The following is a 56,891-nucleotide window of genomic DNA, read 5'->3' on the forward strand; positions in this document are numbered from 1 at the left end:
GCTTGCTCCCGCTCGGCGGCGTAGCCGTCGCAAAACCTGCACGCAACGTTTGCCTGAAAGAATGCCAAGGGCCGCTTCGCAGCCCAGCGGGAGCAAGCTCCCTCGCCACAGGTTTTCCACGATATAAAGAACCGTTGGGTGTCAGTGGCTCGGCAACACCAGATACACCGCACTCACCGCCAGCAACAACGCCATGATCCGGTTGAACCAGCGCATGCCCGCCGGATTATTCAAGTAGCCGCGCAAGAATGTCCCGGCATAGGCCCAGCAGCCCACCGACAAATAACAGATCACCAGGTACACCGCAGCGAACTGCCAGACCAGCCGCGCTTCGCCATCGGCGACGAACGCGCCCATCCCGGCCACGCAAGCCAGCCAGGCTTTCGGGTTGAGCCACTGCATCACCGCGCCATACAGCATCGACGGAGCCCGGCCTGACTCCTTCGACTCAAGCTGCCCGTTATCCGCCGCCAATTTGAAGGCCATGTACAGCAAAAACGCCACGCCCGCCCACTGCACCACTTGGGTCATGGCCGGCCAAAGCTGCAACAGTTCGTGCAGTCCCAGCCCCATCAACACCAGTAACAACACAAAACCCAGGGTCGCACCGGCCACGTGCCGTTGGCTGGCGCGAAAACCGAAACGCGCCCCGGAACTCAACGCCACAATGTTCACCGGCCCCGGCGTTATCGAAGCGGCCAACGCAAACGCCGCCATGGACATCATCAGACTCATCGCACACCTACTTCCTGTCAGTTGAACCAGGCCCCAAGGTAAATGGCCCGCAGGTACGCGTATTGAAGAAAACTGCCCTTCTCTCTGATACCCCAGCGCTAAGAGTAATAGCCCACCACCCTCTTCACTTTCACCAGGGCTTCGCGAAGTGAGTCCATGTCCACCGACCCCAGCGCCAGGCGAATCGCGTGCGGCACATGGGTCGAGATCGCGAAAGGTTCGGCGGGCGACACCGACACTTGCTCGCGCATCAACGCCATGGCGATCTGGTCCGCCCGCGCCTCTTCGTCCAATGGCAGCCAGATGAAATATGAATTTGGATGGCTGACGTAATTGAGCCCGGCCAACACCTCACGCGCCAAGGCTTGCCGCGCCTGTGCGTCCGCACGCTTCTGCGCCTCGAGTTTGATCACTGTGCCGTCCTCGAGCCAGGCAACCGCCAGGGCCGTCATCACGCCGGGGGTGTTCCAGGTGGTCGCCATGATCGTGCGTTCGAATGCCGCCACCCATTTTTCCGGCGCCGCAACAAATCCCACGCGTAACCCGGTGGCGACGCTTTTGGACAGACCTGAAACGTACACTGTTCTTTCAGGGGCCATCTCAGCCAAGGGCGCCGGTGCATCTTCAGCGAGAAAGGCGTAGGCGCCGTCCTCGATGATCGTCAGGTCATGCTGGCGCGCTATTACCACCAATTGTTCGCGTTGATCGGCCGCCATCACCCAGCCCAGCGGGTTATGCAGAGTCGGCATCGAATACACTGCGCGCACCGAACGACTCCGGCAGAGTTTTTCCAGGGCCGGCAAATCAGGTCCCTTGTCGGTGAGCGGAATGGGCAGGACCTCAAGGTGCAGCGTTTCGGCCAGGGTCTTGAAACCGGGGTACGTCAACGCATCGGCGGCGATCACATCCCCAGGCTTGAGCAGCGTCATCAAGGTCACCGCCAGCCCATGCTGGGCGCCGCTGACGATCAATACCTGCTCGGCCGGCACGCTCAACCCGCGCTCACTCAGGTGACGCGCGACCGCAGCCCGCTCATGCAGGCGTCCCGCGTGTGGCTGATAACGCAGGTGCGACTCCAGGTCTCCAGACAACGCGAGCTGGCGCAGGGCATTGCGCAACAGATCAGCCTGCCCTGGCAACGACGGATAGTTGAAATTGAGGTCAATCATCCCCGCCGCGACCACGGACTGCGCGATGCCTTGCCCGGGCGGCAGAGAGGTTTCCCTGACGAACGTCCCGCGCCCGGTTTCGCCGCTGACCAGCCCCATGCTTTCAAGCTCGGCGTAAACCCGGCTGGCCGTGACCAGCGCCAGTCCATGCTCAGTGGCGAGTTGCCGATGAGTCGGCAGACGCGTACCCGGCGGCAAGCCTCCGGAGCGAATATCAGCGGCAAACGCATCAACCAGCGATTTGTAGCGGGAACGAGGCATGTCGAGATGTATCCATGACAATTTTTTGATTGTACCGATAGTCAGCCATACCATGGCTTTAGTGCAATCAAACAATGAGCGTGAGCCAAATGGAACGGACTTCGAACGTACAAAACACGACGCTGGAAAGCAGCGCCAGCGGCTGGATCAACGGACTGATCGGTGTGGTGATTTTCAGCGGTTCGCTGCCTGCGACACGAGTGGCGGTGCTGGAATTTGACCCGGTATTCCTGACGGTCGCCCGCGCTACCATCGCGGCGATTCTGGCCCTGTGCCTGCTGTGGCTGTTCAAGGAAAAACGCCCTGCGCGCCATCAGCTCGTGCCTTTAATCATCGTCGCACTGGGCGTGGTGGTCGGTTTTCCGCTGCTGACCGCTTTGGCGCTGCAATACGTGACGTCCGCGCATTCCATCGTGTTCGTCGGCCTGCTGCCTCTCGCCACCGCGGTGTTCGGCGTCCTACGCGGTGGTGAGCGCCCACGGCCGGTGTTCTGGATCTTCTCGGTGCTGGGGAGCCTGCTGGTGGTCGGGTTTGCCGTTGCCCAGGGTCTTACCGCTTCACCGCAGGGCGATATCCTGATGCTGCTGGCGATCCTGGCCTGCGGCCTCGGTTATGCCGAAGGCGCGAAGTTGTCCCGCACGCTCGGCGGCTGGCAAGTGATTTCCTGGGCGCTGGTGCTGGCATTGCCGGTCATGGCTGCGCTGACGCTTTGGCGCATGCCTGCGACCTTCGCCAACATCAGCACGCCGGCCTGGTTCAGTCTGGCTTACGTGTCGCTGTTCAGCATGTTGATCGGGTTTGTGTTCTGGTATCGCGGCCTGGCCCAGGGCGGGATTGCTGCGGTCGGACAATTGCAATTGCTGCAGCCGTTTTTTGGATTGGCGCTGGCGGCAACCTTGCTCCACGAGCACGTCAGCCTTGGCATGCTCGGGGTGACCGTCGCGGTGATTCTCTGTGTGGCCGGAGCGAAGAAGTTCTCCCGCTAGCCACTGATACGCCGCTTTAGGTCCATGACTGTACGGGGCAAACCACCCGCCAGCCGTGATAAAAATACGGTACTTGCTACTGGAGCCGATCATGGACCTCGCCACCCTCTCCCTTTTTCTCCCGGCCTGCTTCGCCCTGAACATGGCGCCCGGCCCGAATAACTTGCTGTCGGTGAGCAATTCGACCCGCTATGGCTATCGCACCGCGTGCCTGGCCGGGGCTGGCCGCTTGCTCGCCTTCGCCGGAATGATTGCCCTCGCTTCGGCAGGCCTGGCGGTGGTGTTGCAGACCTCGGAATTGTTGTTCTACGGGATCAAGATCCTCGGTGCGGCGTATCTGTTTTACCTCGCCTGGCAATTGTGGCGCGCGGACCCCGGCGCAGAAAACGTGGTGAACAGTGCGCCCGTGGGCATGCTGGCGCTGGCTCGGCAAGAATTTCTGGTAGCGGCCGGCAACCCCAAAGCCATTTTGATCTTCACCGCGTTCCTGCCGCAGTTCGTCGATCCGACCCGTGCGATCACGCCACAGTTTGCGGTGTTGGGCGCGTTGTTCCTGATGCTCGAATGGATCGCCATCGCGGCTTACGCCTACATGGGTTTGCACATGCGCCGCTGGTTTGCCAAACCTTCGGGGAAGCGGATTTTCAACCGGTGCTGCGCAGGGTTGTTGTCGGCGGCGGCTTCGGTGTTGCTGATGGCACGTCGAACCTGAGAAAACAATGTAGGAGCTGCCGAAGGCTGCGATCTTTTGATCTTGATCTTTGAAAAACAAAATCAAAAGATCGCAGCCTTCGGCAGCTCCTACAGGGGATCGCGGAGAACTGGAATTCGCTGTCGATTTTTCGGTGGAGGCTGCCGATGTCGCGTTCTATGCTGGGCCCATGAACTTATTCAGCACGCTCCTGCCCACCCGCGCCGAGATGGTCCGCGCCATGCTCGAACGAGACACCGCCTACGAGGGGGTGTTTTTTACCGCGGTCAAGACCACCGGTATTTTCTGCCGCCCCGGTTGCACCGCACGCAGCCCGAAACCGGAAAATGTCGAGTTCTTCGCCCATGCCGATGAATGCCTGGCGGCGGGTTACCGCGCTTGCCTGCGTTGCAAACCCATGGACGCCGCCGCCATTGCGCCGGGCTGGGTACAGAAGCTGCTGAAGTCGGTAGATGCGGATCCCGAGCAACGCTGGACCGACGCCCAGTTACTGGCCGAAGGCATCGAACCGCTGAAACTGCGGCGCTGGTTCAAACAGCATTTCGGCATGACCTTTCACGCCTGGCTGCGTACTCGGCGCCTTGGCATGGCGTTGGGCGGGATCAAACAGGGCAATTCCATCGACCACGTGGCATTCGACTCCGGCTATGAATCCCTGAGCGGTTTTCGCGATGCCTTTCAGAAATCTTTCCACATCACCCCCGGCCGCGCCGCCAACAGTGAGCCGTTGCTGTTTACGCGCCTGACCACACCGCTGGGACCGATGATCGCCATGGCCGAGCGTCGTGGGCTGGTGTTGCTGGAGTTTCTCGACCAGCCCAGCCTGACCCGTGAAGTGGAAGCACTGCAGAACCGTTTCGGTTACGCGGTGGCGCCGGGGCACAACGGGCATTTGCAGAAAATCGAAGTACAACTGAGCGAGTACTTCGCAGGCGAACGAACCGAATTCAGCGTTGCCCTGCACATGCCGGGTAGCGAGTTCTCCCGCCAGGTGTGGGCCGAACTGGCAAAAATCCCCTATGGGCAGACCACCACTTACGGCGCGATTGCCGCCCTTCTGGGCAAACCCGGCGCCAGTCGCGCAGTGGGGTTGGCCAACGGTCACAACCGCCTCTCGATTGTGCTGCCCTGCCATCGCGTGATTGGCGCTGACGGCTCGCTGACCGGCTACGCTGGAGGCCAACCGCGCAAGGCGTTTCTGCTCAGGCTGGAGAACGCGGCGGTGCAGATCACTCAACAACTCGCATTCTGATCCCCCATTTCAAAAGGAAGAACGCTTGATGGCCAGGCTCGACGATCAACTGCACACACTGCACCAGGACGGTCTGCTGATCCTCACCAATGTCGCCGATGCCGCCGGGGCGCGACTGGTGGAACAACTGGGCAACAAGGCTGTGGCTACCAGCAGCGCAGCGGTGGCCTGGGTCCATGGTTATCCGGACGGCAACACCCTGCCCCTTGAGCGTCTGGTGTCGACGGTCGAATCCATTGCACGGGTTATCTCGGTGCCGTTGACCGTGGACATCGAGGCTGGCTATTCCGATGACCTGGCACGGGTTGCCGAAGTGGTGGACGCGGTCATTGTCGCCGGTGCGGTCGGGATCAATATCGAGGACGGCGCCGCGTCGCCTGAATTGCTGGTGTGCAAAATTGAAACCGCCCGCAAGGTTGCCGCTCGCCGCAACGTGAATTTGTTTATCAACGCACGCACCGATGTCTACCTCAGAAACCTGGTCCCCGCCGAAGATCGCGTGGCCGAAACCCTCAGGCGTGCTGCGCTGTATCAGGCGGCGGGCGCCAACGGCTTGTTTGCGGCGGGCGTGACATCGGAGTACGAAATCGCAGCGCTGTGCCGGGGCACTACGCTGCCAGTCAATGTCCTCGGTTTTCCCGGCCTGCCGTCGCCTGAAGAACTGAAAACACTTGGCGTGCGCCGTTTGAGTGCCGGTTCGGGCCTCGCCGAGTTCATGTATGGCGCCATGGCCACTTTGGCGAAAAACTTTTTGCAAACCGGCAAGCTCGACAGCCACGATCTCAAGGCTTTCACTTATGGCGAAGTCAACGCGCTGCTGAAGCCGCCCGGAAAAGCCTGAACCCATGCCGGACGATTACCTGCACGCCACTGAGTTTTTAGCGTCCCTTGATGAGGACTGGCGCCGACACATCGCTGCCATCGGCCCCTGCCTGCATCAACCCCACGCCGCCCGTGATCCCTATGAGTCACTGGTGCGGGCGATTGCCTACCAGCAGCTGCACGCCAAGGCCGGGGATGCGATTGTCGGCCGGTTGCTGGCGTTGTACCCGTCGGTGTCGTTTCCACGGCCTGAGCAGATTGTGGCCACGGATTTTGATCGATTGCGCAGTTGCGGCTTTTCCGCCAGCAAGATCGCAACCATTCAAGGCATCGCCCAGGCAGCATTGGATGGTGTGGTCCCGGATTACGCCACGGCGCTGGCCATGGACGATGAGGCGCTGATCGAACGCCTGATCACCTTGCGCGGTGTAGGCCGCTGGACTGTGGAGATGCTATTGATCTACAGCCTGGAGCGACCGGATATTTTACCGGCCGATGACTTTGGGGTGCGTGAAGGCTATCGCCGGTTCAAGGGGCTGGAGGTGCAGCCAACGCGTAAGCAAATGATTGAAATTGGCTTGGCGTGGAGTCCGTTTCGGACAGTGGCTTCCTGGTATTTGTGGCGAGTGCCCAGCCGATAGACCGCGTTATCGTTCATCGCGAGCAGGCTCGCTCCCACAGGGGCTCTCTGAACACCGAAGACCCAATGTGGGAACGAGCCTGCTCGCGAAGCCTTCAGTCCATTCACCGCTCACCCAACTGTTCATCACCCTCGCTAATGGTCAATGACGCCACCTGGTTTGAGGCGCATGGTAAATCCTCAATCGGAGGGACTCGCGATGCTCAACACACTCAAACACATCAACTCAACTTCAGCATTCAACCGTTGGGCCGGCTTCGACGTCACCCGCGCCGAAAGGGGTGAAGCGGAACTCATCATGGCTTTTCGCGAAACCGACATGGCGCAGTATGCGGGTTTCCTGCATGCCGGGCTTATTGGTGCATTGCTCGATACGGCCTGTGGCTTTGCTGCGGGAACGGTGGCCGGTAACGTGTTGGCATCGCACTTTTCAGTCAACTGCCTGGCGCCGGCGGTCGGTGAAGTTTTCATTGCTCGGGGGCGCGTGGTGAAGGCAGGCAAAAAGCAGGTATTTGCCCATGCCGAGTTGTTCGCGCAAACCGGAGATCAACTGAAACTGGTGGCGACCGGCGAAGCGATTTTGGTGCCTGTCGAGGAGCGCTGACGGTCTAGTCTATCCTGGGCTCGTTCAAGTTAGCCGGAGATCCCCATGCACCTCGAAGGTTCCTGCCATTGCGGCGCGGTGTCGTTCAGCCTGACCAGCGCCCACCCCTACCCTTATCAACGCTGCTACTGCTCGATTTGCCGCAAGACCCAGGGCGGTGGCGGTTATGCGATCAACATTGCCGGTGATGCCAACAGCCTGAAAGTACGTGGGCGCAAGAATATTGCGATTTACCATGCGCTGCTCAAAGGCGAAGGCGAGAAACGCGCGCACCGCAGCAGTGCCGAGCGACATTTCTGTTCGATGTGCGGTTCTGGTTTATGGTTATTCAGCCCCGAATGGCCGGAGCTGATCCACCCGTTTGCTTCCGCCATCGACACCCCGCTGCCGGTGCCGCCGGAACATACGCATTTGCTGCTGGATTCCAAGGCCCCCTGGGTGGAAGCCGAAGTGAGGCATGGCGATAAACAGTTCGACGCTTATCCCGAAGAGTCCATTGCCGAATGGCATGAACGTCTGGGATTGAGCCGTTAAAGCAAAGATCGCAGCCTTCGGCAGCTCCTACATGGGATCGCGTTTCAATGTAAGAGCTGCCGCAGGCTGCGATCTTTTGATCTTTACGCCGCTACGGGCACACCACTGTGGAACCGAAACTCCACATCCGGCGACTCGATCAACTCCTGCTCGGCGGCGCGAACCTTGTCGATTACCTGAGCAATGTCCTTGGCATCACCATACTGATACGCCAGTTTCAGATAACCCTGGAAGTGCCGCGCTTCACTTTTCAGCAGGCCGAAGTAGAACTTGCCCAGTTCTTCGTCCAAATGCGGCACCAACGCTTCGAAACGCTCGCAACTGCGGGCCTCGATGAACGCGCCAACCACCAGCGTATCCACCAGTTTGACCGGCTCGTGGCTGCGGACCACTTTGCGCAGACCCGAGGCGTAACGTCCGGCGGACAGCTGACGCAACTCAATCTTGCGTCTTTTCATCAGGCGCATGACCTGCTCGTGGTGCACCAGCTCTTCCCGGGCCAGACGCGACATCATGTTGATCAGATCGACGTGGGAGTGATATTTGGCAATCAGGCTAAGCGCCGTGCTGGCCGCCTTGAACTCGCAATTCTTGTGGTCGATCAGCAAGGTGTCCTGATCGGCCAGAGCGGCTTGAACCCAGCCATCGGGGGTGCGGCAGCCGAGGAACTCGTGAATTTCGGGAAGGATCATGGGGCTCACGGATAAATGGGTATAAAACGAAGGGCGCCGATTATACCGGCCTGCCCGAAGACCACCAGTCACCACCGTTGATATGCATCAAGTCGCCGAACGCCCGCCAGCAACTATAGTTGTGCAACGCCATGCTTTTAAATTTCAGGAGATCCCGATCATGCAAGCCATACGCAGCATTCTGGTGGTCATCGACCCCGAACACTCGGAAAGCCTGGCGCTCAAACGAGCGAAATTGATTGCCGGTGTGACCCAGGCGCATTTGCACCTGCTGGTGTGCGACCGCAAGCATGATCACAGCGCCATGCTTAGCGTGCTCAAGGCTGCCCTGCTTGAAGATGGTTACAGCGTTACCACCGAGCAGGCGTGGAACGAAAGCCTGCACGAAACCATCGTCGACGTGCAGCAGGCGGAAGGCTGCGGATTGGTGGTCAAACAGCATTTCCCCGACAGCGCGTTGAAAAAAGCCTTGCTGACCCCGGCGGACTGGAAACTGCTGCGCCACTGCCCGACACCGGTGCTGCTAGTTAAAACCGCCGGTTCGTGGAAGGACAAAGTGATTCTGGCGGCCGTCGACGTCGGCAATATGGAAAGCGAACACCGCCACTTGCACAACACCATCATCGATTACGGCTATGACATCGCCAGCCTGGCCAAGGCGCATTTGCACGTGATCAGTGCGCATCCATCGCCCATGCTGTCGGCGTCCGACCCCACGTTGCAGCTCAGCGAAACCATCGAGGCGCGCTATCGAGAGCAGTGCAAAGCGTTCCAGGCAGAGTTCGACATCGACGACGAGCATCTGCACATCGCAGAAGGACCAGCGGATGTGTTGATTCCGTTCATGGTGCACAAACTGCAGGCGGCTGTGACGGTGATTGGCACCGTGGCGCGCAGCGGGTTGTCAGGGACGTTGATTGGCAATACCGCGGAAGTGCTGCTCGATACGGTGGAGAGCGATGTGCTGGTGCTCAAGCCGCAGGAGATTGAGGATCATCTGGAGGAGTTGGCGGTCAAGCATTGATCGAAGATCAAAGGATCGCAGCCTGCGGCAGCTCCTACATGGGATTTGCATTCAACCTGTAGGAGCTGCCGCAGGCTGCGATCTTTTCAGGCGCCGAAGGCGTCTTTGAGGAACCCGGGCGCAATGTAGCGCTGGTAATGCGCCTCGGAGAGCAGGAAAAATTCCCGATCAATGGCATCGCGCAATTCCGGCAGGTTCCAGTCGCGAAATTCCGGCAGCAGCACCATCCCGTAGGCTTCCAGATTATTGATGACCCGCGCCCCCCGCGCGATCAACTGGTACGCCCAGCAATACTCCGACTGATGCGGCACGAAGCGGATCTTGCGCTGTTCCAGCTGCATTCTCAGCAGCGCCGGATCGAAAATTTCCACCTTGGCAGCCATCACCTGGGACAGCAATTGTTCAAGACGCAGCCACACGGCGCGCTTTTCTTCCTCGTTGTAGCCGTTCCAGTGAATCACTTCATGGTGGAAACGCTTGCAGCCACGGCACACCAGATCACCGTAAACAGTGGAGCAAAGGCCGACGCAGGGGGTCTTGATGGTCTGATTGGGCATAGGTAGGCAAAACGCGAAAAAGCAAAACAGGCCCGCATGTTAGCCCTTTGGCCCACATTGATCACCCCTCAAAGTTCAGGGTTTGCGGCCCAAAGGGGCTGCGGTGACGATTCACCACCAAAGTCCAATAGTTCCCGACTTACCTTTAATTTTTTTTTGCCGTAGAATCAGCCTGCCTTTTTAGGCGCCAATGTCCGTTAGAAGCTGTTTTCAAAGCGTCACGAGCACAGTCGTTCCTTCAGAGCGGTGTTGGCGAGGGGTTTTTCCAGCGGGGAAAAACCCAACGCCAACCCTCATCAGCTCCCGTTCTGCAGGCGTAAAACTTTGAAAGCAGCTTCTGTAAGGAATTGTCGGTAATTCTGGCTAAGTGGCTCACAACGCCATGCAGCGCATGAGTACGGCAATTTCGGGATGAGCGTCCCGGACACCCATTTGGGACCACTGATGAGGGTAATAACTGTGCTTGAAGCCTACCGCAAACATATCGAAGAGCGTGCAGCACTGGGTATCGTTCCCCAGCCGCTAAACGCCGAACAAACTGCAGGCCTGGTCGAGCTGCTGAAAAATCCCCCGGCTGGCGAAGAAGCTTTCCTCGTTGACCTGATCACCAATCGCGTTCCACCTGGAGTGGACGAAGCAGCCTATGTCAAGGCTGGTTTCCTCTCCGCTATCGCCAAAGGCGAAGCCAAATCCCCTCTGATCGACAAGAAGCGCGCTGTTGAACTGCTCGGCACCATGCAGGGCGGCTACAACATCGTGACTCTGGTTAACCTGCTGGACGACGCCGAACTGGCTCCAGTAGCAGCCGAAGAACTCAAGCACACGCTGCTGATGTTCGACGCTTTCCACGACGTGGCTGAAAAAGCCAAGAACGGCAACGTTCACGCCCAAGGCGTTCTGCAATCCTGGGCTGACGGCGAGTGGTTCAAGAACCGCCCTACCCTGGCCGACAAGATCAGCCTGCGCGTATTCAAGGTGACTGGCGAGACCAACACCGACGACCTGTCCCCTGCTCCTGATGCCTGGTCCCGCCCGGACATCCCGCTGCACGCCCTGGCCATGCTGAAAATGGCTCGCGACGGCATCGTGCCTGACGCACAAGGCGTCACCGGTCCGATGAAGCAGATCGAAGAAATGCGCAATTCGGGCTTCCCGATCGCCTACGTCGGTGACGTGGTAGGTACTGGTTCTTCGCGTAAATCGGCGACCAACTCGGTACTGTGGTTCTTCGGCGACGACGTTCCTTACGTGCCGAACAAGCGTGCCGGCGGTTTCTGCTTCGGCAGCAAAATCGCTCCGATCTTCTACAACACCATGGAAGATGCTGGCGCACTGCCAATCGAGTTCGACGTTTCCAACATGCACATGGGCGACGTGATCGACCTGTACCCGCATGCTGGCAAAGTCTGCAAGCACGGCACCGACGAAGTCCTGACCACCTTCGAAATGAAGACCCCGGTCCTGTTGGACGAAGTGCGTGCTGGCGGCCGTATTCCGCTGATCATCGGCCGTGGCCTGACCGAGAAGGCTCGCACCGAGCTGGGTCTGCCACCTTCGGACCTGTTCAAGAAGCCTGAAGCTCCGGCTGAAAGCACCAAGGGTTTCACCCTGGCGCAGAAAATGGTCGGCAAGGCTTGCGGCGTGACCGGCGTTCGTCCGGGCACCTACTGCGAACCGAAGATGACCACCGTGGGTTCCCAGGACACCACCGGTCCAATGACCCGTGACGAACTGAAAGACCTGGCGTGCCTGGGCTTCTCGACCGACCTGGTGATGCAGTCCTTCTGCCACACCGCGGCTTACCCTAAGCCGATCGACGTGACCACCCACCACACCCTGCCTGACTTCATCATGACCCGCGGCGGCGTTTCCCTGCGTCCGGGCGACGGCATCATCCACTCGTGGCTGAACCGCATGCTGCTGCCAGACACCGTCGGTACCGGTGGTGACTCCCACACCCGTTTCCCGATCGGCATCTCGTTCCCGGCCGGTTCCGGCCTGGTGGCGTTCGCCGCAGCTACTGGCGTCATGCCGCTGGACATGCCTGAGTCGGTCCTGGTTCGCTTCAAGGGCGAACTGCAGCCAGGCGTCACCCTGCGTGACCTGGTTCACGCCATTCCTTACTACGCGATCCAGGCTGGCCTGCTGACCGTAGAGAAGAAAGGCAAGAAAAACGCCTTCTCCGGTCGCATCCTGGAGATCGAAGGTTTGCCTAAGCTGACCGTCGAGCAAGCGTTCGAACTGTCCGACGCTTCGGCTGAACGTTCGGCTGCCGGTTGCACCATCCAGCTGTCGAAAGAGTCGATCGCTGAGTACCTGCAATCGAACATCACCCTGCTGCGCTGGATGATCGGCGAAGGCTACGGCGATGCCCGTACCCTGGAGCGTCGCGCCCAAGCGATGGAAGCCTGGCTGGCCAACCCTGAGCTGATGGAAGCGGACAAGGACGCCGAGTACGCCGAAATCATCGAGATCGACCTGGCCGACATCAAGGAGCCTGTACTCTGCGCTCCGAACGACCCGGACGACGCTCGACTGCTCTCCAGCGTTGCTGGCGAGAAGATCGACGAAGTGTTCATCGGTTCGTGCATGACCAACATCGGCCACTTCCGCGCTGCCGGCAAGTTGCTGGAACAGGTCAAGGGTCAGCTGCCAACCCGTCTGTGGCTGTCGCCGCCGACCAAGATGGACGCTCACCAACTGACCGAAGAAGGCTACTACGGCATCTACGGCAAGGCTGGCGCGCGCATGGAAATGCCGGGTTGCTCGCTGTGCATGGGTAACCAGGCACGTGTAGAGCCGAACTCGACTGTTGTGTCGACTTCGACCCGTAACTTCCCGAACCGTCTGGGTGACGGCGCTAACGTCTACCTGGCTTCGGCCGAGCTGGCGTCGGTTGCTTCCATCCTGGGTCGCCTGCCGACCGTCGAGGAGTACATGGAATACGCTGGCAAGATCGACAGCATGGCGGCTGATGTCTACCGCTACCTGTCCTTCGACCAGATCGCCGAGTTCCGTGAAGCTGCTGCGAACGCCAACATCCCGGTCGTTCAAGCCTAACGTTACAACGCAATAAAAAACGCCGCCCATCGTGAGATGAGCGGCGTTTTTTTTGCCTTGAGCTTTAGCACTGAAGGCTTTTTGTGGCGAGGGAGCTTGCTCCCGCTCGGCGGCGAAGCCGTCGTAAACCCGGTGTATGCGGTTTATCTGAAATCCTAGTGTTTGGATGAGGGCTGCTTCGCAGCCCAGCGGGAGCAAGCTCCCTCGCCACAGAGTTGACGCAGATATTGTGGGTTACGCACTCAGCGAATAGATCAACGCCGAAATCGCCACCAAACCTACTGCCACCACAAACACATTCGACGCCTGGCCGCGATAACGCGCCATCGCCGGCACCTTGCGGATCGCATACATCGGCATCAAGAACAGGATCGCCGCGATGACCGGGCCACCGAGGGTTTCGATCATGCCGAGGATGCTCGGGTTCAGCGTGGCGACAATCCAGCACACCACCAGCATGAACGCCGCGACAATACGATCCAGGGTCTTGGCCGCTGGACGCTTGCCGATTTTCACGATCAAACCTTTCAGACCTTCACTGGCGCCGATGTAGTGCCCCAGGAACGACTTGGAAATGGCCACGAATGCAATCAACGGCGCCGCGAAGGCGATGGTCGGGTTGCTGAAGTGGTTGGCCAGGTACGACAGGATCGACAGGTTCTGCGCCTTGGCTTCGGCCAATTGCGCCGGGGACAAGGTCAGCACGCAACTGAAGACAAAGAACAGCACCATCACCACCATCAAGGCGTGGGCGCGGGACAGGATCTGCGAGCTGCGTTGTTCAGCGTGATCGCCGTAACGACGCTTCTGGTCAACCGCGAAGGCCGAGATGATCGGCGAGTGGTTGAACGAGAACACCATCACCGGAATCGCCAGCCACAGGGTATGCAGCAATGCCGATGGTTCAGGCAGCGTGGTTGCCGTGGTCAGGATGCCGCCGTTCCAGTGCGGAATCAGGAACACCGCCAGAAACAGCAACGCGACGATGAACGGGTACACCATCAGGCTCATGGCCTTGACGATCATTTGTTCGCCACAGCGCACCACGGCCAGCAGGCCAAGGATCAGCACCAACGACAGCACGGCGCGCGGTGGCGGCATGATGTGCAATTGATGCTCGAGGAAACTGCCCACGGTGTTGGTCAGCGCCACGCTGTAGATCAACAGGATCGGGAAGATCGCGAAGAAGTACAACAAAGTGATCAACGCGCCAGCCTTGAGGCCGAAATGCTCCTCCACCACTTCGGTGATGTCCGCGCCATCACGGCCGGACAACACGAAGCGAGTCAGGCCGCGGTGTGCGTAGAACGTCATCGGAAACGCCAGCAACGCCAGGATCAGCAACGGCCAGAAACCGCCGAGGCCCGCGTTGATTGGCAAAAACAGCGTTCCCGCACCAATCGCCGTGCCAAAAAGGCCCAGCATCCAGGTGGTGTCTTGGCGATTCCAGCTCGAAAGGGTCGCTGGTGTCGCTGCTACATAGCGTTCGTCGACGCTATTGGCCTGATCATTCATCCGGTGGGATCTCCACATTCCGGTCACTTGCCACCCGGCCAGAACGCGTCGGAGTACCCGACAGGCAGCGCCCTGGCCGAAACAGGGGCGCGATTCTGGAGGATTAGTGAACAGAAGCAAAGACTTAGGTGAGGAACGGTGGTACCAGGTTTAGTGAATGCGGGTATGTGTCGAGAGGATTTGGCACCGCTTATAACCGCTTTCGGTCTCTGGCGCGCCGAGAGGAAAAAATGTTTACCTGCTGTCTGAACTGATTTTGGCAGCTCAATCCAGCGCGTTTTGCGCCAAATCAATCGGCACTATAATGCCGACTAAGTATTAAAATCTTTGGTTAATCGGAACCATATTGCCGAAAGCGGGTGAGTAAGCCACTATAGTCGGCATCATAGTTCCGATTTGATTCCACGCCATGGCAGAACATCTCACGATACAAACTTACGTTGAAGGCCATTGGCGCGATGCCGTGATGCTTTCTGTGGCAAGCGTTGAGCAAGTAAAGGCAGCGCGATGCAGCGTCTCTTACGACCAGCGTTACCTGATCGAATTCATCGACAAATTAGAGACCCCGTTCGAACCCGCCATCAGCGTGAACCTTGCGTTGAACTGGGACCAGGTCGATAGCAAAGGGTTTCCGCCCTTCGTCTACGACATCATCCCGGCTGGAGCCGCCCGTAAGTCATTGCAGAAACGCTTCGGTGGAGAAAAGCCCGACGGGATGGACATGGACTTTTTCCTGCTGGGCCGCTGCACGCCCTCGCCTATCGGGCACTTGCGCGTGAAGGAGTCCGTGGAGCATGTCGATCAGACTCGCAGGGAGGCCTTTGCGCGCAAAGAGATTGTAGATAGAACAAACGACTTCCTCGAATACGCCTATGAATCCGGCGCAGCTTTAGGCGGCGCTACGGGCGCTCAGGGAGAAGCGCCGAAGCTCATTATGGTTGAGGGGGTGGATGGCGCGCTGTATGCCGATGCCATGCTTTCTGACGCGCTTGCACACCGTCATTGGCTGGTGAAGTTTGCTCGCAACCAGGCCACTGAACGCGACAAGAATATCCTTCGGGCGGAGTATCACTACTACAAGGCGATCTCTGAACTCGGTTTGAACACAATATCCAAGGATGAGCTTGTGCTTGAGGAAGCCGATAAGCCAAGCCTGTGGATGCCACGCTTTGATCGAAGAATCACCAACGGTGTGGTGGAAAGAATTGCGGTTGAGTCAATCTATTCGGTATGTGGGAACACTGAACCTGGTTCGAGGATGAATCATGAGGATGTCCTCGCGCGCCTGATCCACCTGTGGCGCACGAATGGGCAGGAAGCAGAGCTTGAGGAACTGGTCTCGGAGTACCTGCGGCGCGACCTGCTTAACCGTATCCTCGGAAATTCAGACAATCATGGGCGCAACACGGCCATTTTCAGACTTCAGGACCGGTTCGAGCTGGCGCCGATCTATGATCTTGCTCCGATGGTGCTCGACCCGGAAGGCATTACTCGAGTCACCAAGTGGAAGCCCGAGCATATGGGAAGTCCAGACTGGAGAGCGATCTGCGAGTTTTTCCAGGAATTTGTGAGCCCTGATCTACTCTTCGAGCGCCTGCGAGGTGACGCTGAATCGTTTAGAGCGTTGCCGGATCTGTTGGTCAATCTTCCCGAGGAAGTGAGACGTGCTCAATCTATTCCGCTGAACAATCTGGATAAACGGCTGGCTGAATGGGGCCTTCGATGAACGACACCACGAACGAACGCAAGCAGCTCATTGACGACATCATGCTGCAGCACCAGATGGGAAGCGAAACCCTGGGAACTGCTGTTCGCCGTCTAAGGCTTGAGGTGACCGGTCTAGACCAGGACACCTTTGCAGCCATGTGCAATATGTCGACCAAGGCCCTGTACCAGATCGAAAAGGACAAGGGCAATCCAACCATCAGCAGGATCGATGCCATCCTGCGTAAATTCGGGCTGCGCCTGGGGCTGACTATTGCGACTAAAGCCACTTACACGCCGCCTGGTGATCAGCACAAGCCGGCCTCTAAAATGCCCGTTCGCGGGGCGAATCCTCAACGCAAGTACGCCGGTCAGCTCAGTAGAGTGGCTTCTCTGCGGACCACTGCCAAGACCAAGGCCGATGTCGAGGACTCGTCTGACTGAGTGGTTGTCTTGTCTGCATTTCGTCACTCTCCGGTTGTTAAAGGTCTACCGTCATGTATTTTGAACAGACCTGTCATCCTACCGGAGTCCTTCCATGCCACTGGTTCGCGTTGAAATCAAAAAGCAGCAGGATCCCACCTACGCCAAACGCATCGGCCAATTGATCTACGCCTCCATGCGCAGCGCCATTGGCGTGCCGGAGGATGACAACTTCCAGATTCTTGCCGAGCACGATGAGCAACATTTCATCTTCGATCCGGGATATCTCGGCATCCAGCGCAGTGAAAACCTGGTGGTGATTCAAATCACCCTGAGCGAAGGCCGCACCGTCGATCAGAAAAAACTCCTCTACAAAACCATCGCCGAGAGCCTCAACCAAGAACTGGCGGTACGCCTGGAGGACGTTTTCATTAATCTGGTGGAAGTGAAAAAAGAAAACTGGTCCTTCGGCAATGGCATTGCCCAGTACGCCCTCTGACTTTCAACCTGTGCAACTGTGAGCCGCCCATGCCCCGAGTTTCCCGCAAGCAAGCCGACCTCAACCGCGAAATCATCGTCGACGCTGCGACGCGACTTTTTCGCGAGCGCGGGTTGCATGGGATCAGTGTGGTCGATGTGATGGCCGCTGCTGGCCTGACCCACGGTGGTTTCTACGGGCATTTCGAATCCAAGGAAGCACTGGCGGTGGAAGCCAGCGGCCGGGCATTCGAAGAGGCCGCGGGACGCTGGAAGGAACGCATCGCCGCAGCCGACAGTAAAGCCGACGCGCGTCGGGCAGTGATCGAGCCGTATCTGTCCGCTGGCAGCCGCGATAACCCGGGCGATAGCTGCCCGGTGGTAGCCTTTGCCGGGGACATGTGCCGCGAGGCCTCCGAGAGTGGCTTGCATGAGCCGTTCATGGCGGGTTTGCATGGGCTGCTCGATACACTGGGCAAACTGACGGACGAAGATGACGCCACCAGCAACCGGCAGGACGTGTTGGTGCAGTTCTCGTTGATGGTCGGAGCACTGACGCTGGCCCGGGCGACTCGGGACGATGCCCTTTCGGATGAAATTCTCGCAGCGGCGCGGAGTTTTCTTACGCAAGAAAAGCCTCCTTCCTCATCCCCGCTTTAATATTCTTTGCTGAGCATAAAAGTTCGCAGGCTGCGCCAGCTCCTACACTGAGAGCGCAGTGTCGAAGACGGCATTGCCAAATCATCGCGCAGCCAGCAATCTCAACCAACGTTCGAGTCCGACATTCCGATGCTTACAGGAGCCAAGCATGCCTGCAACCGTTCTAGTCCTGGTTGAAACCATTAATGATTACCTGCCCATCCTCGAACATCAGGGCTTCCACCTGATTCTGGCGCCTACGCCTGCCGAGCGCGCCGAAGCCATTACACGCTACAGCGGCCAGATCGACGCCGTTCTGACCCGCGGCCCGCTCGGTCTTTACGCCGATGAAATCGCCGCCCTGCCCAAGCTCAAGATCATCTGCGTGATTGGCGCAGGTTATGAACACGTCGACCTGCAAGCCGCCGCCGACCGCGGCATCACCGTCACCAATGGCGCCGGCGTCAACGCCTCCTCGGTGGCTGACCACGCCATGGCAATGTTGCTTTCCATAGTCCGCGACATTCCCCGTTGTGACGCCGCCGTGCGCCGGGGCGAATGGCCAAAAATCATGCGCCCTTCCCTCGCCGGCAAACGCCTGGGCATCCTCGGCCTCGGTGCCGTTGGCATGGCCATCGCCAAACGCGCTGCCAACGGTTTTGACATGACGGTGAGTTACCACAACCGCCAACATCGCAGCGACGTGCCTTACAGTTTCTGCTCCACCCCCACCGAACTCGCGCGCGCCTCGGATTTCCTGGTCATCGCCACTCCAGGCGGCCTCACCACCAAACACCTGATCAATCGCCAGGTACTCGAAGCGCTGGGCCCGAAAGGCTTTGTCGTCAACATCGCCCGGGCCAGCGTGATCGTCACCGCCGACCTTGTCAGCGCCCTCGAGCAACGGCGGATCGCCGGCGCTGCACTGGATGTGTTCGATGCTGAACCTCAGGTGCCGGATTCGTTAAAAGCCCTGACCAACGTCATTCTGACCCCACATGTAGCCGGCCTGTCTCCAGAAGCCACGCAAGGCACAGTGGAGTTGGTGGGCCGCAACCTGGTGGCGTTCTTTACCGGCCAACCGGTGCTCACTCCCGTCGAATTGCCGAGCAGCGCGAGCCAAGCGGTCCTGTAGGACAATTCAAACGCGTGTATCAAAAACAATGATTGTCCGGCAACACGCTCACCTATAAGGGCCGTTCGTGGTTGTGGGGGTTGGGTGAGCGCATTAGATTAGCCAATAGTTTCAGGCCTCCAGAATAAGCAGAAGGGATAAGCATGGCGCTTACTGACCAGTCCACCCGCATCCGCACCGGCGAAGAACTCGATGCCAGCCTGATCGATCCATACCTCAAGGCGCACATTCCAGGCCTCAGTGGCTTACCGCAGATCAGCCAGTTTCCGGGCGGCGCGTCGAACCTCACCTATTTGCTGGAATACCCCGAACAGGAGTTTGTCCTGCGTCGGCCGCCGTTCGGTCACAAGGCCAAATCCGCCCATGACATGGGTCGCGAGTTCCGCATCCTCAATCAGTTGCGCGACGGTTTTCCGTACTGCCCCAAGGCCTATGTGCACTGCACCGATGAATCGGTGATCGGCGCCGAGTTCTACGTGATGGAACGGGTCAACGGCATCATCCTGCGCTCCGAGTTACCGCCAGAGCTGGGGCTGGACTCCGCGAAGACCGAAGCTCTGTGCAAGAGCTTCATCGACAAATTCGTCGAGCTGCACCGGGTCGACTACAACGCCTATGGCCTGGGTGATCTCGGTAAGCCCGAAGGCTACGTGGCGCGGCAGATCAAAGGCTGGAGCGATCGCTACGAAAAAGCCCTGACGCCCGACGCACCGCAGTGGGAAGTGGTGAAAGCCTGGCTCAACGACAAGATGCCAGCCGATCACCCGACCTCCAGCATCGTCCACAACGACTACCGCTTTGACAACGTGATCCTCGACCCGAACAACCCGATGCAAATCATCGGTGTGCTCGATTGGGAGCTGACCACCCTCGGCGATCCACTGATGGACTTGGGCAACACCCTCGCCTACTGGATCGAAGCCGGCGACCCGGCACCGGTGCAACTGATGCGCCGCCAGCCCAGCCATGCACCGGGCATGCTGACCCGCCGCGAATTCGTTGATTACTACGCCGAGCGTTCTGGCATCCAGATCGACAATTTCGATTTCTACTACACCTACGGCTTGTTCCGCCTGGCCGGCATCGTGCAGCAGATCTACTACCGCTTCTACCATGGTCAGACCCAGGACAAGCGTTTCGCGCAGTTCATTCACATGAACAAACTGCTGGAGCAAATGAGCCTGCAGGTCATCCAGAAATCCAGCCTTTGATTACGCCCCTGGCCCAATAACAAGACTTTTCATAAGGGAACCCCATGTCCAAGACTCAGTTGTTCGACCTCGACGGCAAGATCGCTTTCGTTTCCGGTGCCAGCCGCGGCATCGGTGAAGCCATCGCCAAGCTGCTGGCCCAGCAAGGCGCTCACGTGATTGTTTCGAGCCGCAAGCTCGATGGCTGCCAGCATGTTGCCGACGCGATCATCGCCGCTGGCGGCAAAGCCACTGCCATCGCTTGCCACATCGGCGAAATGGAGCAGATCAGCCAGGTCTTCGCTGGCATCAAGGAACAGTTCGGACGCCTGGACATCCTGGTTAACAACGCCGCGACCAACCCGCAGTTCTGCAACGTGCTGGACACTGACCTGGGCGCCTTCCAGAAGACCGTCGACGTGAACATCCGCGGTTACTTCTTCATGTCGGTCGAAGCCGGCAAGCTGATGCGTGAAAACGGTGGTGGCAGCATCATCAACGTTGCCTCGATCAACGGCGTCTCGCCGGGCGTGTTCCAGGGCATCTACTCGGTGACCAAGGCCGCCGTGATCAACATGACCAAAGTGTTTGCCAAGGAATGTGCGCAGTTCGGGATTCGCTGCAATGCCCTGCTTCCGGGTTTGACAGACACCAAGTTTGCTTCGGCGCTGGTGAAGAACGAGGCAATCCTCAATACCGCACTGGCGCAGATTCCGCTCAAGCGTGTAGCGGACCCGAGTGAAATGGCCGGCGCAGTGCTTTATCTGGCGAGCGATGCATCGAGCTACACCACCGGCGTTTCTCTAAACGTGGATGGCGGCTTCCTGTCCTGATCTGATTCCATCGGCTTACGCTCTACTGTAGGAGCTGCCGCAGGCTGCGATCTTTTGATTTTCGATGCCATTGGCAGCGCTGAAGATCAAAAGATCGCAACTTGCGGCAGCTCCTACAGGGACATAAGGTCGTCCGGGATTACTGGGTGACGCAGCGGGTCGTGGTCGTGACCCGAGTCACCTCCCCTTCGGCCCTCACGTCGCCCATGACATCGGTTTTATCCATTGTCTGGCAGGTGCGTTCCTGTGGCGGTGGCGCTGGAGGCGGTGGGGGTGGACTGGCGCAGCCAGCGAGAATCACAGCGCAGAATACGAGCGAAGTGGGTGCAAAAACGCGTTTCCCAAGACTTTTCATAGGTTGACCCGCGATAAATGATGTACACCTTTTTGTGACAACAAAACACCGCCGGAAAGTTCACGGGGCGGTCGCAAAAAAATCACTTTTGTACAGATTTATCGCGTATTCAGTTGTTCAGACGTGCCAAACCTGGCAATTCCTACACTACCGGATCTGGGCGTTGCAGGCTGTTGCTCTCCAACTCGTAGCGCAACTCTTCAATCAGTGCGGCCACCGATTCAGGTGTCTGCAACATGGCCAGGTTCAAACCGCTGACCACCAGGTCTACCTGCCCGGATACGGGATGGTAGAGCTTTATCGTCAACGAGTGATCGCCGGTGATATTGCACTCACAGGCCAGTGGCGAAAATGTCCGCTCCAGCTGCGTGCGCAGTTGCGACACATGAATCATTGCGGCTGGCCCGCGCAGCAAGAAGCTGTGGCGATGATATTTGGGTGGTGCATGAATGTTCCTTTAGCGACTTCAAAAGGCTGGCGAACCATCCGAAGATAGTTTTTCGCACACTCCTAGATTGGCGGCAGAGCTTCCTTGCCAGAACATCAATTTGCACCAAATGGCTTAGTGCATTTGTACCTTACCTATGCCCTTTAGTTGGCCATGCGCCGGAGAACAGCCCGCGCTCCCGAGCCCAGACAATCGCCCCGCTGCGACTGTGCACATCGAGCTTGGAATACACCGTTGCCACATGGTTACGAACGGTGTTCGGCGCCAGTTTCAGGCGTGCAGCGATTTCCTTGTCGGCGAGGCCTTCGCAGATCAATTCCAGCACATCGCGCTCACGAGCAGTCAATTTTGCAAAGGACACGCTGGGCAGTGGCGGCGAGTTGAAACTCTTCACGTTGGCGAGTTTTTCGATCAGCGTGCGACTGAACCATGACGCGTCTTTCATCACTTCTTCAATCGCCGCCACGAGCTCCAGCTCTGTGCGTTTGCGTTCGGTGATATCCATCAGCACCAGCAGGAAACACGGGTTGTCCTGGATATTCACGGTGTCCGCCGACACTGCACATTCGATCAGTTCGGCGTCTTTCTTGCGGACTTGCACGTCGATGCGATCCAGTCTTCCGGTTTTCTCCAGCGCAGCAAACAGTTTTGCACGCGCGCCCTTGTCATGAATGAAGTCGATTTGCGCGATGCTCTTGCCCAGCACTTCCTCACCGTTATATCCGAGTGTTTCGAGGAATGCCTCGTTCACATCCATGACCACTTGATCAGCGGCACTGCACACCACAATCGGCACCGGCGTCAGTCGAAAGGCCTTGGCGAAACGCTCTTCGCTCTGGCGCAGGGCAATTTCGGCCTTGTGCCGGGGCTCCATGTCCACGAAAGAAAACAGCATGCAGGCTTCTTCGTTCAGCTCCAGCGGTTGGCCGGCGACGATCACTTGTTTGTTACTGCCATCGGCCAATCGCAGTTCGGCCTGCATCTGCGGGATGGTCGCGCCCTCGCGCAGACGCTGTTTGGCCAAGTCCTTGTTTTCGGCCTGATCCAGTACGTCCAGTTCATAGGTGGAGGTGCCGATCACTTGATCACGGGCATAGCCGGTCATTTCGAGGAAGCCGGGATTGACCTTGATGTAGCGCAAATCACTGAGGCGGCAGATCACCGCTGGGGCCGGGTTGGCGTTGAAAGTCTTTTCGAATCGCTGCTCTGCACTGGCCCACTCGGTAACATCGGCCATGATCAGCACTAATGCTTCCGACTCACCTTGGCTGTCGGTCACTACCAGGCTGCGCACGCGGTGCATCCAGGTGTGCTCATCGTCATGGGCCGGGGTCAATTCGACCAGCACATCGCTGAAGGTCTCGCCGCGAGCGACGCGGCTGACGGGATAATTGTCAGTCGGTACGGGGTGATTGTTGCGATAGCGCAAGGCGAAGCGTTTGGCGTACTCCTTGGCGTTGGCCCCCAAGTCGCCGATCCGCTCGACGCCGTGCATCGCCAGCGCGGCGTCGTTGGCCCAGACAATCGTCTGATCAAGCTCCAACAGAATCACCCCGTCGGACAAACCGGTGATGATCTGCTGCAACTGACGGCGGCTGGTTTCGGTGGTCAGGGCATCCTGGTTCATTGGATCTCCACACGTGCGATGGAGCTTGTAGGCCCCTTGTGAAGATTACGACCGCAAGGGTTCATGAACGTGCAGCCGGACACCATTCATGTAGGAGCTGCCGCAGGCTGCGATCTTTTGATCTTATAAAATCAAGATCAAAAGATCGCAGCCTGCGGCAGTTCCTACAGGTCGGGTTTTGTTTTCAGGCCGCTTTTTTTCCACTCGCGATCGCCGCCGAAGCCGCCAGCATCGCCCGCAACAACACCGCGCATCCGGCCGCCAGGTCATCCGGCGCGGCGTTTTCGATTTCGTTGTGGCTGATGCCGCCTTCGCAGGGCACGAAGATCATCCCGGCGGGGCCGAGTTCGGCGAGGAAAATCGCGTCGTGCCCTGCTCCGCTGACAATGTCCATGTTTGACAGACCCAAGCCTTGCGCCGCGCCACGGACGGCGTCGACGCAGCCCTTGTCGAAGTACAGCGGCGGGAAGTCGGCAGTCGGCGTCAGTTCGAAGGTCAGGCCGTGTTCTTCGCAGGTGGCTTCGATGACTGCGCGGACTTCGGCGATCATCGAGTCCAGTCTCGCTGGTTCCAGATGACGGAAGTCGAGGGTCATGCGCACTTCGCCCGGGATGACGTTGCGTGAACCGGGATAGGCTTGCAGGCAGCCGACAGTGCCACACGCGTGAGGTTGGTGGCCGAGGGCAGCGCGGTTGACCGCACCAACAATCACCGAGGCACCGACCAGGGCGTCTTTGCGCAGATGCATCGGCGTCGGGCCGGCGTGGGCTTCAACGCCGCGCAGTTTCAGGTCGAACCATTTTTGCCCGAGGGCGCCCATGACGACGCCGATGGTTTTACGTTCGTCTTCGAGAATCGGGCCTTGCTCGATGTGCGCTTCGAAATAGGCGCCCACGGCGTGACCGCTGACTTTGCGTGGGCCCGCGTAACCGATGGCGTTCAGCGCTTCGCCGACGGTCACGCCTTCGGCATCGACTTTGGCCAGGGTTTCTTCGAGGGTGAATTTTTCCGCGAATACACCGGAGCCCATCATGCATGGGGCGAATCGCGAGCCTTCTTCGTTGGTCCACACCACCACTTCCAGCGGTGCTTCGGTTTCCACGCCGAGATCATTGAGGGTGCGCAGCACTTCAACGCCGGCGAGCACGCCGAAACATCCGTCGAACTTGCCGCCGGTGGGTTGCGTGTCGATGTGGCTGCCGGTCATCACCGGTGGCAGGTTCGGGTTGCGGCCGGGACGTCGGGCGAAAATGTTGCCGACGGCGTCGATGCTGACGGTGCAGCCCGCTTCTTCACACCATTTGACGAAAATGTCCCGGGCCTGGCGGTCGAGATCAGTCAGGGCCAGGCGACAGACGCCACCTTTGACGGTGGCGCCAAGCTTGGCCAGCTCCATGAGCGACTGCCACAGTCGGTCGCGGTTGATGTGCTGATGGGTGGACTGCAGAACGTCTACGGCTGCGTTCATGATGATCTCCTCAGGCTGTTGTTATGGTTTCTCTCAGGCAATTCTCGGGTGTCTTTGACGCTGCCATCGCTGGCAAGCCAGCTCCCACAGGTTCTAGGTGTCCCACACAACGGCGGACGCCGCGATCCTTGTGGGAGCTGGCTTGCCAGCGATGAGGCCCGTGCTCACACCGCAGATTTCGCAACTGATGGACTGGGCCGCATCGCGCACAACCCGTAATAAATCAGGCCACCCAGGGCCGAGCCGGTGAACCAGCCATAGCTGTAGAACCAGCTGAATACATCACTGCCCAGCGACAGCAGCGTCAACACCACCGGCACACCGAATGCGAGAAAGCCGTTCCAGTTCCACGCCGGGTACACGTCGTCGCGATAGAGCCCGGCGAGGTCCAGTTGCTGTTTCTTGATCAGGAAGTAATCCACCACCATGATCCCGGCAATCGGCCCAAGCAGGCTGGAATAACCCAGCAACCAGTTGGAATAGACCGTTTCCAGGCTGACGTCGGAAACAATCAGGCCAAGTTTTTTCAGCAGTTCATGGCCCATCAGCACCAAACCAACAAACCCGGTGAGCAGTACCGCTTTGGTCCGGTTGATCACCTTGGGTGCGATGTTCTGGAAGTCGTTGGTGGGCGAGACGATGTTGGCCGCCGTATTGGTCGACAGCGTGGCGATGATGATCAGCGCCATGGCCACTGCCACCCAGACCGGGCTCTGGATATGGCCGATCAACGTCACCGGATCGGAGACCGTCACGCCTACCAGTTTCACCGACGCGGCGGTCATCACCACACCCAGCGCAGCGAACAGGAACATGGTCAGCGGCAAGCCGATGATCTGCCCGACAATCTGGTCCTTCTGGCTTTTCGCGTAACGGCTGAAGTCCGGGATGTTCAGCGACAACGTCGCCCAGAACCCGACCATCGCGGTCAGCCCGGCCGCGAAGTAACTGACCACGCTGGCCCCTTCCGGGCGCTTGGCCGGAATCGCCATCAGCTCGGTCATCGACACATTCGGCATGGCCCACAACAACAGCCCTACCCCCACCAGCACCAACAGCGGCGCCGACAGGGTTTCCAGCCATTTGATCGACTCGGCACCGCGAATCACCACCCACAAGTTGAGCGCCCAGAACACCATGAAGCCAATGACTTCACCGGTCCCGCCGAGGGATTTCCAGCCCTCGAACACCGAGCCCAGGAACAGATGTATGGCGAGGCCGCCGAACATCGTCTGGATACCGAACCAGCCGCACGCCACCAGGGCGCGGATCAAACACGGGATGTTCGAGCCGAGGATGCCGAAGGACGAGCGCAGCAACACCGGAAACGGGATGCCGTACTTCGTGCCGGGGAAGGCATTCAGGGTCAGGGGGATCAGTACGATGATATTGGCAAACAGAATCGCCAGCAGCGCTTCGCCGACGCTCAGACCGAAGTACGCCGTCAGCACGCCGCCGAGGGTATAGGTCGGCACGCAGATCGACATGCCGACCCATAGTGCGGTGATGTGCCATTTGTTCCAGGTTCGTTCGCGCACCTTGGTCGGTGCCATATCGTGGTTGTATCGGGGACTGTCGAGGACGTCGCTGCCGGCTTCCAGCTCAAACAAGCCGTCGCGCTCGGTCACTTGCGATCTGATCTGTTGCATGGCCGCTCCACTGTTCTTTGAATTATTTTTTGCTCATCGGGGGCTGGCGACATCAATAAACGTGCCGGGCGCCCCGATTTCGCATCGGGCAGTTCCATAACCAATCTGTAACCAACTGATGTTTATCAGTTTTATTACTTCAACTATTCAGTCCCCCGGCTACTTGTCATGCCACTCAGGCCGAACGCCAGCCAAGTTGTCCGAACAGTCAGGACTCAATCTGGTGCACTGATCTTTTTTTCAAAGTTGCGCATCAACCATAGACCATCCTCAAACGGCTGATTTCACATAAGAAATCTTGACCATATTTAGATCCTGTCAAGTGCGTCAAAATGGTGAGAGGCCTCACCATTTTGGTGATTCTGTTATTTAGTTGTTATTTATCAATCAGTTAAAACAGTCACAAGCTTATAAAAATTATTCTTGCTCATTCGCATAACTCAGACTAGCGTTTATTCCTGACAGCGCTGACAGGAATACACCTCTTTGCGCTGGCTTCATATAAAACACCTAGAACCGGCATCAGTCGGTCATGCCTGCGAGGAACTCGGAATGTCTCTGTTGATCCGTGGCGCTACCGTTATTACCCATGATGAAAGTTATCGCGCCGATGTGTATTGCGCAGACGGCGTGATCAAAGCCATCGGCGAAAACCTCGACGTTCCCGCCAGTGCCGAGATACTTGACGGCAGCGGCCAATACCTGATGCCAGGTGGCATCGATCCTCACACCCACATGCAACTGCCCTTCATGGGCACTGTGGCCAGCGAAGACTTTTTCAGTGGTACGGCAGCGGGACTTGCCGGTGGCACCACATCGATCATCGATTTCGTAATTCCCAATCCGCAGCAATCCTTGATGGAGGCATTTCATCAGTGGCGCGGCTGGGCCGAGAAGTCGGCGTCCGATTACGGCTTCCACGTCGCCATTACCTGGTGGAGCGAACAGGTCCGCGAAGAAATGGCCGAGTTGGTCAGCCATCACGGGGTCAACAGCTTCAAACATTTCATGGCCTACAAGAACGCGATCATGGCGGCCGACGACACCTTGGTGGCGAGTTTCGAGCGCTGCCTGGAGCTGGGCGCGGTGCCGACTGTGCATGCGGAGAACGGCGAACTGGTATTTCACCTGCAACGCAAACTGATGGCCCAGGGCATGACAGGGCCGGAAGCACACCCTTTGTCGCGCCCCTCGCAAGTGGAAGGTGAAGCAGCGAGCCGGGCGATCCGCATTGCCGAAACCCTCGGTACGCCGTTGTACCTCGTTCACGTCTCGACCAAGGAAGCCCTCGACGAAATCACCTATGCGCGCGCCAAGGGCCAACCGGTCTATGGCGAAGTATTGGCCGGGCATCTGCTGCTGGACGACAGCGTCTACCGCCATCCGGATTGGCAAACCGCCGCCGGTTACGTGATGAGCCCACCGTTTCGCCCCATTGGCCATCAGGAAGCGCTTTGGCATGGCCTGCAGGCGGGCAACCTGCACACCACGGCCACTGACCACTGCTGTTTCTGCGCGGAACAAAAAGCGGCGGGCAAGGATGATTTCAGCAAGATCCCGAATGGCACGGCGGGCATTGAAGACCGCATGGCGGTGCTGTGGGATGAAGGGGTGAACACTGGGCGCTTGTCGATGCAGCAGTTCGTCGCCCTCACCTCCACCAACACTGCGAAGATTTTCAACCTCTACCCGCGCAAAGGTGCGATCCGTGTGGGTGCCGATGCCGATCTGGTGCTGTGGGACCCGCAAGGTACGCGGACGATTTCGGCGAAGACTCATCACCAGCAAGTCGACTTCAACATCTTCGAAGGCAAGACCGTGCGCGGCGTGCCCAGTCACACCGTCAGCCAAGGCCAGGTAGTTTGGGCCGATGGCGATTTGCGGGCTGAGCGCGGTGCCGGGCGGTATATCGAACGGCCGGCATATCCGGCGGTGTTTGATTTGCTGAGCAAGCGCGCCGAGTTGAATCAGCCAGTGGCTGTGAAACGTTGAGATCGGCCTTCGGCCTATCGCTGGCAAGCCAGCTCCTACAGTTGAAATGCGATCCCCTGTAGGAGCTGGCTTGCCAGCGATGAGGACCGCACAGACACCGCAATAACAATGCCCACCAGAGGCAGTACCTCCATTACCGTGAGGCCCACACCGTGATCAAGACCCTGACCCACCTCCCGCATCCCTACGAGAGCGCGGCCGTGCTCGCCAGCCATTTCACCGATCTGGCGCCGCCGCTCAACGATCGCCAGGCCCACCTGGAAGCCTCGCGCTGTCTGTATTGCTACGACGCGCCGTGCGTGAATGCGTGCCCGAGCGAAATCGATATCCCGTCGTTCATCCGCAACATCCACCAGGACAACGTGCAAGGCGCGGCGCAGAAAATCCTCTCGGCAAACATCCTCGGCGGCAGTTGCGCCCGGGTCTGCCCAACGGAAATCCTCTGCCAGCAGGCTTGTGTACGCAACAACGCTCACGAGTGCGCGCCGGTGTTGATCGGTCTGTTGCAACGCTACGCGGTGGACAATGCGCATTTCAGCGAACACCCCTTCACCCGTGCAGCCGCCACCGGCAAGCGCATTGCCGTGGTGGGTGCCGGTCCGGCCGGCTTGTCCTGCGCACATCGCAGTGCCATGCACGGGCATGACGTGGTGATTTTCGAGGCAAAGGAAAAGGCCGGTGGCCTTAATGAATACGGGATCGCCAAGTACAAACTGGTGGATGATTACGCGCAGAAAGAATTGGATTTCCTGCTGGAGATCGGCGGGATCGAAATCCGTCATGGGCAAAAACTCGGCGAAAACTTGACCCTCAGCGAACTGCACCAGCAATTCGATGCCGTGTTCCTCGGCCTGGGCCTGGCGGCGAGCAAACAATTGGGCCTGGCCCATGAAGAGGCGCCGGGCCTGGTGGCCGCCACCGACTACATCCGCGAACTGCGTCAGGCGGATGATTTGACGCAATTGCCGATGGCCGATCACTGCATCGTACTCGGCGCCGGTAATACCGCCATCGACATGGCCGTGCAAATGGCGCGGCTGGGCGCCCGCGACGTCAATTTGGTATATCGCCGTGGCGTGGAAGACATGGGCGCGACCCATCACGAGCAAGACATCGCCAAAGCCAATCAAGTGCGCCTGTTGACCTGGGCACAACCGGAAAAAGTGTTACTCGATGATCGCGGACAGGTGCGCGGCATGCGTTTCGCGCGCACGCATCTGGTGGAAGGTCGCCTGCAAACCACCGGCGAAACCTTCGAACTGGCCGCCGATGCAATCTTCAAAGCCATCGGCCAAAGCTTCGATTCCAGCGCCCTCGCCGATCCATTGGCCCGAGAACTAAAGCGTCAGGGCGATCGCATTCAGGTCGACGAAAATCTGCACACCAGCATCCCCGGTGTTTATGCGGGCGGCGACTGCACCAGCCTCGATCAGGACCTCACCGTGCAAGCCGTGCAACATGGCAAAAAAGCCGCCGAAGCGATCAACGCTCAACTGATGCTTAACGTGGAGGCCGCATAAATGGCCGATCTCTCGATTGTCTTCGCTGGCATCAAATCCCCCAACCCGTTCTGGCTGGCCTCCGCGCCGCCGACCGACAAAGCCTACAACGTGGTCCGCGCCTTCGAGGCCGGTTGGGGTGGCGTGGTCTGGAAAACCCTGGGCGAAGACCCGGCGGCGGTCAACGTATCGTCACGCTACTCGGCGCACTTCGGGGCCAACCGTGAAGTGTTGGGTTTCAACAATATCGAACTGATCACCGACCGTTCGCTAGAGATCAATCTGCGGGAAATTACCCAGGTCAAAAAAGACTGGCCGGACCGTGCGCTGATCGTTTCCTTGATGGTGCCCTGCGTCGAAGAGTCGTGGAAACACATCCTGCCCTTGGTGGAAGCCACCGGCGCCGATGGCATTGAGCTGAACTTCGGTTGCCCCCATGGCATGCCGGAACGCGGCATGGGCGCAGCGGTCGGCCAAGTGCCGGAATACGTCGAACAGGTTACCCGTTGGTGCAAGACTTATTGCTCGCTGCCAGTGATCGTCAAACTCACGCCGAACATCACTGACATCCGCGTCGCTGCCCGCGCGGCGCACCGTGGCGGCGCCGATGCGGTTTCGCTGATCAACACGATCAACTCGATCACCAGCGTCAACCTGGAGCGCATGGTCGCCAATCCCATGGTCGGCAGCCAGAGCACCCACGGTGGCTATTGCGGTTCGGCGGTGAAGCCTATTGCGTTGAATATGGTCGCCGAAATCGCACGTGATCCGCAGACTCAGGGCCTGCCGATCAGCGGAATCGGCGGCATTGGCAACTGGCGTGATGCGGCGGAATTCATCGCGCTGGGCAGTGGCTCGGTGCAGGTATGCACGGCGGCGATGCTGCATGGCTTCCGGATTGTCGAGGAGATGAAGGACGGATTATCGCGATGGATGGACAGTCAGGGTTACGCCAGCATTTCCGAATTCTCCGGGCGCGCGGTGGGCAACACCACGGACTGGAAGTACCTGGACATCAACTATCAGGTGATTGCGAAGATTGACCAAGAGGCGTGCATCGGTTGCGGTCGTTGCCACATCGCTTGCGAAGACACCTCGCACCAGGCGGTGGCCAGCGTCAAGCAAGCGGACGGCACGCACAAGTATCAAGTGATCGATGATGAATGCGTGGGCTGCAACCTGTGTCAGATCACCTGCCCGGTGCAGGATTGCATCGAGATGGTGCCGATGGAGAATGGCAAGCCGTTTCTGGATTGGAATCATGATCCGAGGAATCCGTACCACGTCAGTCCTTGAGACTCGCGGAGTTTGAGCTGACGCCTTCGCGGGCAAGCCCGCTCCCACAGTGGTTCTGTCGTACGCAAATGTCGTGTACACCAAGATACCTGTGGGAGCGGGCTTGCCCGCGATGCGGCCGGTCGCCGCACCGCTGGACTCTAAGGCTCCAACCCAATCCCCCGCAAAATCACACTCGTCACCGTCTGCACCGCCCGCTCGAACTGCATGTCCGACAGCGGTTGGTGGTCATTGAGAATGTTCACCTGGTGATCGAAGTCGGCGTAGTGCTGGGTCGAGGCCCAGATCATGTACAGCAGGCTCGAAGGCTCCACCGGCAGGATGCGTTTGTCATCCACCCACTGGCGGATTTTCGCTTCCTTCATCTTGGCCCAGTCGTACAGGCTGGCGTCGAGTTTCTCGCCCAGGGTCGGTGCGCCGTGGATGATTTCGTTGGCCCAGACTTTCGAGCCATAAGGACGGCTGCGGGAGTGGTTCATCTTGGCGCGGATGTAGCTGCTGAGCACCACGCGCGGATCGTCGAACATTTCGAAGCACAGCGCATCCTGCTTCCACACTTCCAGCAAATCGAACAGCACGGCGCTGTACAACTCGGTCTTGGTGCTGAAGTAGTAATGCAGGTTGGAGCGCGGCAGTTGCACTTCGGCAGCGATGTCGGCCATGGCGGTGCTGCCGAAACCTTTTTCGGCGAAGACCTTCTCAGCCCCCAACAGAATTTTTTCGACGTTACTGCGGCGAATCTCGATCTTGTGATTGCCCATGAGGGCTCCCTGACGACAACCTTGAACAAGACTAGCATCCGCTCTACCTCGCGGCGACAGGGGAAAAGCAAACTTCGTACAACCCGTGCCTGGCAGCTAAACTGACGCCCACTTCGAACCTGCCGCTGAGGGATTCATCGATGCTTATCAAGAACACCCTGACCACCGCCGCCCTGCTCGGCTCGCTCTTCTGTGCGTCATCGGTTTTTGCTCACGCCCATCTGAAAAGCCAGACACCCGCCGCCGACAGCACCGTTAGCGCACCGGCGGAACTGAGCCTGACGTTTTCCGAAGGGGTCGAAGCCGACTTCAGCAAAGTCACGATCAGCAAGGACGGCGCTGACATTCTGGTAAAAAGCCTGGTCACCCAAGGCGACGAAAAAACCACTCTTGTTGTCACGCCGGCGGTGCCGTTGACGGCTGGCAGTTACAAGGTCGAATGGCACGTCGTGTCGGTCGACACCCACAAAAGCGAAGGCGCCTACGGCTTCGAAGTTGGCCAGTAACCCATGACGAGCGCGATGGTGTTGTGTCGGTTCCTGCATTTCACCGTGGTGCTGATGTTGTTCGGAACGTGGGTGTTTCGGCCGCTGCTCCTGGGTCGTGAAACCGCGCTTGATCAGCCCTTGGCGCGCATTGGCCTGTGGCTGGCGGCAGTGGCGCTGGCCAGCGGCATCGGTTGGTTACTGCTGGTCACCGCCAGTATGGCCGGTTCGTGGGATGCAGCGTTCGAGCCATCGACATTGCGCCTGGTGTTGTCGCGTACCTTTTTTGGTCAGGTCTGGACCTGGCACCTGCTGTTCAATGCGTTACTGCTGGTATTGCTGCTGACATCGCTGCGCGCCAACGTACCCCTGCGCCTCCTCCTCAGCAGCTTGTTACTGGCGACTTTGGCCCCCATTGGCCACGGCGCCATGCTCGATGGCATCGAAGGCCAATTGCTGATCCTCAACCAACTGATTCACCTGGCGTGCGTTGGCGCCTGGCTCGGTGGGTTGATGCTGTTGATGATGATCCTGCGGCGACCTGCCGGGCATTCCATCAAGGCGCTGTTACGGCGATTCAGCGGCGTCGGCTATGTCTTGGTGGCGGGTTTGCTGATCAGCGGATTGATCAACATCCGGGTGCTTACCGGCGCCTTGTGGCCCACGCCGTTGTTGTCAGGTTTTGCCTTGATTCTGCTGATCAAGGTGTCACTGGTTGTCGCTATGTTGGGATTGGCGCTGTTCAACCGGCTGCGGATCAACCGCTGCGAGCAGCGCCTGACGACATTACGCAACAGCGTGCTACTGGAGTGGTTGCTGGGGCTTGGCGCGATGGCCGCCGTTTCATTACTCGGCACCCTGCCGCCGACGATTTCGAACTGACAACCCGTCCCCTTGTGGGAGTGAGCCTGCTCGCGATGGCGGTGTTTCAGGCGACAGCCATGCTGAATTTGAAATGGCTATCGCGAGCAGGCTCGCTCCCACAGGTTTCAATCCTCGGCTGAGCCCTTATCAAGTCATCGTATAACTTCTGATTGACAACCCTGAAACACCTCGCAAATAATCGCCCCAATGTTGTACGACGACGTATAACGAAAAATAACAAAAAAAGAATGGAGCGTCACAGTGAGCAAGCTCGTCCGCAATTCCTCTGCCCGAACCCCACGTCCATCCTTCGCCCGCCGCAACACGCTGAGCCTTATCGGTTGCAGCAGCCTGATGCTCGCCTTGCCGATGACCAGCCAGGCCGAAGGTTTCACCGATGACGCCAAGGCCACGCTGAACCTGCGTAACGCCTACATCAATCGAAACTACACCAACCCTGCCTACCCTCAGGGCAAGGCTGAAGAGTGGACGCAAAACTTCATCCTCGATTCCAAGTCAGGCTTCACCCAGGGCCCGGTCGGCTTCGGCGTGGATGTGCTGGGGCTCCTTTCGGTCAAGCTCGATGGTGGCAAAGGCACCGGGGGCACGCAGTTGTTGCCGATCCATGGTGATGGTCGTCCTGCCGACAGCTTCGGCCGCCTGGGCGTGGCGCTCAAAGGCAAGATTTCGAAGACCGAACTGAAGGTCGGTGAATGGATGCCGGTGCTTCCGATCCTGCGCTCCGATGACGGCCGTTCGCTGCCACAAACCTTCCAGGGCGGCCAGGTGACTTCCACCGAAATCAGCGGCCTGACCCTCTACGGCGGCCAGTTCCGCAAGAACAGCCCGCGCAACGATGCGAGCATGGAAGACATGTTCATGAACGGTAAATCGGCGGCGTTTGCCTCGGACCGTTTCAACTTCGGCGGCGGCGAATACGCCTTCAACGAAAAACGCACCCAGATCGGTGTGTGGTACGCCGAGCTCAGCGACATCTACCAGCAGCAGTATTTCAACCTGAGCCACAGCCAGCCCATCGGCGACTGGACCCTCGGTGCCAACCTCGGCTACTTCATCGGCAAGGAAGACGGCAGTGCCCTGGCCGGCGATCTCGACAACAAAACCGCCTTCGCCCTGCTCTCGGCCAAATACGGCGGCAACACCTTCTATGTCGGCCTGCAAAAGCTCAGCGGCGACGATGTCTGGATGCGGGTCAACGGCACCAGTGGCGGCACCCTGGCCAACGACAGTTACAACTCCAGTTATGACAACGCCAAGGAGAAATCCTGGCAGGTGCGCCACGACTACAACTTTGTCGCGCTCGGCGTTCCCGGCCTGACCTTGATGAACCGCTACATCAGCGGCGACAACGTGCACACCGGCACCATCACCGACGGCACGGAATGGGGCCGCGAATCGGAACTGGCCTACACCGTACAGAGCGGTCCGCTGAAGAGCCTCAACGTCAAATGGCGTAACGCGAGCATCCGCAAGAGCTTCAGCACCAACGAGTTCGATGAAAACCGGATTTTCATCAGCTATCCGATTTCGTTGCTGTAAGGCGTTTTTTGCCGGCACATAAAATCTGTGGCGAGGGAGCTTGCTCCCGCTGGGTCGCGTAGCGGCCCCCTGCAAGCTTCAGGAATAATGAGGCGTCTGGATTTGCGACTGCTGCGCAGCCGAGCGGGAGCAAGCTCCCTCGCCACGGGGGGTACTGTTGTGACCAATGACCCTCCGTCAATTTCCACCAAAGTCGCGTTGACAAGACCCGGAAAGCCTTACGATACTTCGGCATAGTCGTACGACAACCTACAACGAATTCAAAACAATAACTGATGTCCAGGATTCCCATGACGAACACTGCTACCGCCCGCACTCCTTTTAATCGCCTGCTGCTGACCGGCGCCGCCGGTGGCCTCGGTAAAGTCTTGCGCGAAAGCCTGCGCCCTTACGCCAACGTCATTCGCCTTTCAGACATCGCCAACATGGCCCCGGCCATTGATGACCGCGAAGAAGTCGCGCCTTGCGACCTCGCGGACAAGCAAGCCGTGCATCAACTGGTTGAAGGCGTCGATGCGATCCTGCACTTCGGCGGCGTTTCGGTAGAACGTCCGTTCGAAGAAATCCTCGGCGCCAACATCTGCGGCGTGTTCCACATCTATGAAGCGGCTCGCCGTCACGGCGTGAAGCGCGTGATCTTCGCCAGTTCCAACCACGTGATCGGCTTCTACAAGCAGGACGAAGTCATCGACGCCCACTCCCCTCGCCGCCCGGACAGCTATTACGGCTTGTCCAAGTCTTACGGCGAAGACATGGCCTCGTTCTACTTCGATCGCTACGGCATCGAGACTGTCAGCATCCGCATCGGCTCCTCGTTCCCGGAACCACAAAACCGCCGGATGATGAGCACCTGGCTGAGCTTCGGCGACCTGACCCAACTGATCGAATGCGCCTTGTACGCCCCGAATGTCGGTCACACCGTGGTCTACGGCGCCTCCGACAACAAGAACGTCTGGTGGGACAACCGTTACGCCACAGCCCTGGGCTATGCACCGCAGGACACCTCTGAAGTGTTCCGTGAAAAAGTTGAAGCCCAACCGATGCCTGCTTCGGATGACCCGGCCATGGTTTACCAGGGTGGTGCGTTCGTTGCGTCCGGCCCGTTTGGCGACTGATCACCGCGCTTCACTTGATCCCAAACAACAAGACCAAGGGAATGAGTTGCCATGCAAGCCGAATTGATTGTCGATACCCGCAATGCGGTCGGTGAAAGCCCGGTCTGGGTCCCCGAGGAAAACGCCCTGTACTGGGTGGATATTCCTGCCGGGGGCCTGCAACGCTGGAATGCTGAAACCGGTCATGTGAATGCCTGGAAAACCCCGGAAATGCTTGCGTGCATCGTTCGTCATCCGGATGGCGGCTGGGTCGCCGGCATGGAGAGCGGGTTCTTCCATCTACACCCGAACAACGATGGCAGCCTCGACAGCGAACCGCTGGCCTCCGTCGAGCACGCCCGCCCCGACATGCGCCTGAACGATGGTCGTTGCGACCGTCAGGGACGTTTCTGGGCCGGCAGCATGGTGCTCAACATGGGTGCCAATGCTGCCAACGGCACCCTCTATCGCTACAGCGCCGGCGAACGTGGGCCGGTGGCTGCTCAATTGGACGGCTTCATCGTGCCCAACGGCCTGGGATTCAGCCCGGACGGGCGCACGATGTACCTGTCCGATTCTCATCCTTTGATTCAGCAAATCTGGGCGTTCGACTACGACATCGACAGTGGCACGCCGTCCAATCGCCGGGTGTTCGTCGACATGAACAAATTCTGCGGCCGGCCCGATGGCGCCGCTGTCGATGCCGACGGCTGCTACTGGATCTGTGCCAATGACGCCGGGCTGATTCACCGCTTTACGCCTGACGGTCGCCTTGATCGCTCCCTCACCGTACCGGTTAAAAAACCCACCATGTGCGCCTTCGGTGGCAGTCGACTCGACACCCTGTTCGTGACCTCGATTCGCCCCGGTGATGACCATGACGAACAATCACTGGCCGGTGGCGTGTTTGCCCTCGACCCCGGCGTCAAAGGTTTACCGGAACCCGTTTTCAACGCTTCGCTGTAACCGCTTCTGTCGTAACCGCTTGTGCTGCACCGCTGCGCCTTTGAATACAAAAATAACAAGACTGGAGACACACCGCATGGACTTCAAACGCACCTTGCTCGCCGCTGCACTCCCGCTGACCTGCACGCTCGCCCTCACCCTCAGTAGCGCCGCCCACGCGCTGGAAATCAAATTCGCCGACATCCACCCCGCCGGCTATCCGACCGTAGTCGCCGAGGAACAACTCGGTAAAACCCTGGTGGCCGACAGCAACGGCAAACTGACTTTCAAGATGTTTGCCGGCGGTGTGCTCGGCTCGGAAAAAGAAGTGGTCGAACAGGCCCAGGTTGGCGCCATTCAGATGGCCCGGGTTAGCCTCGGCATCGTCGGCCCCGTGGTGCCGGACGTGAACGTGTTCAACATGCCGTTCGTGTTCCGCGACCAGGCGCACATGCGCAAAGTCATCGATGGCGACATCGGCGATGAGATCCTCGGCAAAATCACCAATTCCGAATTCGGCCTGGTGGCCCTGGCCTGGATGGATGGCGGCACGCGCAACATCTACACCAAGAAACCGGTGCGCAGCCTCGAAGACCTCAAGGGCATGAAGATTCGCGTGCAGGGCAACCCGATGTTCATCGAAACCATCAACGCCATGGGTGGTAACGGCATCGCGATGGACACCGGCGAAATTTTCAGTGCGTTGCAGACCGGCGTGATCGACGGCGCCGAAAACAACCCTCCAACCCTGCTCGAACACAACCACTACCAGAACGCCAAATTCTACAGTTTGACCGGGCACCTGATCCTGCCTGAACCGATCGTGATGTCGAAAATCACTTGGGACAAACTCACTCCCGAGCAACAGACATTGGTGAAGAAAACCGCCAAAGCCGCACAGGCTCAGGAACGCACTCTGTGGGACGCGAAGTCGGCCAGCAGTGAAGAAAAACTCAAGGCTGCCGGCGTCGAGTTCATCACCGTCGACAAAAAACCTTTCTATGAGGCGACTGCCTCGATCCGCGAAAAATACGGCGCACCTTACGTCGACCTGATCAAGCGTATCGAAGCCGTTCAGTAATCCTCCCTGCATTCAAGAAAGGCCCGGCGCCACGGACGTTTGAAGACGTCCGTGCGCGCCCGGTTACGGTGGAACCCGATGAAGAATCTGCTGCTACGTTTCAATGACAAGCTCTACATGACCTGTATCTGGGTCGCCGGGCTCTCCGTACTGGCCATTGCGCTGATCATTCCCTGGGGCGTATTCGCCCGTTATGTGCTCGGCACCGGCTCCAGTTGGCCCGAGCCCACTGCAATCCTGCTGATGATGGTTTTCACCTTCATCGGTGCAGCAGCCAGCTATCGCTCCGGCTCGCATATGGCGGTAGCGATGCTCACTGATCGCATGCAGCCCAACATGCGCAAAGTCATGAGTGTGTTTGCACAATTGCTGATGGCGACCATCAGCCTGTTCATGGCGATCTGGGGCACCAAGCTTTGCTTGTCGACCTGGAACCAGTTCATGAGCGCCCTGCCGACCCTGCGCGTCGGTATCACCTACATGCCGATTCCGGTTGGCGGCGTATTGACGCTGATTTTTGTCCTGGAAAAACTCTTGCTCGGCGATCAGAGCAACCGTCGGGTCGTGCGTTTCGACCACGTTGAAGAAAACGAAGGGGCTGCCTGAATGGACGCTTTTATTCTGTTGGGCAGCTTTATCGCGTTGATCCTGATCGGCATGCCAGTCGCGTACGCGCTGGGGCTTTCCGCGCTGATCGGCGCGTTCTGGATCGACATTCCCTTCCAGGCGCTGATGATTCAGGTCGCCGGGGGCGTGAACAAGTTTTCCCTGCTGGCGATTCCGTTCTTCGTGCTGGCTGGTGCGATCATGGCCGAAGGCGGCATGTCTCGCCGTCTGGTAGCGTTTGCCGGTGTGCTGGTCGGCTTCGTGCGTGGTGGCCTGTCGCTGGTCAACATCATGGCGTCGACCTTCTTCGGTGCGATTTCCGGTTCTTCGGTAGCGGACACCGCTTCGGTCGGCTCGGTGCTGATCCCTGAGATGGAGCGTCGCGGCTATCCGCGTGATTTCGCCACGGCGGTCACTGTCAGCGGTTCGGTTCAGGCCCTGCTGACGCCACCAAGCCACAACTCGGTGCTCTATTCGCTGGCCGCTGGCGGTACGGTGTCGATTGCTTCGCTGTTCATGGCCGGCGTGGTACCGGGCTTGCTGATGAGCGCGTGCCTGATGGTGTTGTGCCTGATCTTCGCCAAGAAGCGTGACTACCCGAAAGGTGAAGTCATCCCGATGCGTGAAGCGCTGAAGATCTGCGGCGAAGCGCTGTGGGGCCTGATGGCGATGGTCATCATCCTGGGCGGCATTCTCTCCGGCATTTTCACCGCGACCGAGTCGGCGGCCATCGCCGTGTTGTGGTCGTTCTTCGTGACCATGTTCATCTACCGCGACTACAAGTGGAGCGAGTTACCGAAACTGATGCACCGCACGGTGCGGACGATTTCGATCGTGATGATCCTGATCGGCTTCGCGGCCAGCTTCGGCTACATCATGACGCTGATGCAGATCCCGGCCAAAATCACCACGATGTTCCTGACCCTGTCGGACAACCGTTACGTGATCCTGATGTGCATCAACGTCATGCTGCTGTTGCTCGGCACGGTGATGGACATGGCGCCGCTGATCCTGATCCTCACGCCGATCCTGATGCCGGTGATTCTCGGCATTGGCGTGGACCCGGTACAGTTCGGCATGATCATGTTGGTCAACCTGGGGATTGGATTGATAACACCGCCAGTGGGCGCGGTACTTTTCGTGGGGTCTGCCGTGGGCAAAGTCAGTATTGAATCAACCGTGAAAGCCCTGCTGCCGTTCTACGGCGTGCTGTTCCTGGTGCTGATGGCCGTGACTTACATTCCCGCGCTGTCGCTGTGGTTGCCGCATTTGGTCTTGTAAAGAAGACTGGCAAACTCCCTGTGGCGAGGGAGCTTGCTCCCGCTGGGGCGCGTAGCGGCCCTGTAATCCTTCAGATATACCGTGTCGTAGGATTCACGACTGCTGCGCAGCCGAGCGGGAGCAAGCTCCCTCGTCACAAAGCCCATTGAACCAATGACATCACTATGACAATGACATTGCTCGAACTCGAAGACGAATTCACCCACCTCACCCTCGCCCCCGAACTCGGTGGAAGTATCGTCAACTGGACCGTGCGCAGCAGCGGTCAATCGCTGTTACGCCATGCTGACGACCATGCACTGAACACCGGCCTGCCCGGCAAACTCGGTTGCTTTCCCTTGGTACCGTGGTCAAACCGTATCGCCGAGGGCGGCTTCGATTGCCCGGATGGCTGGCAGTCGCTGACGCCCAACAGCCTCACCGATCCTTTGCCGATTCACGGCAGCTCGTGGCAGCAGCCATGGCAAGTGGTTTCCCAGGCATCGAGCGAAGTGGTGCTGCAACTCGACAGCGCGACGCCATTCGCCTATCGCGCCCGGCAACGTTTCCACCTGAGCGAAGGTCGGTTGAGCATCGAATTGCAAGTGACGCATTTATCCGACCGCGCCGCGTGGCATGGGCTCGGATTGCACCCATATTTTCCGCGTACAGATAACACGCGATTGCAGGCAAAGGCCGAACAGGTCTGGTTGTGCAACGCCTCCAAACTGCCGACGCAACAGGTTGCGATACCTGGCGAATGGAATTTCCAACAAACGAAGGCGTTGCCGGAGACGCTGGTCGACAACGGTTTCTGCAATTGGGATGGGCATTGCCTGATTCAGCAACCGGATCTCGGCTATGAACTGGAGTGCCAGGCCACCGGCAGCGATTACTACCTGCTCTACTGCCCGGCGGGCCTGGCGTTTTTCTGTATCGAACCGGTCAGTCACCCGGTCAATGCGCATCACTTGCCGGGTCGTCCGGGGCTGCGTTTGCTGGAGCAAGGTCAATCGGCTGAGCTGACGTTCAGCCTGAAATACCGGGCGCTGTAACCCTCAGGCGCGAACCAGCATGTAGACGGCGACGACCAGGCAGACGCTGGCAAACCCGACCTGCAACGCCCGCGCTGGCACCCGGGCGCAGAGCTTGCGGCCAATGATCATGCCGACGATGCTGGCGACGATGAAGGCAACGCCCAAACCGTCGATACGTACTCCGGCATGCAACGCGCCGATCACGCCGATGGCCGAGATCAGGCTGATGACCATCAGGGAAGTGGCGACGATCCCGCGCATCTGCACATCGGTCAGCTGTTTGAAGGCTGGGACGATCAGAAAGCCGCCACCCACGCCGAGCAACCCCGAAACCACGCCAGTCACCGCCCCGAGGGCTGCCAGGGTCGCGGTGCATTTGGCAGTCCAGGAAAAGCGTCCGGTCTGCTGATCGAGCATGCAGTTTTTCTGCCCCCAGTTGGCGTGACCGTGGTCGCTCGGCGCATCGTCCTTTCGCTCACGACGCAACATCCGGACGGCCACCATCACCATCAGCAGACTGAACAGAATCATCAGAATTTTTTCCGGCAACTGATGAGCGAAATAGATGCCCACCGGCGAAAAAACCGCCCCCAGCAATGCAATCAACATCGCCGCGCGATAGCGCACCAGACCGTGACGCAGACCGTCGATGGCTCCGACTGCCGCCGCGCTACCCACGGCGAACAGCGCGACGGGGGCCGCCGTGGTCATGCTCCAACCCAGACCGAGCACCAGCGCAGGCACGGCAAGAATGCCGCCGCCGGCACCGGTCAACCCAAGCACCATCCCCATCACCACACCAAAAAAACTCGCCAGCAACATAAAACTCTCGTGATCCGTGTAAAAGCCGGGAACGCCCGGTATCGATTGAATGACAGGATAGAGCCCGCTGCACATTTTTCCTGCATGGATTTTGACGCGGGGCTGGTCAACGCAGGGAAAATGAAACTAACCTCATGGCTTAACCAGACAGAAACAACCAACATGCCCGCCTTGATTGAAGCCTTCCTCGACCCCGCCTCGTCAACCTACAGCTATGTAATCTACGAGGCCGATGGCGGGCAGTGCGCGATCGTCGACCCGGTGCTCGATTACGACCCCACTGCGGGTCGAACGACTACCGCCCAGGCCGACAAGATCATCGCCTTCGTTCGCGAACACCAGTTGCAGGTTCAGTGGCTACTGGAGACGCACGCCCACGCCGATCACCTGTCCGCCGCGCCTTATTTGCGGCGTGAACTGGGTGGCAAGATTGCCATCGGCCAATCGATCTGCAAGGTGCAGAACGTGTTCAAGACCCTGTTCAATCTTGAACCGGAGTTTTGCATTGACGGTTCGCAGTTCGATCATCTCTTCGCCCCGGATGAATCTTTCCGCATCGGTAATCTGAAAGCCACGGCCCTGCATGTACCGGGTCATACACCGGCGGACATGGCATACCTCATCGACGGCGACGTGATTCTGGTAGGCGATACGCTGTTCATGCCGGACGTCGGCACCGCGCGTTGCGACTTTCCGGGCGGCAATGCCAACCAGATGTTCAGTTCGATCCGTAAACTGCTGGCCTTCCCTGCCAGCGTACGCCTCTACGTTTGCCATGATTACCCGCCCGAGGCCCGTGAACCGTGCTGCATGACGACGGTGGGCGAGCAGCGCAAAAGCAACATTCATGTGCGCGATGGTGTCGACGAGGCGGCTTTCGTTGCCATGCGTACCCAGCGTGATGAAGGGTTGGGGATGCCGACGCTGCTGCTGCCGGCGATACAGGTCAATGTGCGGGCCGGGAATTTTCCACCGGCCGAGGACAATGGCGTGACTTACCTGAAGATCCCACTTAATAAATTTTAAGATCAAAAGATCGCAGCCTTCGGCAGCTCCTACAGGGGTTTGGCGTAACCTGTAGGAGCTGCCGAAGGCTGCGATCTTTTGCTTTTGATCTTCAATTATTCAACGTCAACCCATTCGCCGGCAGCGGCAACGCCGTCTTATAGCGCACCTGCTTGAGCGCAAAACTCGAGCGGATGTTCGCCACTCCCGGCACCTTGGTCAGAAAGTCCATCATGAAGCGCTCCAGCGACTGGATGGTCGGCACCAGCACACGGATCAAATAGTCCGGGTCGCCAGCCATCAAATAGCACTCCATCACTTCCGGGCGATCCGAAATCGCCTCTTCGAAATGCTGCAATGCCTCCTCCACCTGTTTTTCCAGGCTGACGTGGATGAACACGTTGACGTGCAAACCCAACAGATCCGCATCCAGAAGGGTCACTTGCTCGCGAATCAGCCCCAATTCCTCCATCGCCTTGACCCGGTTGAAGCACGGTGTCGGCGAGAGGTTGACCGAGCGAGCCAGGTCAGCATTGGTGATCCGCGCGTTCTCCTGAAGGCTGTTGAGAATGCCGATATCGGTACGGTCCAGTTTGCGCATGAGACAAAACCACCTGCTTTTTATGTTTATGCAGATTTTTTATCTGCAAATGATCTTGAGCGCAATGAAACAGAGAGAAATATTCTTCTTGGCCGGGCCTATGATTGTTGTAGGACAAGATTTCTTCCACAGAATGAAATCTGTCAGCTCACTACAAGAAATTCACAAGATCGAGCGTAGAAGCCATGACCCAAGCGTACGAACCGCTTCGCCTGCACGTACCCGAACCCTCGGGCCGTCCCGGCTGTAAAACCGACTTCTCCTACCTGCACCTGACCGATGCCGGCACGGTGCGCAAACCCCCAGTTGACGTTGAACCGTCCGACACCGCCGACCTGGCCAAGGGCCTGATCCGCGTGCTTGACGATCAGGGCAATGCTCTGGGTCCATGGGCTGAAAACGTGCCGGTCGAGATCCTGCGCAAAGGCATGCGCGCCATGCTCAAGACGCGGATCTACGACAACCGCATGGTGGTCGCCCAGCGTCAGAAAAAGATGTCGTTCTACATGCAGAGCCTCGGCGAGGAAGCCATCGGCAGCGCCCAGGCCCTGGCCCTGAACATCGACGACATGTGCTTCCCGACCTACCGCCAGCAAAGCATCCTGATGGCCCGCGAAGTACCGCTGGTGGACCTGATCTGCCAACTGCTGTCCAACGAGCGCGATCCGCTCAAGGGACGCCAGTTGCCGATCATGTACTCGGTGAAAGACGCCGGTTTCTTCACCATTTCCGGCAACCTCGCCACCCAGTTCGTCCAGGCCGTCGGCTGGGCCATGGCCTCGGCAATCAAAGGCGACACCAAAATCGCTTCGGCATGGATTGGCGACGGCGCCACCGCTGAATCAGACTTCCACACGGCCCTGACCTTCGCCCACGTGTACCGCGCGCCGGTGATCCTCAACGTGGTCAACAACCAGTGGGCGATCTCGACCTTCCAGGCAATTGCCGGTGGCGAAGCAACCACCTTCGCCGGTCGTGGCGTCGGTTGCGGCATTGCCTCCCTGCGGGTTGATGGCAACGATTTCTACGCGGTCTATGCCGCTTCTGCCTGGGCCGCCGAACGCGCCCGCCGCAACCTGGGTCCGACCATGATCGAATGGGTCACCTACCGCGCGGGTCCGCACTCGACTTCCGATGACCCGTCCAAATACCGTCCTGCCGACGACTGGAGCCACTTCCCGTTGGGCGACCCGATCGCGCGCCTCAAGCAGCACCTGATCAAGGTCGGCCAGTGGTCCGAAGAGGAACACACCGCCGTCAGCGCCGAACTGGAAGCTGAAGTGATCGCCGCGCAGAAAGAAGCTGAAAAATTCGGCACCCTCGCCGGTGGCCAGATTCCAAGCGCCGCGACCATGTTCGAAGACGTCTACAAAGAGATGCCGGAGCACTTGAAGCGCCAGCGTCAAGAGCTGGGGATCTGACATGAACGATCACAACAACAATATCCAGTTGGACACCGCCATGACCACGACCACCATGACCATGATCCAGGCCCTGCGCTCGGCCATGGATGTGATGCTTGAGCGTGACGACAACGTCGTGGTCTTCGGCCAGGACGTCGGCTACTTTGGCGGTGTGTTCCGTTGCACCGAAGGCCTGCAAGCCAAGTACGGCACCTCGCGGGTGTTCGACGCGCCGATCTCTGAAAGCGGTATCGTCGGCACCGCCGTGGGCATGGGCGCCTACGGTCTGCGCCCGGTGGTGGAAATCCAGTTCGCCGACTACGTGTACCCGGCCTACGACCAGATCATTTCCGAAGCTGCGCGCCTGCGTTATCGCTCGGCGGGTGAATTCACCGCGCCGATGACCCTGCGCATGCCCTGCGGCGGCGGCATCTACGGCGGCCAGACCCACAGCCAGAGCATCGAGGCGCTCTTCACTCAGGTATGCGGTCTGCGCACCGTCATGCCGTCCAACCCCTACGACGCCAAAGGCCTGTTGATCGCCTCCATCGAAAACGATGACCCGGTGATCTTCCTGGAGCCTAAACGGCTGTACAACGGCCCTTTCGACGGCCACCACGAGCGCCCGGTTACCCCATGGTCGAAACACCCCGCTGCACAGGTTCCGGACGGTTACTACACCGTACCGCTGGACGTTGCCGCGATCGCCCGTCCGGGCAAGGACGTGACCATCCTGACCTACGGCACCACCGTTTACGTGTCGCAAGTCGCCGCTGAAGAAAGCGGTATCGATGCCGAAGTCATCGACTTGCGCAGCCTGTGGCCGCTGGACCTGGAAACCATCACCAAATCGGTGAAGAAAACCGGACGTTGCGTGATCGTTCACGAAGCCACCCGCACTTGCGGCTTCGGCGCCGAACTGACGGCGCTGGTGCAAGAGCACTGCTTCCACTACCTGGAAGCGCCGATCGAACGCGTCACCGGTTGGGACACCCCTTACCCGCACGCGCAAGAGTGGGCGTATTTCCCAGGGCCGTCCCGAGTGGGCGCGGCGTTGAAACGGGTCATGGAGGTCTGAATGGGCACGCACGTTATTAAAATGCCGGACATTGGTGAAGGCATTGCAGAAGTTGAATTGTCGGTGTGGCACGTCAAGGTCGGCGACATGGTTGTCGAGGATCAGGTGCTGGCCGATGTCATGACCGACAAGGCGATGGTCGACATTCCATCGCCGGTGCATGGCAAGGTGATTGCCCTCGGTGGTCAGCCGGGCGAAGTCATGGCGGTTGGCAGTGTGCTGATCAGCATTGAAGTCGAAGGCGCGGGCAACGTTAAAGAATCGGCTCAGCCGGCGGTTGCTGTAAAAGAAGCACCGGTTGCAGCGCCTGAAGTTGAACCTGTCGTGCAAAGCAAACCGGTCGCTGCCCCAGCACCACGCCCGGCCGTGTGCCAAGGTCCGATGGTCGCTCGCGAAGCCGATGAGCGTCCGCTGGCCTCCCCGGCTGTGCGCAAGCATGCGCTGGACCTCGGCATTCAGTTGCGCCTGGTACGTGGCACAGGCCCGGCCGGTCGTGTATTGCACGAAGACCTTGATGCCTATCTGGCCCAGGGTCAGTCGAACGCTTCGGCACCTGTTGCCGCCGCTTATGCCCAGCGCAATGACGAAGAACAAATTCAGGTAATCGGCATGCGCCGCAAGATCGCCCAGCGCATGCAGGACGCTACCCAGCGCGCCGCCCACTTCAGCTACGTCGAAGAAATCGATGTGACGGCGGTGGAAGAACTGCGCGCACACCTGAACGAAAAACACGGCGCGACTCGCGGCAAGTTGACCTTGCTGCCATTCCTGGTTCGCGCGCTGGTCGTTGCCCTGCGTGAATTCCCGCAGATCAACGCCCGTTACGACGACGAAGCCCAGGTCATCACCCGCCTCGGTGCGGTGCATGTCGGCATCGCCACCCAGGCGGATATCGGTTTGATGGTGCCGGTGGTGCGTCACGCCGAAGCCCGCAACTTGTGGGACAGTGCTCAGGAAATCTCTCGTTTGGCCACCGCTGCCCGTAACGGCAAGGCCAGCCGCGATGAGCTGTCCGGCTCGTCCATCACCCTGACCAGCCTCGGCGCGTTGGGCGGGATCGTCAGCACGCCGGTGCTGAACCTGCCGGAAGTGGCGATTGTTGGCGTGAACAAAATCGTCGAACGCCCGATGGTCGTCAAAGGCCAGATCGTGATTCGCAAGATGATGAACCTCTCCAGCTCCTTCGATCACCGCGTGGTCGACGGCATGGACGCGGCGCAATTCATCCAGGCCGTCCGTGGCCTGCTCGAACAACCCGCCACCTTGTTTGTGGACTGATTTTTGTTGGAGAGCAGCATGCAAACTCTGAACACCACATTGCTGATCATCGGCGGCGGTCCCGCCGGTTACGTAACGGCCATCCGTGCCGGGCAACTGGGCATTGCGACCATTCTGGTGGAAGGCCAGTCGTTGGGCGGCACCTGCCTGAACATCGGCTGCATTCCGTCCAAGGCACTGATTCACGTCGCTGAGCAGTTCCACCAGACGCAGCACCACAGCCAGCATTCGGCGTTGGGCATCAGCGTGTCGGCGCCAACCCTCGATATCAGCAAGAGCGTCGAGTGGAAGGATGGCATCGTTGATCGCCTGACCACCGGCGTTGCGGCGTTGCTGAAAAAGAACAAGGTCCAGGTCATTCAAGGCTGGGCCAAGGTAGTCGATGGCAAAACCGTCGACGTTGGCGACACGCGCATCCAGTGCGAGCACCTGGTGCTGGCCACTGGGTCGAAAAGCGTGAATTTGCCAATGTTGCCGATTGGCGGACCGATCATCTCCTCTACCGAAGCGCTGGCGCCGACTTCCGTGCCAAAACGACTGATCGTGGTGGGGGGTGGTTACATTGGTCTGGAGCTGGGTATTGCCTATCGCAAACTCGGCGCAGAAGTCAGCGTGGTCGAGGCTCAGGAGCGCATCCTTCCTGCCTACGACGCCGAACTGACCCAGCCCGTGCACGACGAACTGAAAAAACTCGGCGTGAAGCTTTACTTGAAACACAGCGTGCAAGACTTTGATTCTGCTAATAATACCTTGCAGGTTTTGGAGCCAGGTGGCGAGACCCTGAACCTGGAAACCGATCAGGTCCTGGTGGCCGTTGGTCGTAAACCAAACACCCAGGGCTGGAACCTCGAGGCGCTGAATCTGGACATGAACGGTTCGTCGATCAAGATCGACAACCGCTGCCAGACCAGCATGCGCAACGTCTACGCCATCGGTGACCTGAGTGGCGAACCGATGCTCGCTCACCGGGCCATGGCCCAAGGTGAAATGGTCGCCGAGCTGATCAGCGGCAAGTCCCGCGAATTCAACCCGACCGCCATTGCCGCGGTGTGCTTCACCGATCCGGAACTGGTGGTGGTCGGCCAGACTCCAGACGAAGCCAAGGCTGCCGGGCTGGACTGCATCGTCTCCAGCTTCCCGTTCGCCGCCAATGGTCGGGCGATGACCCTGGAATCGAAAAGCGGCTTCGTACGCGTAGTCGCCCGTCGGGATAATCATGTGATTGTCGGCTGGCAGGCGGTCGGTGTCGGGGTGTCAGAGCTGTCCACGGCGTTCGCGCAAAGCCTGGAGATGGGCGCGCGGCTGGAAGACATTGGCGGCACCATCCATGCGCATCCAACCTTGGGCGAAGCCGTTCAGGAGGCGGCATTGCGAGCCCTTGGCCACGCGTTGCACCTGTAAATACGATCAACTGTGGCGAGGGAGCTTGCTCCCGCAGGGCTGCGAAGCGGCCCCTGGCTGACTTCCAGACACACCGCGTTGCCTGGATTTACGACTGCTTCGCAGCCGAGCGGGAGCAAGCTCCCTCGCCACAGGATTTAGAACAATGAAGAATCGGCGGTAAATAGCCGATAGTCCGGGCTGCGAAACAGGCCCGGAATGAAGTATTGTTGTGCCCATCCGGAAAAACGTCAGAAGCCTTGAACCGTTTCGGCGGTTGTTAAGTGATAGAGGGTGTCATGGGTAACGAAAGCATCAATTGGGACAAGCTGGGTTTTGACTACATCAAGACCGACAAGCGCTATCTGTCTTACTGGCGTAATGGTGAGTGGGACAAAGGCACCCTGACCGAAGACAACGTGCTGCACATCAGCGAAGGCTCCACTGCCCTTCACTATGGCCAGCAATGCTTCGAAGGCCTGAAGGCCTATCGTTGCAAGGACGGCTCGATCAACCTGTTCCGCCCGGACCAGAACGCCGCGCGCATGCAACGCAGCTGCGCCCGCCTGCTGATGCCACACGTGTCCACCGAGCAGTTCATCGAAGCGTGCAAGGAAGTGGTTCGCGCCAACGAGCGCTTCATTCCGCCATACGGCACCGGCGGCGCGCTGTACCTGCGTCCGTTCGTGATCGGCGTGGGTGACAACATCGGCGTGCGTACCGCCCCTGAATTCATCTTCTCGGTTTTTGCGATCCCGGTCGGCGCCTACTTTAAAGGCGGCCTGACCCCGCACAACTTCCTGATCTCCAGCTATGACCGCGCCGCCCCTCAAGGCACCGGTGCAGCCAAGGTCGGTGGCAACTACGCCGCCAGCCTGATGCCAGGCTCCCAAGCCAAGAAGGCGCACTTCGCCGACTGCATCTACCTGGACCCGTTGACCCACAAGAAGATCGAGGAAGTCGGTTCGGCCAACTTCTTCGGGATTACCCACGACAACAAGTTCGTGACCCCGAACTCGCCGTCGGTACTGCCGGGCATCACCCGTCTGTCGCTGATCGAGCTGGCAAAAACCCGTCTGGGCCTGGAAGTGATCGAAGGTGACGTGTTCATCGACAAGCTGTCGGACTTCAAAGAAGCCGGCGCCTGCGGCACTGCCGCGGTGATCACGCCAATCGGCGGCATCAACTACAACGATCACCTGCACGTGTTCCACAGCGAAACCGAAGTCGGCCCGATCACCCAGAAGCTCTACAAAGAGCTGACCGGCGTGCAAACCGGCGACATCGAAGCCCCAGCAGGCTGGATCGTCAAGGTTTGACCTGACGCCCTACCCGCTTAAAAAAATCGCCGCTGTCGATCTTCGACAGCGGCGTTTTTTTTGCCTGTCATTCAGGTTTATTGAACTGAGTTGCCACACTCAGACAAGCTTGTAAGCTGCTGTGGCACTTCAACTTTAGTAACTCGACCAGGCCAGTCAAAAAGACCCAAAGAAGTCTTTATGACCACATTAATATCTAGTCAAAATAACCATCCTCACCTCAAAGGCTTATGTTTTCAGCTACAACGAGTTGGCCTGATTTTTGGTACTAGCCCTGTGAAGGCTCATCTACCAAAAGAGGAATCCGTGTATGAACAATGCTTTTGAGGATCGCTTGGCCGTCGTTACCGGAGCCAGCTCCGGAATAGGCTTGGCCGTCACCGAACGGTTACTGAACCAGGGTGCTCGCGTACTGGCGATGTCGCGCCAGATCGGCGACCTGAACGAGTTGGTCGAGCGCTTTGCCACGCAGCTGTCGTGGGTGTCCGGTGACGTTACTCAACCGGCCGACCTCGAACGGTTGGCACAACAGGCGTCAACGTTGGGGCCGGTCAGCTATCTGGTGCCGAATGCCGGCATTGCAGAACTGGCTGACGGTCTCGATCTCGCGGCGTTCGACCGGCAATGGGCAGTCAACGGAGCCGGCGCACTGAACACCCTGGCCTGTCTGCGCGGGCAACTGGCGGCGTCTGCCTCGGTGGTGTTCATCGGCACCTTCCTCGCGCAGGTGACCTTTCCGGGGCTGGCCGCCTACATCGCCTCCAAAGCCGCATTGATCAGTCACGTCCGTACCTTGGCGGTAGAACTGGCCCCGCACGGCGTTCGCATCAACACCGTCTCTCCGGGTCCAACCGCTACGCCTATCTGGTCGACGCTGGGCTTGAAGAATGAGGAATTGAGTGCGGTCGCCAGCACCGTCAATCAACGCTTGCTCGACGGCAAGTTCCTGGAGGCTGGCGCAGTTGCTGATGTGATTCTGTTCCAGCTGAGCAATGGAGCACGCAACGTCATCGGACAGGATTGGGTAGTCGATAGCGGGTACACAATCCGCTGAGCCTCAAGATCAAAAGATCGCAGGCTTCGCAAGCGCCTACAGGGTCCAGAGATCGGCCAAACCCTGTAGGAGCTGCCGCAGGCTGCGATCTTCCGAGGCTGCTACGCAGCCCAACGGGAGCAAGCTCCCTCGCCACAAAACCGATTCGGGCAACGCCGCCAATCAATCATCCCGCGTCAGCACTTCCAGTAAGTACTCTCAATTTCAACCGCTTGGCTCTTTACCTCTGTCCACCTTAACAACCTGATTTTCAGACTCATCCTACATATTGGAAACACCGGTTAAGTTAGCGTTCGCCTGGATTTAAATAGCAACTAGGACGCTCATGACTCGCAACCAGGAAATTCCGACCGTTTTGGCCCCGCCCTCCGGTGACGGTCATCACCGTATTCGCCGAGAAATGACACCAACTGAACAAGCAGAGCGCGAAGGTCGCCAAGCAGCCTATAACGCCATGCGTGCCAGAGAAGATGACTTCGAGAAAAACCTGAAAAAACCTGGCCCAAAGACGGAAAGAGCAATCGCAGGTTGTGTATTTGCCAAGTCTTGCCAACTACCGGACGGAATGATCAATCACGAAAGCACTGTCGGTTTTGTTCCTACAACCAGTTTGGACGATTACGGAAACTTCGCACTGCTTGGGGGGCATGAAGTTGGCGAGTGTGGTCGTATTCCACTCAAAAAAATCAGCGGTACTCCATCCTTCATTACGGGTTCGCTCACTCTCGCACGAGCAGCTTCCATAGGCGCAACCGAGTCAGCAATTGTACGGGCCGGCAGTTTAGCAACCGCCGGCGTTGCTACCGGTGGATTGCTTGGGTTAGTTGCGATGCTGGCACCAGCAAGTCTGGGCGATAGCGCTTTGTATACAGAGGAGCAACTCAGGTCATTAAACCAAGCTCGTACACGTATTCGACTGCGTGTAGAGCAACAAACTGATGGCACTTTAAAAGGCTATGGCTACAACACGCAAAGTCGACGTGATTGGGAGTTCATACCCGTCATTACGTTTAAAGCCCAAGGCTCGCAGCAAGTGGCTGATTTTGGCGAAGGCGTCACGTTAATTTGGACCCCTGCCGTTGAGCCTACCGGTCGATCAGGAATTCCTCCGCTCGAGGGAGCGCCGCAAGCACCGCAAATCTGGATATTTCCACCAACACCGGCCGCCGACAGCATCATCGTCGACCCCATCTACCCTCCCGAATACAAAGACTTCATTCTTGTATTCCCGGCGGACTCTGGAATCAAACCGCTCTACATCGTTTTGAACCTGGAATTCGAAGCGGCAAATTATCACGGTAAAGCGGATACACCCGTGAAGAGCAAGGGTCCCATAAATGGTCGAGAAGCCCTAAATGACTCGGTACAAGTAAAACCTACATCGCCGCGAAGAATTGGCATAGATCCAGAAACGAAAGAATTTGTTGTCTTTGATCGCACGGGAGGTGACGTGTATCACGGCCACGTGAGGACTTGGGATAAACTCCATCAAGATATGAAAAACGCGCTTATCAAAGCCCAAAAAGTCGATAACAAAGGCAACATTCCGGGAGCTAAAAAGTGAGTCTGTCTTATCAAGACCCATCAATGAGCCACGATCAAGCAATCCGCTTTCTTGCTAGTGACTTGGAAACCGACATTGTGGCCGCCCTAGTCTCAATCGGTCTTAACGAGGAAGACCTTGGATGGGCTCAGCTCACCTGCCTGGAACATCTTGAGCACGAATTGGATTCCGTGAAAGCCGCCGCCGTAACAGCGCTAGGTCATCTAACTCGCAGACATGGCAAGCTGGATATGGAAATCGTTTTATCAGCACTGGATAAGGTGAGAAGAAAGTCTCCCACCCTGGCGGCGATTGTGGCTGACACCCTTGATGATATCGGGCTTTTTACGTGACTTTGAATCTCGTAGCAGTGTGCCCCCATTGATCACAGCTCAACACTTCAACAAGACAGAACCTGCCATCTCTTCCACATAGTTGGCGGGTTTTATCTTCAAAGCGCATGGCCAATCAATCATCCCGCGTCAGCACTTCCAGCAATTCAATCTCGAAAATCAAATTCGAATTCGGTGTGATCTTGCCCATCGTGCGCTCGCCATAGGCCAAATGAGCCGGCACCAGCAGCTTGCGCTTGCCGCCAACCTGCATCCCCATGATTCCCTGATCCCAACCCTTGATCACTCGACCGGTGCCGATCACGCACTGGAAAGGTTTTCCTCGGCTGTAGGAAGAGTCGAATTCTGTGCCGTCCTCCAGCCAGCCGCGGTATTGGGTGGTGATCAGCGCGCCTTTGACGGCGGCTTTGCCGTCGCCGGGCGCCAGGTCGATGATTTGTAGTTCGTCGGTCATGTTCGTACTCGTTTACGTTCGCCCGGTTGTTGAGGGCGCGGACGGTGGTTTTCGCAGAAACCGGTGCGGATGGCAATTGGTTGAACCGAAAGATCTTCTGCCGCTCACATTATGTATCAACCTCTATTCAGAAAGGGACGCTCTGATGACTGACTCTCTGGCGCTGCGCAGCTTTATCCCGCCGTACATACTCAACCGTATCGTCGCGCACGGTTCCGAGCACCAGCGTGACAGCGCGATGTCCACGCTGACTCATGTTCGAACCTTGCGGCACCAGCCAGGGGCACCGTCGCGCCCTCCTGCTGCGGCGATACTCCTGCAAAACGAGAAACCAGGGACGGTGCAGCGCAGCATTTATGATGCGTTGGGGAAAATGCTCCTGCCCGGTATGCCGGTGCGTCTTGAGGGACAACCCGCTAGTGGTGATCCGGCGGTCGATGAAGCCTACGATGCGCTCGGTGCGAGCTACGATTTCTTCTGGAAAGTGCTTGGTCGCGACTCCATCGACAACAAGGGTTTTGCCTTGGTTGGCAGCGTGCATTACGGCCAGAACTATGAAAATGCGTTCTGGAATGGCTCGCAAATGGTCTTCGGTGACGGCGATGGCGAAATTTTCGAGCGATTCACCCGGTCGCTGGATGTGGTCGGCCATGAGTTGACCCATGGTGTGATCGAAAGCGAATCGGGCCTGGTGTATGCCGATCAGTCAGGTGCGCTGAATGAATCGCTGTCGGACGTATTTGGCGTGATGATCAAACAGCATGTCCTCGGCCATACCGCCGACGAGGCAGACTGGCTGATCGGCGCGGACTTGCTGACACCGCGCATCAAAGGCATCGGTCTGCGCTCGATGGCCCATCCGGGCACGGCTTATGACGACCCGCTGCTCGGCAAGGACCCGCAACCGGATCACATGAGCAAATTCGTCATCACCCAGGAGGACAATGGCGGCGTGCACATCAACTCGGGCATTCCCAATCGGGCGTTCTATCTGGTGGCCAAGGCGCTGGGCGGTTTTGCCTGGGAGAAAGCCGGGCGAATCTGGTACGACGCTTTGTGTGATCAGCGCTTGAACCGCGAAGCGTCCTTTATCGCCTTCGCGCATTTGACCATTGAGCACGCCGGCCAGCGCTTCAGTGCCCATGAGGCATCTGCCGTGCGCAAGGGTTGGGCCGACGTGGGTGTGAATCTGACTGGAGAGGCGACATGAAAACCCTGCCAACACTGGACGACCAAGCCGTCGTTCGCCTTTCTCGCCAGGGCGGAGTTGCAATGATTCAGGCCTTGAGCCGCCCCCGGGAGATCGAGTTCGCGCAATGCAATCTCGATCAACGAGCGCGCATCTGCTCATTGCTCGAAGGATGTTTGCCACTGACCTCCCCCTCCCCCGGCCGCGGCGATCAGCGCTTCTATCAGATCGAACTGCGTTACCGCACTGGAGAGCAAGACGATCAGATGGTGTTGAAGGTGCCGGAAGACCAGGCACCCGGTGAACTGGTGCGGCTTTGGGATAAGGGAGAACTTCTTTAACGCAGCGCCGCAACGCATTGATCCACTTGGCACATCAATGCATGCCAAAAACGCACTTATCATATCAATCCCCCTGCTCCACTATCCGCCTCAATAAGAACCGTGCGCCGCGTCCAGGCGGCACACGTCATAAAGCGGTGGAGTACATCTATGACAGCCTCAATCCCGCGCGGACGCTCCCGTGCCAGTGCGATCTTCCGAGTCACCTCGGGCAACTTTCTCGAACAGTTCGACTTCTTCCTTTTCGGCTTCTACGCCACTCAGATTGCTGCCGTGTTCTTCCCGGCCAGCAGCGAATTTGCCTCGTTGATGATGACCTTTGCCGTTTTCGGCGCGGGCTTTTTGATGCGACCACTGGGCGCAGTGGTGCTAGGCGCCTACATCGATGATGTTGGGCGACGCAAAGGGCTGATCGTCACCTTGTCGATCATGGCCAGCGGTACGATTTTGATTGTGCTGGTGCCCGGCTACGAAACCATCGGTTTGTTTGCGCCCGCCCTCGTCCTGGTTGGGCGGTTGCTGCAAGGCTTCTCCGCCGGTGCGGAACTGGGCGGGGTCTCGGTGTATCTCGCGGAAATCGCCACGCCGGGCAATAAAGGCTTTTTCACCAGTTGGCAATCGGCCAGCCAGCAAGTGGCGATCGTGGTCGCTGCAGCGCTGGGCTACGGCTTGAACCAATGGATGGCGCCAGAAATGATTGCCGATTGGGGCTGGCGAATTCCGTTCCTCGTCGGTTGCCTGATCGTGCCGTTCATCTTCTTTCTGCGTCGTAATCTGGAAGAAACCGAAGAATTTACCGCCCGCAAACACCGTCCATCCATGCGCGATGTTTTCCGCACTTTGGCGCAGAACTGGGTGATCGTGTTCGCCGGCATGATGATGGTCGCCCTGACCACCACGGCCTTTTACCTGATCACCGTGTACGCGCCGACCTTTGGTAAAACCGTGCTGCATTTGAGTACGTCCGATGCGCTGCTGGTGACGTTGCTGGTGGGCGTCTCGAACTTCTTCTGGCTGCCCATTGGCGGCGCGTTGTCCGACCGAATCGGCCGACGCCCGGTGTTGATCACCATGGCCCTGATGGCGCTGGCTACAACCTATCCGGTTCTGTCCTATCTGGTGCAGGCACCGAGTTTCCTCAACATGCTGCTCGTGCTGCTTTGGCTGTCCTTCATCTATGGCTTGTACAACGGAGCGATGATTGCGGCGCTGACCGAAATCATGCCGGTGGAAGTACGGGTGGCGGGGTTCTCTTTGGCCTATAGCCTGGCGACCGCAGTGTTCGGGGGCTTCACCCCGGCGATGTCGACATTGCTGATCCAATACACCGGCGACAAGGCTGCGCCTGGCTACTGGATGAGTTTTGCCGCGCTCTGTGCGCTGTGCGCAACCTTGTATTTGTATCGTCGCGCCAGCGGCCGCCTGCAACCCGTCCTCTCCTGACCCTACCTTTTCGAGTACATCCATGAAAAAGCTATTCAACGTTGCGACACTGAGCCTGCTGTTCAGCCTGAGTCTGATTCCCGCCGCCCAGGCCGAAGAGATCCGTGTGATGACCTCTGGCGGTTTTACCGCCGCGTACAAGATCCTCGGACCGAAATTCGCTGCATCCACCGGCAACACCCTCGATACCGCCCTCGGCCCGTCGATGGGCAAAGCCCCGGAAGCCATCCCCAATCGCCTGGCTCGTGGTGAACAAGCCGACGTGGTGATCATGGTCGGTTACGCCCTGGACGATCTGATCAAGCAAGGCAAAGTCGACCCGGCGTCAAGGGTCGAACTGGCGGATTCGCGTATCGGCCTGGTGGTGCGAGAAGGTGCGCCGAAGCCGGACATCAGTTCCATCGATAGCCTTAAAAAGACCTTGCTCGATGCCAAATCCGTGGCTTATTCCGATAGCGCCAGCGGCGTCTACATCGAGCAACAGCTGTTCAAACGCCTGGGTATCGAAGAGCAACTCAAGCCCAAATCGACGATGGTCCCGAAAATCCCCGTGGGTTCAGTGGTTGCCACCGGCGATTATCAGTTGGGCTTCCAGCAGGTCAGCGAATTGCTGCCGGTGCCGGGGGTGAGCTTCGTG

54 protein-coding genes (1 of these 54 only partly in view) are annotated in these 56,891 nt (G+C 58.6%); 41 read left to right on the top strand and 13 right to left on the bottom strand.

What is annotated here, in order from left to right; all coding sequences use genetic code 11:
* Positions 1-141: 141 nt before the first annotated feature.
* Positions 142-735, bottom strand: a complete 594-nt coding sequence (locus NL64_RS14910; RefSeq protein WP_034148830.1) for a LysE family translocator — start codon at positions 733-735, stop codon at positions 142-144.
* Positions 736-833: 98 nt separating this feature from the next.
* Positions 834-2,165, bottom strand: a complete 1,332-nt coding sequence (locus NL64_RS14915) for a PLP-dependent aminotransferase family protein (protein WP_034148831.1) — start codon at positions 2,163-2,165, stop codon at positions 834-836.
* An 89-nt stretch (positions 2,166-2,254) separates the two neighbouring features.
* Between NL64_RS14915 and NL64_RS14920 the strand changes: the two genes are divergently transcribed.
* From NL64_RS14920 to NL64_RS14950, 7 genes are all read left to right on the top strand, one after another.
* On the top strand, positions 2,255-3,151 hold the full coding sequence (locus tag NL64_RS14920; RefSeq protein ID WP_034148832.1) for a DMT family transporter: 897 nt from the start codon (positions 2,255-2,257) through the stop codon (positions 3,149-3,151).
* 91 nt (positions 3,152-3,242) lie between these two features.
* Positions 3,243-3,863 carry a LysE family translocator gene (locus NL64_RS14925; RefSeq protein WP_034148833.1) on the top strand — a complete coding sequence of 207 codons (621 nt, stop codon included), beginning with the start codon at positions 3,243-3,245 and terminating at the stop codon, positions 3,861-3,863.
* Positions 3,864-4,032: 169 nt separating this feature from the next.
* On the top strand, positions 4,033-5,115 hold the full coding sequence (locus tag NL64_RS14930; protein ID WP_034148834.1) for a bifunctional transcriptional activator/DNA repair enzyme AdaA: 1,083 nt from the start codon (positions 4,033-4,035) through the stop codon (positions 5,113-5,115).
* A gap of 28 nt (positions 5,116-5,143) precedes the next feature.
* On the top strand, positions 5,144-5,956 hold the full coding sequence (locus NL64_RS14935) for an isocitrate lyase/PEP mutase family protein (RefSeq protein ID WP_034148835.1): 813 nt from the start codon (positions 5,144-5,146) through the stop codon (positions 5,954-5,956).
* Between the two features lie 4 nt (positions 5,957-5,960).
* Positions 5,961-6,578 (top strand): DNA-3-methyladenine glycosylase family protein, encoded by a 618-nt coding sequence (locus NL64_RS14940; RefSeq protein ID WP_034148836.1) that lies wholly within the window; start codon positions 5,961-5,963, stop codon positions 6,576-6,578.
* 144 nt (positions 6,579-6,722) lie between these two features.
* Positions 6,723-7,181, top strand: coding sequence for a PaaI family thioesterase (locus NL64_RS14945; protein ID WP_223505058.1), 459 nt, complete (start codon positions 6,723-6,725; stop codon positions 7,179-7,181).
* Between the two features lie 45 nt (positions 7,182-7,226).
* On the top strand, positions 7,227-7,715 hold the full coding sequence (locus NL64_RS14950; RefSeq protein WP_034148838.1) for a GFA family protein: 489 nt from the start codon (positions 7,227-7,229) through the stop codon (positions 7,713-7,715).
* Positions 7,716-7,798: 83 nt separating this feature from the next.
* Here the strand turns inward: NL64_RS14950 and NL64_RS14955 are convergent, their stop codons facing one another.
* Positions 7,799-8,407, bottom strand: a complete 609-nt coding sequence (locus tag NL64_RS14955; protein WP_034148839.1) for a tRNA-(ms[2]io[6]A)-hydroxylase — start codon at positions 8,405-8,407, stop codon at positions 7,799-7,801.
* Between the two features lie 160 nt (positions 8,408-8,567).
* Here NL64_RS14955 and NL64_RS14960 point away from each other — a divergent pair, with 160 nt between their 5' ends.
* Positions 8,568-9,431, top strand: a complete 864-nt coding sequence (locus NL64_RS14960) for a universal stress protein (protein ID WP_034148840.1) — start codon at positions 8,568-8,570, stop codon at positions 9,429-9,431.
* 86 nt (positions 9,432-9,517) lie between these two features.
* Here NL64_RS14960 and NL64_RS14965 read toward each other — a convergent pair whose 3' ends face one another.
* On the bottom strand, positions 9,518-9,988 hold the full coding sequence (locus NL64_RS14965; protein WP_034148841.1) for a DUF1289 domain-containing protein: 471 nt from the start codon (positions 9,986-9,988) through the stop codon (positions 9,518-9,520).
* Positions 9,989-10,447: 459 nt separating this feature from the next.
* Here NL64_RS14965 and acnB point away from each other — a divergent pair, with 459 nt between their 5' ends.
* Positions 10,448-13,048, top strand: a complete 2,601-nt coding sequence (acnB, locus tag NL64_RS14970; protein WP_034148842.1) for a bifunctional aconitate hydratase 2/2-methylisocitrate dehydratase — start codon at positions 10,448-10,450, stop codon at positions 13,046-13,048.
* Positions 13,049-13,282: 234 nt separating this feature from the next.
* On the opposite strand, the gene NL64_RS14975 is transcribed toward acnB, so the two are convergent.
* Positions 13,283-14,563, bottom strand: coding sequence for a serine/threonine transporter (locus NL64_RS14975; RefSeq protein ID WP_034148843.1), 1,281 nt, complete (start codon positions 14,561-14,563; stop codon positions 13,283-13,285).
* Positions 14,564-14,972: 409 nt separating this feature from the next.
* Here NL64_RS14975 and NL64_RS14980 point away from each other — a divergent pair, with 409 nt between their 5' ends.
* The 7 genes from NL64_RS14980 (at position 14,973) to NL64_RS15010 (ending at position 20,964) form a co-directional block, all read left to right on the top strand.
* Positions 14,973-16,289 carry a type II toxin-antitoxin system HipA family toxin gene (locus NL64_RS14980; RefSeq protein ID WP_034148844.1) on the top strand — a complete coding sequence of 439 codons (1,317 nt, stop codon included), beginning with the start codon at positions 14,973-14,975 and terminating at the stop codon, positions 16,287-16,289.
* Positions 16,286-16,711 (top strand): helix-turn-helix domain-containing protein, encoded by a 426-nt coding sequence (locus NL64_RS14985; RefSeq protein WP_253277090.1) that lies wholly within the window; start codon positions 16,286-16,288, stop codon positions 16,709-16,711. The genes NL64_RS14980 and NL64_RS14985 overlap by 4 nt, the downstream gene beginning before the upstream one ends.
* A gap of 94 nt (positions 16,712-16,805) precedes the next feature.
* Positions 16,806-17,189, top strand: coding sequence for a tautomerase family protein (locus NL64_RS14990; protein WP_034148846.1), 384 nt, complete (start codon positions 16,806-16,808; stop codon positions 17,187-17,189).
* Positions 17,190-17,218: 29 nt separating this feature from the next.
* Positions 17,219-17,827 carry a TetR/AcrR family transcriptional regulator gene (locus NL64_RS14995; RefSeq protein WP_034148847.1) on the top strand — a complete coding sequence of 203 codons (609 nt, stop codon included), beginning with the start codon at positions 17,219-17,221 and terminating at the stop codon, positions 17,825-17,827.
* 148 nt (positions 17,828-17,975) lie between these two features.
* Positions 17,976-18,941 carry a 2-hydroxyacid dehydrogenase gene (locus NL64_RS15000; protein ID WP_034148848.1) on the top strand — a complete coding sequence of 322 codons (966 nt, stop codon included), beginning with the start codon at positions 17,976-17,978 and terminating at the stop codon, positions 18,939-18,941.
* Positions 18,942-19,084: 143 nt separating this feature from the next.
* Positions 19,085-20,152 (top strand): phosphotransferase family protein, encoded by a 1,068-nt coding sequence (locus NL64_RS15005; RefSeq protein WP_034148849.1) that lies wholly within the window; start codon positions 19,085-19,087, stop codon positions 20,150-20,152.
* Positions 20,153-20,196: 44 nt separating this feature from the next.
* A complete protein-coding gene (locus NL64_RS15010; protein ID WP_034148850.1) occupies positions 20,197-20,964 on the top strand; it encodes an SDR family oxidoreductase in 768 nt (255 codons plus the stop codon).
* Between the two features lie 497 nt (positions 20,965-21,461).
* Here the strand turns inward: NL64_RS15010 and NL64_RS15015 are convergent, their stop codons facing one another.
* From NL64_RS15015 to NL64_RS15030, 4 genes are all read right to left on the bottom strand, one after another.
* On the bottom strand, positions 21,462-21,713 hold the full coding sequence (locus tag NL64_RS15015) for a DUF1652 domain-containing protein (RefSeq protein WP_034148851.1): 252 nt from the start codon (positions 21,711-21,713) through the stop codon (positions 21,462-21,464).
* A 184-nt stretch (positions 21,714-21,897) separates the two neighbouring features.
* Positions 21,898-23,394, bottom strand: a complete 1,497-nt coding sequence (locus tag NL64_RS15020; RefSeq protein WP_034148852.1) for a PAS domain S-box protein — start codon at positions 23,392-23,394, stop codon at positions 21,898-21,900.
* Positions 23,395-23,578: 184 nt separating this feature from the next.
* Positions 23,579-24,862 (bottom strand): Zn-dependent hydrolase, encoded by a 1,284-nt coding sequence (locus NL64_RS15025; protein ID WP_034148853.1) that lies wholly within the window; start codon positions 24,860-24,862, stop codon positions 23,579-23,581.
* Positions 24,863-25,026: 164 nt separating this feature from the next.
* Positions 25,027-26,511 (bottom strand): NCS1 family nucleobase:cation symporter-1, encoded by a 1,485-nt coding sequence (locus NL64_RS15030; protein WP_034148854.1) that lies wholly within the window; start codon positions 26,509-26,511, stop codon positions 25,027-25,029.
* A gap of 552 nt (positions 26,512-27,063) precedes the next feature.
* On the opposite strand from NL64_RS15030, the gene hydA reads away from it, so the two are divergent.
* The 3 genes from hydA to preA all read left to right on the top strand — a co-directional run bounded on the left by hydA (position 27,064) and on the right by preA (position 31,298).
* Positions 27,064-28,503, top strand: a complete 1,440-nt coding sequence (gene hydA, locus NL64_RS15035) for a dihydropyrimidinase (protein ID WP_034148855.1) — start codon at positions 27,064-27,066, stop codon at positions 28,501-28,503.
* 152 nt (positions 28,504-28,655) lie between these two features.
* Positions 28,656-30,023 (top strand): NAD(P)-dependent oxidoreductase, encoded by a 1,368-nt coding sequence (locus tag NL64_RS15040; protein ID WP_034148856.1) that lies wholly within the window; start codon positions 28,656-28,658, stop codon positions 30,021-30,023.
* Positions 30,024-31,298 carry an NAD-dependent dihydropyrimidine dehydrogenase subunit PreA gene (gene preA, locus NL64_RS15045; protein WP_034148857.1) on the top strand — a complete coding sequence of 425 codons (1,275 nt, stop codon included), beginning with the start codon at positions 30,024-30,026 and terminating at the stop codon, positions 31,296-31,298.
* A 140-nt stretch (positions 31,299-31,438) separates the two neighbouring features.
* Here preA and NL64_RS15050 read toward each other — a convergent pair whose 3' ends face one another.
* The gene (locus NL64_RS15050; protein ID WP_034148858.1) at positions 31,439-32,059 is read right to left on the bottom strand and encodes a TetR/AcrR family transcriptional regulator; all 621 of its coding nucleotides are present in this window, start codon (positions 32,057-32,059) and stop codon (positions 31,439-31,441) included.
* A gap of 140 nt (positions 32,060-32,199) precedes the next feature.
* Between NL64_RS15050 and copC the strand changes: the two genes are divergently transcribed.
* The 9 genes from copC to NL64_RS15095 all read left to right on the top strand — a co-directional run bounded on the left by copC (position 32,200) and on the right by NL64_RS15095 (position 41,009).
* The gene (gene copC, locus NL64_RS15055) at positions 32,200-32,565 is read left to right on the top strand and encodes a copper homeostasis periplasmic binding protein CopC (protein ID WP_034148859.1); all 366 of its coding nucleotides are present in this window, start codon (positions 32,200-32,202) and stop codon (positions 32,563-32,565) included.
* 3 nt (positions 32,566-32,568) lie between these two features.
* On the top strand, positions 32,569-33,426 hold the full coding sequence (gene copD, locus NL64_RS15060) for a copper homeostasis membrane protein CopD (RefSeq protein WP_034148860.1): 858 nt from the start codon (positions 32,569-32,571) through the stop codon (positions 33,424-33,426).
* A gap of 243 nt (positions 33,427-33,669) precedes the next feature.
* Entirely contained in the window at positions 33,670-34,968 is a 1,299-nt protein-coding gene (locus tag NL64_RS15065; RefSeq protein ID WP_034148861.1) for an OprD family porin, read from the top strand.
* Between the two features lie 290 nt (positions 34,969-35,258).
* On the top strand, positions 35,259-36,083 hold the full coding sequence (locus NL64_RS15070) for an NAD-dependent epimerase/dehydratase family protein (protein ID WP_034148862.1): 825 nt from the start codon (positions 35,259-35,261) through the stop codon (positions 36,081-36,083).
* 51 nt (positions 36,084-36,134) lie between these two features.
* A complete protein-coding gene (locus NL64_RS15075; RefSeq protein ID WP_034148863.1) occupies positions 36,135-37,028 on the top strand; it encodes an SMP-30/gluconolactonase/LRE family protein in 894 nt (297 codons plus the stop codon).
* A 76-nt stretch (positions 37,029-37,104) separates the two neighbouring features.
* Complete coding sequence (locus tag NL64_RS15080; RefSeq protein WP_034148864.1) at positions 37,105-38,088, top strand: TRAP transporter substrate-binding protein; 984 nt, start codon at positions 37,105-37,107, stop codon at positions 38,086-38,088.
* Positions 38,089-38,166: 78 nt separating this feature from the next.
* Positions 38,167-38,694, top strand: coding sequence for a TRAP transporter small permease (locus tag NL64_RS15085; RefSeq protein WP_034148865.1), 528 nt, complete (start codon positions 38,167-38,169; stop codon positions 38,692-38,694).
* Positions 38,695-39,975, top strand: coding sequence for a TRAP transporter large permease (locus tag NL64_RS15090; protein ID WP_034148866.1), 1,281 nt, complete (start codon positions 38,695-38,697; stop codon positions 39,973-39,975).
* 164 nt (positions 39,976-40,139) lie between these two features.
* Positions 40,140-41,009, top strand: a complete 870-nt coding sequence (locus NL64_RS15095; RefSeq protein WP_034148867.1) for an aldose 1-epimerase — start codon at positions 40,140-40,142, stop codon at positions 41,007-41,009.
* 3 nt (positions 41,010-41,012) lie between these two features.
* Here NL64_RS15095 and NL64_RS15100 read toward each other — a convergent pair whose 3' ends face one another.
* Positions 41,013-41,813: a sulfite exporter TauE/SafE family protein gene (locus NL64_RS15100; RefSeq protein ID WP_034148868.1), complete on the bottom strand. Its 801-nt coding sequence runs from the start codon at positions 41,811-41,813 to the stop codon at positions 41,013-41,015.
* 162 nt (positions 41,814-41,975) lie between these two features.
* On the opposite strand from NL64_RS15100, the gene NL64_RS15105 reads away from it, so the two are divergent.
* Complete coding sequence (locus NL64_RS15105; RefSeq protein WP_034148869.1) at positions 41,976-42,839, top strand: MBL fold metallo-hydrolase; 864 nt, start codon at positions 41,976-41,978, stop codon at positions 42,837-42,839.
* A gap of 91 nt (positions 42,840-42,930) precedes the next feature.
* Here the strand turns inward: NL64_RS15105 and bkdR are convergent, their stop codons facing one another.
* Positions 42,931-43,419 (bottom strand): Bkd operon transcriptional regulator BkdR, encoded by a 489-nt coding sequence (bkdR, locus tag NL64_RS15110; RefSeq protein WP_008005367.1) that lies wholly within the window; start codon positions 43,417-43,419, stop codon positions 42,931-42,933.
* A 185-nt stretch (positions 43,420-43,604) separates the two neighbouring features.
* Between bkdR and NL64_RS15115 the strand changes: the two genes are divergently transcribed.
* The 8 genes from NL64_RS15115 (at position 43,605) to NL64_RS15150 (ending at position 52,827) form a co-directional block, all read left to right on the top strand.
* Entirely contained in the window at positions 43,605-44,840 is a 1,236-nt protein-coding gene (locus tag NL64_RS15115; RefSeq protein WP_034148870.1) for a 3-methyl-2-oxobutanoate dehydrogenase (2-methylpropanoyl-transferring) subunit alpha, read from the top strand.
* Position 44,841: 1 nt separating this feature from the next.
* Complete coding sequence (locus NL64_RS15120) at positions 44,842-45,900, top strand: alpha-ketoacid dehydrogenase subunit beta (protein WP_034148871.1); 1,059 nt, start codon at positions 44,842-44,844, stop codon at positions 45,898-45,900.
* Positions 45,901-47,178: a dihydrolipoamide acetyltransferase family protein gene (locus tag NL64_RS15125; protein WP_034148872.1), complete on the top strand. Its 1,278-nt coding sequence runs from the start codon at positions 45,901-45,903 to the stop codon at positions 47,176-47,178.
* Positions 47,179-47,196: 18 nt separating this feature from the next.
* Positions 47,197-48,579 carry a dihydrolipoyl dehydrogenase gene (gene lpdA, locus NL64_RS15130; protein ID WP_034148873.1) on the top strand — a complete coding sequence of 461 codons (1,383 nt, stop codon included), beginning with the start codon at positions 47,197-47,199 and terminating at the stop codon, positions 48,577-48,579.
* Between the two features lie 278 nt (positions 48,580-48,857).
* Positions 48,858-49,877, top strand: coding sequence for a branched-chain amino acid aminotransferase (locus NL64_RS15135; RefSeq protein ID WP_034148874.1), 1,020 nt, complete (start codon positions 48,858-48,860; stop codon positions 49,875-49,877).
* A gap of 310 nt (positions 49,878-50,187) precedes the next feature.
* Positions 50,188-50,931: an SDR family NAD(P)-dependent oxidoreductase gene (locus NL64_RS15140; RefSeq protein WP_034148875.1), complete on the top strand. Its 744-nt coding sequence runs from the start codon at positions 50,188-50,190 to the stop codon at positions 50,929-50,931.
* Positions 50,932-51,256: 325 nt separating this feature from the next.
* A complete protein-coding gene (locus tag NL64_RS15145) occupies positions 51,257-52,495 on the top strand; it encodes an S-type pyocin domain-containing protein (protein ID WP_034148876.1) in 1,239 nt (412 codons plus the stop codon).
* A gap of 23 nt (positions 52,496-52,518) precedes the next feature.
* Positions 52,519-52,827 carry a hypothetical protein gene (locus tag NL64_RS15150; protein WP_172668675.1) on the top strand — a complete coding sequence of 103 codons (309 nt, stop codon included), beginning with the start codon at positions 52,519-52,521 and terminating at the stop codon, positions 52,825-52,827.
* A gap of 115 nt (positions 52,828-52,942) precedes the next feature.
* Here NL64_RS15150 and NL64_RS15155 read toward each other — a convergent pair whose 3' ends face one another.
* Positions 52,943-53,281 (bottom strand): FKBP-type peptidyl-prolyl cis-trans isomerase, encoded by a 339-nt coding sequence (locus tag NL64_RS15155; RefSeq protein WP_034148878.1) that lies wholly within the window; start codon positions 53,279-53,281, stop codon positions 52,943-52,945.
* Between the two features lie 145 nt (positions 53,282-53,426).
* Between NL64_RS15155 and NL64_RS15160 the strand changes: the two genes are divergently transcribed.
* From NL64_RS15160 to NL64_RS15175, 4 genes are all read left to right on the top strand, one after another.
* On the top strand, positions 53,427-54,491 hold the full coding sequence (locus NL64_RS15160; protein ID WP_034148879.1) for a M4 family metallopeptidase: 1,065 nt from the start codon (positions 53,427-53,429) through the stop codon (positions 54,489-54,491).
* Positions 54,488-54,811 (top strand): protealysin inhibitor emfourin, encoded by a 324-nt coding sequence (locus NL64_RS15165; protein ID WP_034148880.1) that lies wholly within the window; start codon positions 54,488-54,490, stop codon positions 54,809-54,811. Before NL64_RS15160 ends, NL64_RS15165 begins: the two co-directional genes overlap by 4 nt.
* A gap of 150 nt (positions 54,812-54,961) precedes the next feature.
* Positions 54,962-56,254: an MFS transporter gene (locus tag NL64_RS15170; protein ID WP_034148881.1), complete on the top strand. Its 1,293-nt coding sequence runs from the start codon at positions 54,962-54,964 to the stop codon at positions 56,252-56,254.
* Between the two features lie 22 nt (positions 56,255-56,276).
* Positions 56,277-56,891 carry the 5' portion of a substrate-binding domain-containing protein gene (locus tag NL64_RS15175; protein WP_034148882.1) on the top strand. The gene runs 162 nt beyond the window's last position, so only the first 615 of its 777 coding nucleotides appear in the window; its start codon is at positions 56,277-56,279; the stop codon falls past the right edge of the window.

This window comes from Pseudomonas fluorescens, assembly GCF_000802965.1.
GTDB lineage: Bacteria > Pseudomonadota > Gammaproteobacteria > Pseudomonadales > Pseudomonadaceae > Aquipseudomonas > Aquipseudomonas fluorescens_A.

Excerpts from the sequence above, each read along its gene's own strand:
- NL64_RS14910 (WP_034148830.1), bottom strand. The coding sequence starts at position 735 with ATGAGTCTGATGATGTCCATGGCGGCGTTTGCGTTGGCCGCTTCGATA.
- NL64_RS14915 (WP_034148831.1), bottom strand. The coding sequence starts at position 2,165 with ATGCCTCGTTCCCGCTACAAATCGCTGGTTGATGCGTTTGCCGCTGAT.
- NL64_RS14920 (WP_034148832.1), top strand. The coding sequence starts at position 2,255 with ATGGAACGGACTTCGAACGTACAAAACACGACGCTGGAAAGCAGCGCC.
- NL64_RS14925 (WP_034148833.1), top strand. The coding sequence starts at position 3,243 with ATGGACCTCGCCACCCTCTCCCTTTTTCTCCCGGCCTGCTTCGCCCTG.
- NL64_RS14930 (WP_034148834.1), top strand. The coding sequence starts at position 4,033 with ATGAACTTATTCAGCACGCTCCTGCCCACCCGCGCCGAGATGGTCCGC.
- NL64_RS14935 (WP_034148835.1), top strand. The coding sequence starts at position 5,144 with ATGGCCAGGCTCGACGATCAACTGCACACACTGCACCAGGACGGTCTG.
- NL64_RS14940 (WP_034148836.1), top strand. The coding sequence starts at position 5,961 with ATGCCGGACGATTACCTGCACGCCACTGAGTTTTTAGCGTCCCTTGAT.
- NL64_RS14945 (WP_223505058.1), top strand. The coding sequence starts at position 6,723 with ATGACGCCACCTGGTTTGAGGCGCATGGTAAATCCTCAATCGGAGGGA.
- NL64_RS14950 (WP_034148838.1), top strand. The coding sequence starts at position 7,227 with ATGCACCTCGAAGGTTCCTGCCATTGCGGCGCGGTGTCGTTCAGCCTG.
- NL64_RS14955 (WP_034148839.1), bottom strand. The coding sequence starts at position 8,407 with ATGATCCTTCCCGAAATTCACGAGTTCCTCGGCTGCCGCACCCCCGAT.
- NL64_RS14960 (WP_034148840.1), top strand. The coding sequence starts at position 8,568 with ATGCAAGCCATACGCAGCATTCTGGTGGTCATCGACCCCGAACACTCG.
- NL64_RS14965 (WP_034148841.1), bottom strand. The coding sequence starts at position 9,988 with ATGCCCAATCAGACCATCAAGACCCCCTGCGTCGGCCTTTGCTCCACT.
- NL64_RS14975 (WP_034148843.1), bottom strand. The coding sequence starts at position 14,563 with ATGAATGATCAGGCCAATAGCGTCGACGAACGCTATGTAGCAGCGACA.
- NL64_RS14980 (WP_034148844.1), top strand. The coding sequence starts at position 14,973 with ATGGCAGAACATCTCACGATACAAACTTACGTTGAAGGCCATTGGCGC.
- NL64_RS14985 (WP_253277090.1), top strand. The coding sequence starts at position 16,286 with ATGAACGACACCACGAACGAACGCAAGCAGCTCATTGACGACATCATG.
- NL64_RS14990 (WP_034148846.1), top strand. The coding sequence starts at position 16,806 with ATGCCACTGGTTCGCGTTGAAATCAAAAAGCAGCAGGATCCCACCTAC.
- NL64_RS14995 (WP_034148847.1), top strand. The coding sequence starts at position 17,219 with ATGCCCCGAGTTTCCCGCAAGCAAGCCGACCTCAACCGCGAAATCATC.
- NL64_RS15000 (WP_034148848.1), top strand. The coding sequence starts at position 17,976 with ATGCCTGCAACCGTTCTAGTCCTGGTTGAAACCATTAATGATTACCTG.
- NL64_RS15005 (WP_034148849.1), top strand. The coding sequence starts at position 19,085 with ATGGCGCTTACTGACCAGTCCACCCGCATCCGCACCGGCGAAGAACTC.
- NL64_RS15010 (WP_034148850.1), top strand. The coding sequence starts at position 20,197 with ATGTCCAAGACTCAGTTGTTCGACCTCGACGGCAAGATCGCTTTCGTT.
- NL64_RS15015 (WP_034148851.1), bottom strand. The coding sequence starts at position 21,713 with ATGATTCATGTGTCGCAACTGCGCACGCAGCTGGAGCGGACATTTTCG.
- NL64_RS15020 (WP_034148852.1), bottom strand. The coding sequence starts at position 23,394 with ATGAACCAGGATGCCCTGACCACCGAAACCAGCCGCCGTCAGTTGCAG.
- NL64_RS15025 (WP_034148853.1), bottom strand. The coding sequence starts at position 24,862 with ATGAACGCAGCCGTAGACGTTCTGCAGTCCACCCATCAGCACATCAAC.
- NL64_RS15030 (WP_034148854.1), bottom strand. The coding sequence starts at position 26,511 with ATGCAACAGATCAGATCGCAAGTGACCGAGCGCGACGGCTTGTTTGAG.
- hydA (WP_034148855.1), top strand. The coding sequence starts at position 27,064 with ATGTCTCTGTTGATCCGTGGCGCTACCGTTATTACCCATGATGAAAGT.
- preA (WP_034148857.1), top strand. The coding sequence starts at position 30,024 with ATGGCCGATCTCTCGATTGTCTTCGCTGGCATCAAATCCCCCAACCCG.
- NL64_RS15050 (WP_034148858.1), bottom strand. The coding sequence starts at position 32,059 with ATGGGCAATCACAAGATCGAGATTCGCCGCAGTAACGTCGAAAAAATT.
- copC (WP_034148859.1), top strand. The coding sequence starts at position 32,200 with ATGCTTATCAAGAACACCCTGACCACCGCCGCCCTGCTCGGCTCGCTC.
- copD (WP_034148860.1), top strand. The coding sequence starts at position 32,569 with ATGACGAGCGCGATGGTGTTGTGTCGGTTCCTGCATTTCACCGTGGTG.
- NL64_RS15070 (WP_034148862.1), top strand. The coding sequence starts at position 35,259 with ATGACGAACACTGCTACCGCCCGCACTCCTTTTAATCGCCTGCTGCTG.
- NL64_RS15075 (WP_034148863.1), top strand. The coding sequence starts at position 36,135 with ATGCAAGCCGAATTGATTGTCGATACCCGCAATGCGGTCGGTGAAAGC.
- NL64_RS15080 (WP_034148864.1), top strand. The coding sequence starts at position 37,105 with ATGGACTTCAAACGCACCTTGCTCGCCGCTGCACTCCCGCTGACCTGC.
- NL64_RS15085 (WP_034148865.1), top strand. The coding sequence starts at position 38,167 with ATGAAGAATCTGCTGCTACGTTTCAATGACAAGCTCTACATGACCTGT.
- NL64_RS15090 (WP_034148866.1), top strand. The coding sequence starts at position 38,695 with ATGGACGCTTTTATTCTGTTGGGCAGCTTTATCGCGTTGATCCTGATC.
- NL64_RS15095 (WP_034148867.1), top strand. The coding sequence starts at position 40,140 with ATGACAATGACATTGCTCGAACTCGAAGACGAATTCACCCACCTCACC.
- NL64_RS15100 (WP_034148868.1), bottom strand. The coding sequence starts at position 41,813 with ATGTTGCTGGCGAGTTTTTTTGGTGTGGTGATGGGGATGGTGCTTGGG.
- NL64_RS15105 (WP_034148869.1), top strand. The coding sequence starts at position 41,976 with ATGCCCGCCTTGATTGAAGCCTTCCTCGACCCCGCCTCGTCAACCTAC.
- bkdR (WP_008005367.1), bottom strand. The coding sequence starts at position 43,419 with ATGCGCAAACTGGACCGTACCGATATCGGCATTCTCAACAGCCTTCAG.
- NL64_RS15115 (WP_034148870.1), top strand. The coding sequence starts at position 43,605 with ATGACCCAAGCGTACGAACCGCTTCGCCTGCACGTACCCGAACCCTCG.
- NL64_RS15120 (WP_034148871.1), top strand. The coding sequence starts at position 44,842 with ATGAACGATCACAACAACAATATCCAGTTGGACACCGCCATGACCACG.
- NL64_RS15125 (WP_034148872.1), top strand. The coding sequence starts at position 45,901 with ATGGGCACGCACGTTATTAAAATGCCGGACATTGGTGAAGGCATTGCA.
- lpdA (WP_034148873.1), top strand. The coding sequence starts at position 47,197 with ATGCAAACTCTGAACACCACATTGCTGATCATCGGCGGCGGTCCCGCC.
- NL64_RS15135 (WP_034148874.1), top strand. The coding sequence starts at position 48,858 with ATGGGTAACGAAAGCATCAATTGGGACAAGCTGGGTTTTGACTACATC.
- NL64_RS15140 (WP_034148875.1), top strand. The coding sequence starts at position 50,188 with ATGAACAATGCTTTTGAGGATCGCTTGGCCGTCGTTACCGGAGCCAGC.
- NL64_RS15145 (WP_034148876.1), top strand. The coding sequence starts at position 51,257 with ATGACTCGCAACCAGGAAATTCCGACCGTTTTGGCCCCGCCCTCCGGT.
- NL64_RS15150 (WP_172668675.1), top strand. The coding sequence starts at position 52,519 with ATGAGCCACGATCAAGCAATCCGCTTTCTTGCTAGTGACTTGGAAACC.
- NL64_RS15155 (WP_034148878.1), bottom strand. The coding sequence starts at position 53,281 with ATGACCGACGAACTACAAATCATCGACCTGGCGCCCGGCGACGGCAAA.
- NL64_RS15160 (WP_034148879.1), top strand. The coding sequence starts at position 53,427 with ATGACTGACTCTCTGGCGCTGCGCAGCTTTATCCCGCCGTACATACTC.
- NL64_RS15165 (WP_034148880.1), top strand. The coding sequence starts at position 54,488 with ATGAAAACCCTGCCAACACTGGACGACCAAGCCGTCGTTCGCCTTTCT.
- NL64_RS15170 (WP_034148881.1), top strand. The coding sequence starts at position 54,962 with ATGACAGCCTCAATCCCGCGCGGACGCTCCCGTGCCAGTGCGATCTTC.